Origin of the sequence: Microbacterium sp. MYb45 (assembly GCF_002979655.1) — a bacterium.
Taxonomy (GTDB): domain Bacteria; phylum Actinomycetota; class Actinomycetes; order Actinomycetales; family Microbacteriaceae; genus Microbacterium.
Genome location: NZ_PCPG01000010.1, coordinates 1 through 56,541, shown reverse-complemented (window position 1 = coordinate 56,541; position 56,541 = coordinate 1). Strand labels below are relative to the sequence as shown.

The following is a 56,541-nucleotide window of genomic DNA, read 5'->3' as shown; positions in this document are numbered from 1 at the left end:
AACCACGGCCTGGATGTGGTGCTCGCCGACGTCTGGACCGAAGCCGTGCTCATCATGGACGCCGACGTGATCTTCGCGCGCGACTCCCTGCGCAAACTCAGCCGGCATCTCGCCGACGACAAGGTCGGGGCGGTGACCGCCTACATCGCCGAGGGCAGCCGCGACCGCAACTACCTCACGCGGTTCATCGCGATCGAGTACGTGATCGGCCAGCTCTCCGCCCGTCGGGTGCAGAACGTCGGCGGCGCGATCGCCTGTCTCGCCGGCGGCGCCCAGCTGCATTCGCGGGCCAACCTCGAGGCGATCGGCGGGCGGATCCCGACGGGGACTCTCGCCGAAGACACGATGACCACGTTCGAGGGCCAGCTCAAGGGGCGCCGGATGGTCTTCGAGCCGCACGCCGTCGTGCTCGCCGAAGAGCCACGGACGATCGACAGCCTCTGGAAGCAGCGACTGCGCTGGGCCCGCGGCAACGTGCAGCTGACCTCGATCTACCGCAAGCTGTGGTTCCGTCCGAGCCGCGAGCACAACCTGGGCAGCTTCTCGTTCGGACTGGCCTGGTTCACCATCCTCCTGCTGCCCGCGTTCATGCTGCTCGCCGCGGCGGGAATGCTCGCTCTGCTCGTGCTGCACAGCGACATCGCGGAGTTCGTCTTCCGCTTCATGTGGATCTCGGCGGCCTGCATCTACCTGTATTCGATGCTGTACGCGGTGCAGCTCGATCCCCGTACGGGCCGGCACTCCTGGCGCGAGGCGATCATGTTCCCGGGGCTGGGTGCGCTCCTCCTGATGGTGATCGCCCTCTTCCCGTGGGCATTCGAATCCGGTCTCGAGGCCGTCGGACTGGATCTCACCGACGAGACGCGCATCCTCTGGGCCGTGATCTTCTACCTCTGGGGCCCGATCTCGATGCTCGGGATCTGGCTCGCGCGCGCGGTCGAGAAGCTTCCGGGCGGGCGTTTCTTCGCCGGGCTCCTGCTCTACATCTGCGGCTACGGCTCCCTGCTGTGCGCGATCACCGTGGACTCCTACATCAAAGAGTGGCGTCGTGCTGACGCCTCCTGGATCAAGACCGAGAAGATCGGACGCGTCGACTCATGAACGCTGCACCGTCACCCGAAGCCGAGCGGGAGGAGATCGTCGCGGATGCCCGGCGCGAGCGACGACTGATCCCGCAGGCTGTTCTCGCGCTCGTCGTCGTCGTCGTGGTCGTCGTCGTGCGAGAGCTGTTCCTTCGATGACCGGGAGGCCGTTGGCCCTCGTCGTCGAGGACGCTCCCGACCAAGCTGCGCTCCTGCGGCGCTATCTCGATCGTGAGGGCTTCGACGTCTTCATCGCGCACGACGCCGAGTCGGCGATCGCGGCCTTCCCGGATATCGACCCCGTGGTCGCCGTGCTCGATCTGCTGCTCCCGGGAATCTCCGGGCAGGCCTGCGCGCGCCTGGTGCAGGAGCGATTCCCCGACTGCTTCCTCGTGATCAGCTCGGTGCTCGATGCCGCCGACTACCCGCCGGCGGATGCCGCGCTGCCGAAACCGATCACGGGCGCCGACCTGCACGCCATCGTCGAAAGGGTGCCACGATGAGGGCGACGCCGCTCGGCCGCGCGGAGAACCGCTGGTATCAGGTCTTCGACAACCCGAGCCCGCTGCTCAAGCAGGCGCCGACGGTCATCGCCACGATCATCGCGGCGATCCTGACCTGGTGGGTCCCCGATCTTCCGATCACGCATGTCATGCCCGCGGTGGCAGGGATCGCCGTCGTCCTCGCGGCCACCGTGCTCGCCGCCGTGCTCACGACGCGGGGGATGCATGACGGCTGGGCCGTACTGCTCATCCCCATCGTCGATATCGTCGGTCTCGGTCTCTTCCGCACCGGCACAGGCGGCGCCACCTCGCTCTTCTCCTCGCTCGTGCTCCTGCCCGTGGTCTGGTTGGCCGCGGCTCCCGGCATCCGGTGGGTGTTCGTCGTCGGCGGGTTGACCTCGATCGCGCTCCTGATGCCGTACTTCACCAACCCCCCGGACACCTCGGTCGAGTGGCTGCGCGGGGTGGTCGGTCCGCTGGTGTTCTCTGCGGTGGCCGCGGTCATCAACCAGCTCTCCCGGCAGCAGCGCATGCGCGTCGACCAGGCGGAGGAGCTCGTCGTCGAACGCACGAGAGCGTTGTCGGAGAACGTCGCGATGATCGTGCAGCTCCGCGACAAGGAACGTCAGTACCGCGAGCTGCTGGACTCGTTCGAGAGCCTGTGGGCGTCGATCACGGCGCAGGCGGTGATCGCGACGGACTGCAGTGGGAAGATCACGGCCTGGAATCCCGGAGCGGAACGCCTGCTGGGACTCTCGGCGGAGGAGGCCCGCGACGACGTGCGCATCGACCGCTTCTTCTCGACGGCGGTCCTGTCGATGCTGGCCGCCGACAACGTCGACCGTCCCGGCTCGGACCACGAGCTTCTGCCCGGCTATGCGGAGCTCTCGCCCGGAATCCAGGCGCTGTTCTCGCAGGCTGATGCCGGGCTCCCGGTCGACGGGGACGTCGAGGTGACGACGGCGGGCGGTACGACGGTTCCCGCCCGGGTCACCGTCACCCCGCACAAGGACGGCGCCGGCGCGCAGCAGGGATACCTGTTCGTGCTCACCGACGAGACCAGGGCGGTCGAGGTCGCGCGCATGAAGGACGAGTTCGTCGGGATGATCTCCCACGAGCTCCGCACGCCGCTGAGCGCGATCATCGGCTTCCTCGATCTGCTGCAGAACGATCCCGGTCAGCCGCTCACCGTCGACCAGCAGGAGTTCGTCGGCATCATCGAGCGCAATGCGAAGCGTCTGCTCAACCTCGTCGGTGATCTGCTCTTCACCGCGCAGGTCGAGTCCGGGAGGTTCCCGCTCGAGCGCGAAGAGGTCGATATCGCCGAGCTCGTCCGATCGGCGGTTGTCTCGGCGGGGCCGCACGCGCAGCGCGAGGGCATAGAGATCGCGGCGGAGGTCGGTGCTGACGCCATTCCTCTCCTGATCGACTCCGGGCGGATCGGTCAGGCTCTCGACAATCTGCTGTCCAACGCGATCAAGTTCACCCCGCGTGGCGGGCGCGTCAACGCCCGCGTCCGTCCGGTCGACGGGGGAGTGGAGCTGGCCGTGCAGGACACGGGCGTCGGGATCCCGGAAGACGAACAGGGGATGCTGTTCACCCGGTTCTTCCGCGCGTCGACCGCGACGCGCAATGCCGTGCCGGGTGTCGGTCTCGGGCTCACGATCACCCGGGCGATCGTCCTGGCGCACGGCGGGAGCATGGACGTGACGAGTCAGGAGGGCGTGGGCACCGAGTTTCGCTTCGTCCTCCCGTCGGCACCCCGCACCGAGGTGCTGACGAGCCTGAGCCGCGCCGACTGACATCCCACTGCGTGCGCATGAGTGGTACCGTGGGCCCATGGATACCACGTTCGTCGCGCCGATGGGTGATCGCGGTCGGCTGGTCATCCCCGCTGAGCTCCGCAGCCGCCAGCATTGGGAGCAGGGCGTGCCGCTGCTGATGATCGAGACTGTGGGTGGGGTCATCCTGGTCACCCGCGAGCAGGCCAAGGCCCTCGTCAGGTCTCAGCTCGAAGGCAAAGACGTTCTGAAATCGCTCCTCGCCGAACGTCGAGCAGCCGCGAGCTCCGAGGACGCCGCTGCGTGATCGTCCTGGATGCGTCCGCACTCCTCGCATTCCTGCAGGGCGAACCCGGAGCCGATCGCGTGGAGGAGATTCTCGACGATGCGGTGGTCGGAGCGGCGAACTGGTCCGAGGTCGCGCAGAAGGTGCGCGCATCCGGTGCCGACTGGGGCGTGGCGTCCGGACTGCTGCTCAGCTATCGATTGCGCGTCGAGCCTGTGTCGCACCGTGACGCCGAGGAGGCGGCCCGGCTGTGGAAGCGTGGGAGCGGCCTCTCGCTCGGCGATCGGCTGTGCCTCGCGGTGGCGGCGCGTCTCGACGCGGTCGCGCTCACGGCGGATCGCGCCTGGGGCGAATCTGAACGCGTCGAGCAGCTCCGGCGGTGATCTGAACCGCGGAGCGTCGCATCCGTGACGCTCCGTTTCCGGGTGTGAAGCCGGATGACGGTCCTCATGCCGCCCGAGCGCAGGGATCGCTACCGTCGGGCCATGACTCTCATCCAGGACCAGCTCGCCGGTATCGCCGATGTCACTCCCGCCGAACGCGCTCGGCGACTCACCGACGCCGGAACCGCGTGGAACGAGCGGATCGCCGCGGATGCCGCGAACGCACAGCTCACCTACCGCGTGAGCGGGCGGGGCATCGGCTCCGTCGCCACCGAGATCCGCGCAGGGAAGCACCGCTTCCTGGTCGACGAGCCCGGTGCGCTGGCCGGCGACGATGTGGCGGCGAGCCCCGTCGAGTACGCGCTGGGTGCGCTCATCTCGTGTCAGGTGGTCGTGTACCGGCTCTACGCGCAGGCGCTCGGTCTCACTATCGACCAGATCGAGATCACGGCGGAGGGCGACCTCGATGTGCGCAAGCTCTTCGGCATCGACGAGTCGGGGAGAGCAGGCTTCCACGATGTCCGGGTCTCGGTCGACATCACGGGCCCGGACAGCGCCGAGCAGTACGAGAACCTGCGCACCGTCGTGGATGCGCACTGCCCCGTGCTCGACCTCTTCGCGGCGCCCGTGCCGACATCGAGCGCTCTCGGCTGAGCGCGGTTCGGTGCGCGGCGCCCGCGCCTGATAGCCTGGTCGGCTCGGCATGCGCGGGCGGAAGGACGGCCACGCACCGTGGGCTACATCGATGTCTCCAGCGTCTCACTGACGCTCCCCGACGGCAGACCGCTTCTCGACGAGGCGACGTTCCGGGTGGGTGCAGGCTCCACCAGCGCCCTGATCGGACCGAACGGGGCGGGCAAGACCACTCTGCTGCGCATCATCCGCGGTGATCGGCCCGCCGATGACGGCGTGGTCACGATCGATGGCGGTCTCGGTGTCATGGACCAGTTCGTCGGTCACGGCGAGGCGGGCGAGACCGTGCACCAGCTGCTGGTGCGCGTCGCGCCGGCTCGCATCCGCGCGGCGGCCGAGGCTCTCGAGGCCGCCGAGAACGCACTGATCGAACGCGACGAGCACGACACGCAGATGGCCTACGCCACGGCGATCGCCGAGTACGCGGATGCCGGTGGATACGAACACGAGACCGTCTGGGATCAGTGCACGGTCGCGGCGCTCGGCGTGCCGTTCGAGCGGGCGCGGTATCGCGAACTCACCACCCTCTCGGGGGGTGAGCAGAAGCGGCTCGCGCTTGAAGCCCTGCTGCGCGGACCCGATGAGGTGCTGCTGCTCGACGAGCCGGACAACTACCTCGACGTGCCGACGAAGCGGTGGCTGGAGGAGCAGCTGCGTCAGACGCCGAAGACCGTGCTGCTCGTGTCGCACGACCGCGAGTTGCTCGCACGCGCCGTCGACCGCCTGATCACGCTGGAGCCCGGCGGCGCCGGTGCCACGGCATGGGTGCACGGCGGAGGCTTCTCGACGTATCAGCAGGCGCGGACCGACCGGATGGACCGACTGGACGAGCTGCGTCGGCGCTGGGACGAGCAGCACGAGAAGCTGCGCACCCTCGTCGCGAACCTCAAAGTCAAGGCGTCGGCGAACGACGGGTTCGCGTCGCGCTATCAGGCGGCACAGACGCGCCTGCGCAAGTTCGAGGAGGCGGGCCCGCCCGAGGAGCGTCCGCCCACGCAGGACTTCGACATGCGTCTGCGCGGCGCACGCACCGGCAAGCGGGCCGTGGTCGCACAGCGTCTCGAGCTGACCGGGCTCATGCGTCCCTTCGACGCGGAGGTCTGGTACGGCGACCGGGTCGCGGTGCTCGGTTCCAACGGATCGGGCAAGTCGCACTTCCTGCGGTTGCTCGCCCGTGGCGGCAGCGACCCTGATGCCACGCTCGGTCACGTCACGTCGACAGGAGAGCAGGTGACCACGGTGGCGCACACCGGCACGGCGACTCTCGGCGCACGCGTCGTGCCCGGACTGTTCGCCCAGACTCACGCGCATCCGGAGTTCGTCGGGCGCACGCTGCTGGAGATCCTGCACCGCGGCGACGACCGTCGGGCGGGGATGCCGCGGGATGCCGCGAGTTCGGCGCTCGATCGGTACGGCCTCGTGCGGCAGGCGCAGCAGACGTTCGACTCGCTGTCGGGCGGGCAGCAGGCGCGGTTCCAGGTGCTGCTGCTCGAGCTCTCCGGGGCGACGCTGCTGCTGCTGGACGAACCCACCGACAACCTCGATCTGGAATCGGCCGAGGCGCTGGAGCAGGCCCTGGCGCGATTCGAGGGGACCGTGCTGGCGGTGACGCACGACCGCTGGTTCGCCCGGTCGTTCGACCGTTTCCTGGTCTTCGGGTCGGACGGCGACGTCTACGAATCGGACGAGCCCGTGTGGGACGAGAAGCGGGTCGCTCGGACGCGCTGACGAGAGCAGAACCACGACCGACGCGAGTCCGCGGGTAAAGGGTGAAATAATACCGAGATGATAGATCTCGGGGACATCACTCACGCACGCGGATCAGTGGTTGCGCTCCTGCAACGGAGCGGCCTGGTCGACCGACCTCGGTTGCGGCGGATCTTCGACGCCTTCGAGCGTGAGATCAGGGTCGTGGGTATCTGGGCTCCCGCCGGCTCGGGCAAGTCCGTGCTTCTCCGGCAGTGGATGGCCACCGTCGACGGCCTGGTGTGTTTCGCAGATGCCGCCGATGAGGCGCAGGTGTTCGACGCGATCCAGCGGAGCAGGGCGGCAGGTGCCTCCCGGGTGTATCTCGTGATCGACCAGCTGGATCGGTCGTCGGCGCAAGCGCGGGAGGCCATCGCGGCGGCGGTCGACAGCGGCGATGGCCGCCTTCGGGTGGTTCTCGCCGGCAGATTCGATGCACTTCCGGTGTCGCCCGCCAGGTGGGTGCGAACCAGCGAGATCTCCGGTGCCGATCTCGCCTTCACCGCCGACGAGGCGACCAGCCTTCTCGCGGATGTGACAGCCCCCACCGGGAAGCAGCTCCGCGGTCTCCTCGCCCGCACCGGTGGGTGGGCGACCGCACTCGTGCTCGTGCGCCGTCTGCGGGAGACGGGCGACGGCTCGGTGGTGGATCGGTTCGACGGCGACAGTCGCCCTGTCGCCGACTATCTCGTCACCGAGGTGCTGTCCGCTCTCGATCCGGAGCAGGAAGAAGTGCTCGTCTGGTCGGCTGTCGCGCCGACGGTATCGGCAGCACTCGCCGTCACGGTGACGGGGAGTCCCGACGCCGGTCGTGTTCTCGAGCAGCTCGCCTGTGCCAACTCGCTCGTGATGCGACAGGACGCGGATTCCTATCGGTTCCATCCCATCCTCTGGGCGTTTCTCGCCGCAGAGCAGCGACGACGCGATCTCCCACGGGCGAACAGCGCCCACGCAGCAGCGGCGCGGTGGTTCTCGGCGAGGGGCGATCTGCGCAGCGCCCTCGCTCAGACAGTCCGGGCCGCAGACGCGGCCGCGCTCGCCGCCTTCCTCGATCAGCACGGCTACGAGTTGATCTTCCAAGGCGAATCCGGCCCGGTGATGCGTGCCGTTCGCGCGGTCGCGCCCCGGGACCGCGAGAGGCTGGAGGCGGATATGGGGCTGCTTCTCGCGATTCCGCACTTCCCCGATCGCCCAGGGGCAGCGCAGCTCCTCCGTGTCCGCACCCACGCCCAGCGGAGGGCTGAGCGGACCGCCGTGGACGAGATCGTGGACGCGCTGTGGGCGCACGCGAATCGGCGGCGGGGCGACATGCGGGACCGGCCGCCACTAGCCGTCGACGCGTCCTGCTCCCGCGGAACCGCACTCCTTCTCGAGTATGTGCAGGTGTGGACCACGGGAGGGGTGGATGGCGAGATGAACGACAACAGGAGCGCGGCGCTCGTGCACCTCGGCTCGCCGACCGCCGACACCTCGGAACTGCGGTGGTTGCGGATGCTCATCCTGGAGAGTGCGCTGTCGATCGTCTCCCGGGCGCCGAGTCGGGTCGACATGGAGCCTGTCCTCCTCCAGATCGAACGTGACCGGCTCAGTGGCGCCGATGAGCGGGATACCGTGGCTGCGCGCGCCGTCTGCCTCCAGGCGACGCGTGCCTATCACCGGGCCGACCCTCTCTCGACGAGCGTGCTGGAGCACTGGAGTCCTCGTGCCGGCGCACGCCTCGACCACTTGACGCAGATGCTCCTCGCGCTCGACGAGCTCACCCGCCGTGGGGGCGGCGCCGCGCTCGCGCGGGTGGTGGCTCTGATCGAGAACGACCTCTCCGACACGGTCTCCAGCCTTGCCTATGCCGTGGTTCCTGCGATCGGGTCCGCCATCCGCCAGGGTGACGTGCCGCTGGCAGACCGGCTCCTGGCGCGCTGTCGTCGTGTTCTCGGCGAATACAGCGTCGAATCGGCGACAGCGGCTTTCCTCCGGCATCCGAACCGTGAGGGCGATCACGTCCTCCGTGAGGCCTTGGCGGGCGGTGCTCCACGATTCACCCCGCTGGCTCTGGCCTCTGCCTGGGTGGCTCTTGCCGTTCACGCGCACCGCCACAGACGTGACTCGTCGGCGACCGCGGCGATCCTGAACGCGCTGATGTGCGCGGCGCCGCTGGGGGCCGTGCGGCCGTTCCTCCAGGAGGGGAACGAGCCGTCGGTCGTGCTGCGTGCACGCATCGAACGGTTGGGGGCGTGGCGGCCTGTGGCAGAGGAGATCCTCGCGCATCCGGACATGGCGATGTCGGAGAAGGCCGCGACCGTCACGATCGCGAAGCTCACGGCGCGGGAACAGGAGTTGCTGCGGGAGCTTCCCGCCCACCAGAGCATCGCCGAGATCGCAGGGCGTCGGTACGTCAGCGCCAACACCGTCAAGTCACAGCTGCGAAGCATCTACAGCAAGCTCCAGGTCAACGGACGTGCCGAGGCGGTCGAGGCTGCTCGCCGTGTCGGTCTGCTCTGACCGGATCGACACGGGGAGGGGCTCGCCGTCGCGTGAGACCACGAGCCCCTGCTTCGCCTCGGATCAGCCCGCGAGCACGCGCGTCTTGATCTGCTCGTACTCCGCAGCGGTGATGGTGCCGCCGTCGAGGAGGGCCTTCGCCTTCGCGATCTCGTCGCTCGGGCTGCTGCCGGCCACGGACTTGATGTAGTCGGCGGCGGCGGATTGCGCGGCCTGCGTTTCGCGGACGCCGCGTTCCGCCATCCCTCCACCGCGGGCGATCAGGTAGATCAGCGCGGTGAGGAACGGGACGAAGACAAGGAAGAGCAGCCAGGCCGCCTTCGCCCACCCGTTCAGCTTGTGATCGCGGAACAGGTCCGTGATGATCGCGAACAGCGCGAACAGGTACGCGAACAGGACGAACACCGCCAGGAACCACCAGACGATGTCCCAGAAACTGGCCCAAAGGGTCATGAAGTCACCTCTCATAGAGAACGGGACCCGCTCGGATCCCGCAGGCCAACGATCGCTGGCGATGGGAAGGTCGGTCATCCCCCCATCCGGGTGAAAGGCGGTGCACTCGGTGCTCGATGTCTTCGAGCGCTGTCGCCGTTCCGCGACGCTTCGAGCTCTGCCCGAGTCGACCGCCGCGCCCGGGTAGGCTGGAGGGGTGACCATGGAGATCGAGCTCGGCCGAGGAAAGCGCGCACGTCGCGCGTACACGTTCGATGACATCGCGGTGGTGCCGTCTCGGCGCACGCGCAACCCGGAGGACGTGTCGACCGCCTGGACGATCGACGCCTTCGGCTTCGGCATCCCGGTGCTCGGAGCCCCCATGGACTCCGTCGTCAGCCCGCAGACCGCGATCATGCTGGGTCAGCTGGGCGGACTGGGTGTGCTCGACCTCGAGGGTCTGTGGACCCGGTACGAGAACCCGGAGCCGCTGCTCGCCGAGATCGCCGGTCTCGACGAGGGCACGGCCACGGTCCGCATGCAGGAGCTGTACGCCGAGCCGATCAAGCCCGAGCTCATCACCCGTCGCCTCGCGGAGATCCGCGAGGCCGGCGTCACGGTGGCGGGCTCGCTCACGCCGCAGCGCACGCAGGAGTTCTACGACACCGTCGCCCGCGCCGGCGTCGACCTGTTCGTCATCCGCGGCACCACGGTCTCCGCCGAGCACGTGTCCAGCGTCGCCGAGCCCCTCAACCTCAAGAAGTTCATCTACGACCTCGACGTCCCCGTCATCGTCGGCGGAGCCGCCACCTACACCGCGGCACTGCATCTCATGCGCACCGGAGCAGCCGGCGTCCTCGTCGGCTTCGGCGGGGGAGCGGCGTCCACGACCCGCGCGACCCTCGGCATCCACGCGCCGATGGCGACAGCGGTCTCCGACGTCGCCGCCGCGCGCCGTGACTACCTCGACGAATCCGGTGGCCGCTACGTGCACGTGATCGCCGACGGCGGCGTCGGCACCTCGGGCGACATCGTCAAGGCGCTCGCCATGGGGGCGGACGCCGTCATGCTCGGCGTCGCGCTGGCCCGCGCCACCGATGCGCCCGGCCGCGGATTCCACTGGGGTCCCGAAGCCCACCACCCGAAGCTCCCGCGCGGTCGTCGGGTCGAGGTCGGCGGCATCGGCACGCTCGAAGAGATCCTCTACGGCCCCGCGCCGGTCGCCGACGGCACCGCGAACCTGATCGGTGCGCTGCGCAAGTCGATGGCGACCACCGGATACTCCGACCTCAAGGAGTTCCAGCGGGTCGAGGTCGTGCTCGCACCGTACGAGGCCTGAGGTTCAGCGCACCACCGTGACGACTCCTGCTCTGTTCCCCCCGACCCTGCGTGAGGTCATGCTCCGGGGACGCTGGATCGGCATGCTGCTGCTCTGCCTCCTCGTCGCCGGCGTGTTCGCCTGGCTCGGGCAGTGGCAGCTCGAGCGTGCGATCGAGACGGATCCGCCCGACCCCGGCGCCACCGAGCAGGTGCAGCAGCTCACCGAGGTCCTCGAACCGGGCCAGTATCTTCCCGAGCCGCTCGTGGGGCAGCGTGTGGAGACCTCCGGTGTCTGGGTTCCCGAGGACTTCATCGTCGTGTCGAGCCGGTTCAACGACGACGTCCAGGGCTACTGGGTCACCGGGCAGCTGCGCGTCGACGAGCGCACCTCCATCGCGGTCGCGATCGGTTGGGCGCCGGACCGGGCCACCGCGGACGCTGCGGTGAAGGAGCTCGAGGCGGGTGCCGACGGCTCTCCTGTCGATATCACCGGGCGCATCATCTCGGACGAGGGCCCCCAGGTCCCGCCGCATTCCGATCCCGAGCAACTGGATCGGATGTCGCCCGCGGCCCTCCTCAGCCGTTGGCACGACATCGAGCAGCTCGACGTCTACCGCCCCTACCTGGCCTCGACGACGGCGACGGCCGGTCTGGTCGACATCTCGTCGCCGGCCCCCGAGGAGATGTCGCCGGTGAACTGGCTCAACGTCTTCTACGCGGTGGAGTGGGCGATCTTCGCGGGGTTCGCGTTCTACCTCTGGTATCGCCTCGCGAAGGATGCCTGGGAGCGCGAGGTCGAAGAGTTCGAAGACGCGGCCGCGGCGGAAACCGTCTGATCGATCCGCGCATCGGCGCGCGAGTCCGTGCGCAATTGCGTGCCGCCGCCTCGCGATAGCGACCTTCGTCAGGGGTCGTCGAGGCCATCCGGTGAGCGCTCGATGACGAATCGGAAAACTCCGTTGAGGATGTCCGGACCGCTACGTATGCTCGCACCATGTGAGCATGCTGGGAGTTTCCCCTGTGTGCAGCGTCAGTCCTGAGAAGTGTCGAACCCGACCGAGGAGACAGCACCGATGATGTCCGCTCCAGACGACGAGAACCGCATGGGTTCCGTCTCGCACCGTAGAAGTCGGGGGCGCATCGGCGCTCTCGCCGTGACCTGCGTCGCCGCGTTGAGCCTCGGCTCGCTGGCCGCTGTGCCCGCCACCGCCGACACCACCGGCACGGGGGTGGTGATCAACGAGGCGTATCTCTCCGGCGGCAGCGCGGGGGCGGCGTTCAAGAACAAGTTCGTCGAGCTCTACAACCCGACCTCGGCGCCGATCACCCTCGACGGCATGTCGCTGCAGTACCGCTCCGGCACCGGGACCGGCGCCGCCAACGGCGTCGCCACGCTCTCCGGCGTGATCCCGGCCGGCGGCCACTACCTCGTGCAGGGCAACAGCAACGGCGCGAACGGCGCCGAACTGCCCGCTCCGGACGCCACGAGCACACTGACCCCGAGCGGCACCACAGGAACGCTGGCGCTCGTCGAGGGCACGGCGGCGGTGACTCTCACTCCCGGTTCGGTCGTGGGCGTCGACGGCGTGCTCGACCTGCTCGGCTACGGCACCTCCAACACGTTCGAGACCAAGGCGGCTACCCCGCCCGCCGGCAACACCGACGTGAAGTCGCTGAACCGCACCGACGGCGTCGACACCGACGACAACAGCACCGATTTCACGCTCTCGGCCACGATCACCCCGCAGAACTCCGGCGACACCGACCCGGGCACCGACCCGGGCGGCGAGCCGACGAAGGCGACGATCGCCGAGGTGCAGGGCACCACCGATGTCTCTCCGCTGAGCGGCAAGACCGTGCAGGTCGAAGGTGTCGTCACGGCCGACTACCGCACCGGCGGCTACAAGGGCATCGTCATCCAGACGCAGGGCTCCGGTGGCGCGGCGGACGCGACTCCCGGTGCCTCCGACGGCGTGTTCGTCTTCCTGAACGCTCTGTCTCCGAGCCTCGAGATCGGAGACCTCGTCTCGGTCACCGGCTCCGTGAGCGAGTACTTCGGGCAGACACAGCTCAACCCGGCCGCAGCAGCCGACATCGAGGTGCTGACCGCCGGCGTCGGCGTTCCCGCCGTCACGCCGCTGCCCGCCACGGTGCAGGGTGCCGACCGCGAGCAGTACGAGAACATGTACGTGGCTCCCGAGGGCAGCTACCGTCTCGCCTCCAGCCACCAGCTCTTCAACTTCGGCACGCTGTGGCTGAACGCCGGTGCAGACCTCGCGGTGAAGAGCACCGAGACCACTCGTCCCGGCGACGAGGCGGCGGCGATCGCCGCGACCAACCGCGCCAACCGCATCCTGCTCGACGACGGCTGGTCCATCCAGGTGTCCAACAGCGGACACCCGGGCGAACAGCCGTACTTCACGAAGGATGCCGTCGTCCGCAACGGCGACACGGTCGACTTCGGCGACAACGGCTATGTGCTGCAGTGGGGCTTCAACGACTGGCGTCTGCAGCCCGTCGTGCCGATCGACGACTCCTCGTCCGCAGACCTCAAGGTCGGCTTCGAGGCGACGAACCCGCGCACCGAGTCCGCGCCCGAGGTGGGCGGCGACGTGCAGGTTGCGTCGTTCAACGTCTACAACTACTTCACGACGCTGAAGAGTGAGAACTCGAACGCCCGCGGGGCCGCGAACGCGGCGCAGTTCGCGATCCAGAAGTCCAAGATCGTCGCGGCGATCAACGGACTCGACGCCGAGATCGTCTCCCTCATGGAGATCGAGAACTCGGTGAAGCTCGGCAAGCCCGTCGACACGGCGCTCAAGGATCTGGTCGCCGGCCTCAACGCCGACGCCGGCAGCGACGTGTGGGGCTACGTTCCCACGCCCGCCGCGCTGAACGACGCGGCGACGACCGACTTCATCACCAACGCGATCATCTACAAGAAAGACGCCGTCGAGACCGTGGGCGACAGCGCCACGGTCACCGACGAGACCGTGTGGGGCAACGCCCGCGAGCCGATCGCGCAGGCGTTCGACATCGACGGTCGCGTCGTGACCGTGGTGGCGAACCACCTGAAGTCGAAGTCACCGCCCGAGGGCGCAGGTGCCGAGCCGGCCGACGGACAGGGCTTCTTCAACGCCGACCGCGTGAAGCAGGCGAATGCGATCCTCGCCTTCACCGCTGAGCTCGAGGAGACGACCGGCAGCAGCGACATGCTGCTGATCGGCGACTTCAACGCCTACGGCAAGGAAGACCCGATCGACGTGTTCACGTCGAACGGGTGGAGCGACCTCGTCGCCGACAAGACCGATGGCCAGTACACGTACACGTTCGACGGCGAGCTCGGCTCGCTGGACCACGTGATCGCGTCGCCGTCGCTCGTGTCGTCGATCACGGGCGCGGGCGTGTGGGGCATCAACTCGCCGGAGTGGAGCGACCGCGGCTACGCGTACGGCGCCACCGAGGAGGGCACGCCCTACCGCTCCAGCGACCATGACCCGATCATCGTCGGCGTCTCCTCGGAGATCCCGCCGGTGAGCATCGACGTCGTCACGGTCAACGACTTCCACGGCCGGGTCGAGGCCGACGGTGCCGCCGCCGGTGCCGCCGTCCTCGCGGGAGCCGTGAAGCAGTTCCGCGACGCGAACCCGAACACGATCTTCGCCGGTGCCGGCGACCTGATCGGTGCGTCGACGTTCACCTCGTTCATCAACGACGACAACCCGACGATCGACGCGCTGAACGCGGCCGGTCTCGATGTCAGCGCTGCGGGCAACCACGAGTTCGACCAGGGCTGGGAAGATCTGCGCGACCGCGTGCAGGAGCGCGCGGACTGGGAGTACATCTCGTCGAACGTGTTCGTCACCGAGACCGGCGAGCCCGCGCTCGCACCGGCCTGGGTGAAGGAACTCGACGGCGTGAAGGTCGGCTTCGTCGGAGCGGTGACCGAAGACCTCGACTCGCTCGTCTCGCCCGAGGGCATCAAGGATCTCGAGGTCCGCAGCATCGTCGATTCCGTGAACGCGGTGGCCGACGATCTGCGCGACGGTGACGAGTCCAACGGGGAGGCGGATGTCGTCATCCTGCTCGTACACGAGGGCGCATCCAGCGTCGAGCTGTCGAGCATCACTCCGGATTCGCCCCTCGGCGAGATCGTCTACGGCGTCGACGACGACGTGGACGCGATCGTGTCGGCGCACACCCACCTCGCGTACAACCACGTGATCGACGGCCGCCCGGTCGTCTCCGCGGGGCAGTACGGCGAGAACCTGGGCCTGATGAACATCAAGGTCGACCCTGAGACGTCGGACCTGATCTCGATCACCAACGAGATCAAGCCCCTCACCGCTGCGGGCAAGCCGCTGTACCCGGCGGTGCCGGAGGTGCAGGCGATCGTCGACCAGGCCAAGGCCGAGGCCGACGTCCTGGGCGCGATCAAGGTCGGCGACATCACGGCCGACTTCAACCGCGCACGCCAGAGCGACGGCAAGACGGAGAACCGCGGTGGCGAGTCCACCATCGGCAACTTCGTCGCCGACGTGCAGCAGTGGTCCACGGGCGCCGACCTGGCGCTCATGAACCCGGGCGGCATCCGCGCGAACCTCACCTACGCCTCGTCCAACGCGAACGATCCTGCGGGCAACGTCACCTATCGCGAGGCGGCGACGGTCCAGCCGTTCGCCAACACGCTGGTGACGCTGACGCTCACCGGTACGCAGTTGAAGGGCGTGCTCGAGGAGCAGTGGCAGCCGGCGGGTTCGGCGCGTCCGTTCCTGAAGCTCGGAGTCTCGGAGGGTCTGCTCTACACCTACGACCCCGCCGCGGCACAGGGCTCGCGGATCACGTCGATCACGCTCAACGGCACGCCGGTCGACCCGGCGGCGAACTACACGGTCGCCGCCAACTCGTTCCTCGCCGCGGGTGGAGACAACTTCTTCACCTTCAAGGAGGGCGCGGGCAAGCGCGACACCGGCAAGATCGACCTGCAGTCGATGGTCGACTGGTTCGACGCGAACAAGACCGCGAGCCCCGACTACGCCCAGCGGGCAGTCGGTGTCGCCGTCAGCGCGGCGGATGCCGACGGCTACAGCGCCGGCGACCAGGTGACGGTGTCGCTCTCCTCGCTGGCCTTCAGCGCGGGTGAGCCGGCACCGGGCGAGGTGACGCTCTCGCTGGGCGACACGGTGCTCGCCACCGGAGCCGTCGACCCGGCCGTGGTCGACACCACCGATGAGGGCGGGCGCGCGAGCCTGACATTCACTGTTCCGTCGGGCGTCTTCGGCGAGCAGGTCCTGACCGTCGCGGTCGCCGGAACCGGAACGACGGTGCAGGTGCCGTTCACGATCGCCGGTGAGGAGGAGTTCGCCGGCACGATCACCCTGGGGTCTTCCAAGGTGGCAGCGGGCAAGAACCTCAAGGTCACCGGCGAAGGCTACGTGCCCGGTGAGACGGTGAACATCGAGTTGCGTCCGAAGAAGGGCAAGCCGGTCCAGGTCGGCACGGTCCAGGTGGGGGCGGACGGCACGTTCAGCACCCAGGTCACCGTGCCGAAGAGCGGGCCGTCGGGCAAGTACACCGTGGCGGCGTCTCAGGCCGACGGGGATGCGGCGACCGCCACGGTCACCGTCAACCGCGCCGGCGGCATCATCGGTGCGATCCTCGACTGGCTCTGGGAGCTGCTCACCCGGTGGTTCTGATCGGGGAAGAGTGTTTCTGATCCGCTAGTCGGGTGACACAGGCGAAGGCCGTCGGGAGCGATCCCGGCGGCCTTCGTCGTCGCTGTCGCGACTCGGCGAGCGTGACGGCTCGGGCGCGGGCAGGCCTCGGGCCCTAGGGCGTGAGCACCTGGACGTCGGCCTGCGCGAGAGCAGCGGCGATGCGCGGCGGAGGGGGAGCGTCCGTGATCAGGTAGTCCGCACGCTCGAGCAGCGCGATCTGGGCGAAGAACCGACGGCCGAGCTTGGTGGAGTCCGCGAGGATGGCCGTGCGCTCTGCTCGCTGGATCATCTCGGACATCATGGCGGCGTCGCCGAGGTTCGAGGTCGAATACCCGGCTTCGTCGACCGCGCCGACGGCGATCAGGGCGAGGTCGCAGCGGATGTCGACCTCGGGTCCGCCCGGGGTCATCGTGAACGTCACGGGGCCTGTCGTCGCCTGCGTGATGGATCGCACCGCACCGCCGAACACGTACAGGTCGCGGAAGGCCGACGGCGACAGCTCGCCGGGGATACGCAGGTTGTTCGTGGCGATCGTCAGATCGTGATGATTGCGCAGCGCGCGGGCGACGGCGAGCGTCGTCGTCCCGGCATTGAGCATCACGACGGAACCGTCTTCGACGAGGCCGGCGGCGATGCGTGCGATGCGCTCCTTCTCCTCCGTCTGCATGCGCAGGCGCACGTCGAGGGCGCGGTCCTTGAGCTGGCCGCTGGCCGCGCTGACCGCACCGCCGTGCGTGCGGATCAGTACGCCTTCTCGATCGAGTTGATCGAGGTCTCGACGGATCGTGTCGATCGAGACGGAGAAGTGCTCGGCCAGGTCGCTCACCGTCACCTGTCCCGTCTGTTCGACGTAGGTGGCGAGGTCGGCCTTCCGACCTGCCGGAAGGCGGCGTCGCTGTCCGGTCGCTGAAGCATCCATGCACCCATATCTAGCACAGGAGCGGCACGAACGCGGCATAGTCGTGCAGAAAACCGCAGATGGGTGATTCGGGTGCTGCTCGCAGATGCGCGGGGAAAATCAGCGCCACAACGCGATGCAGGCGAAAGAACAGGGTTGACGAATCGGCAGGCAACGGCATAACATGGCTCAAAACCGCATGAACAAGCATTGAAGCGCGTGATGCGGCACGATCTCAACGAGGAGAAGTGATGAGCACAGTCGGAAGAGGGCAGCGACGAACCCGAATCATCGTCGGCGCCGGAACCGCGGCGGTTACCCTTCTGGCCCTGGCGGGTTGCACGCCCGGCACGGATGGCGACAGCGGCGGTGACGGGAATGTCACCATCGAGTTCGCGCAGTGGTGGGAGCCGGAACTGCCCGACGGCGAGTTCCGCGCACTCATCGACCAGTTCGAGGAGACGAATCCCGACATCACGGTCGAGCTGGTCAGCGGGCCGTACGCGTCCACCAAGGAGCAGCTCTTCGCCGGTGCGGCATCCGGCACCATGCCCGACGTGGTCGGCCTCGACGGCGCGTGGGTGAACGACTTCGCCTCTCAGGGCGTCATCGCCGACCTGAGCGCGCTCATGGAGGAGTACGACTACGACGACAGCGAGCTGGCCAGCCAGATCCAGGTCGACGGCAGCACGTACATGATCCCGGTCGTGAACTTCGTCTACCCGATGTTCACGAACGACGACCTGCTCGCGCAGGCCGGGGTCACCGCACCGCCCCAGACCCGCACCGAGTTCGCGGACGCGGCGGCCAAGGTCTCGGCGCTCGGCGGCGACGTCTCGGGCTGGGTGCTCCCGCTGTCCCTCGAATCGCCGAACGGCGTGCAGAACGACGTCATGTCGTGGGTCTGGGCGTCCGGGGGTTCGATGCTCAAAGACGGTCAGCCCGACCTCACGAACGACGACGTCACCTCCGCGGTCGAGTACATCGGGGGGCTGTGGGACGACGGCGTCATCGCCTCGGGCTCCTTCACCATGAAGGAGCAGGACAAGGTCGAGGAGTTCACCAACGGTCGCGCCGGCATGATGATCGACTCGCTCGCGCACATCAACCTGATCCGCGAGACGAACCCCGATCTGAACTTCTCGATCTCGGCGATCCCCGCCGAGGACGGGTACGACGGTGAACGCGGCATTCCCTACGCCTCCTGGGGCATCGGCGTCGCCGAGAACTCCGAGCACAAGGAAGCGGCGTTCAAGCTGGTGTCGTTCCTGATGAGCGAGCAGACGAACTCCGAGCTCTCCACGATGGCCAAGGCCTTCCCCGGAAACGCGAAGTCGGTCCCGGACTTCGTGAACGACGACGAGCTCTTCAAGACGGCGTTCGACATCTACCAGGCCGGCTACCCGGCGAACGAGTTCACGGGTCTCCCGGTCGCCGAGGACCTCATGCGCCAGTTCGGTGAGCAGCTCCAGGCCGCGCTCGACGGGCAGCAGTCGATCCCCGACGCGCTCAAGAAGGCGCAGGCCTCGTGGGAAGCGGAGTTCTGACCTCCCGCCTCCCCGCCTGAACGGGGTGCCGCATCGCGGTCGCGATGCGGCACCCGACCAACCAAGGAGCTCGAGTTCCCATGAGTCTCAGAACATCCGACGACACCGAGGTGATCGTCACCGGGGTCGCACTCTCGCGGCGCCGACGGCAGCTGCGCAAGACCACCGAGTCGTACGCCTTCCTCTCGCCGACGGTCATCCTGCTGTTCGTGCTGATGATCGTGCCGATCATCATGGTGGTCGGCTACTCGTTCCAGGACAACGTGATCCTGAACAAGTCGCCCGAGTTCGTCGGCATCGCGAACTACGTCGAGATCCTCTCCGATCCGCGCTTCTGGAAGGCGACGGGCAACACCATCCTCTTCACGGTGACGAGCGTCGCCGCCCACCTCGTGCTCGGCCTCGCCTTCGCGATGATGCTGAACAGCCCGCTCCTCGGCCGGTTCTCGCGGTCGCTCTTCCGGGCCCTCTACGTGCTGCCGTGGCTGTTCACGGTCGCGGTCATCGCCGTGCTCTGGCGCATGCTGCTCGCCCCGAACGGGGTGGTCAACTTCCTGCTCAACACCGACATCGAGTGGTTGGCCTCACCCCAGCTCGCCCTGGGGACCATCATCTTCATCAACATCTGGGCGGGGTACCCCTTCTTCATGGTGAGCCTGCTCGCCGGGCTCCAGGGGGTTCCCGCCGAACTCCACGAGGCGGCCACGGTCGACGGTGCGAGCGCCACGCAGCGCTTCTGGAACGTGACGATCCCGCAGCTGCGTCCCATCATCGTGAGCCTCGTGCTGCTCGATCTGATCTGGACCTCGCAGCAGTTCGCCCTCATCTGGATGACCACCGGCGGCGGTCCGATCGATGTGACCGAGGTGCTCAGCACCTTCACCTACAAGCTCGCCTTCGCCAAGTACGACTTCTCGCTCGCGTCGACCTCGGCCGTGCTCGTGCTGCTGATGTCGATGGTGCTCGCCGTGTTCTACGTCCGTCATCAGAAAGCGAGGGACTGACCATGGCTCTCACCGCCCAGAACCAGCGTCGGGTCGGCAAGACCGGCCTCATGATCGGACTCCTCATCGGTGCGGTCTTCGCCGCGGGGCCCGTGCTGTGGATGCTGTCCAGCTCGTTCAAGTCGAACACGCAGATCTTCGAACTGCCGCCGCGGCTGCTGACCGACACGTTCTCGTTCGACGCCTACATCGCGATCTTCACGAACGCCGAGACGATGCGGTTCTTCCTGAACAGCTACATCGTGGCCGGCTCCGTCACGGTGCTCACGCTGATCGTCGCGATCCAGGCCGCCTATGCGTTCAGCCGCTTCGACTTCCGGGGCAAGCGGATCCTCAACGTCGTGATCGTGAGCGTGCAGGCCGTGCCGCCCATCACCCTGCTCATCCCGTACTTCGGGCTCATGGTCGGGCTGGGTCTCTACAACTCCTACGCGGGGCTGATCCTCACCTACATGGTGTTCACCCTGCCCTACGCGATCATCATGATGACCGGCTACTTCAACACCCTGCCGAAAGAGCTCGACGAGGCTGTGCGGGTCGACGGTGCCGGCTCCATGACGGCCCTCTGGCGCATCCTGGTGCCGATCTCCGTGCCCGGCATCGTCTCGGTCGGCATCTACACGTTCATGATCGCGTGGAACGAGTACCTGTTCGCGCTGACGCTCACGCGCACGATCGACATGCGCACCGTGCCGATCGGCATCCAGCTCCTCATGGGCCAGCACTCCTACGAGTGGAACCAGATCATGGCCATGAGCGTGCTCGGGTCGATCCCCGTACTCATCCTCTTCCTCTTCTTCCAGCGGTACTTCATCAGCGGCCTCACGGCCGGGTCCGTGAAGAGCTGAACGACGTCCCGTCCGGGGCCCAGACCACCACGAAACAGGAGATACAAGTGCTCTACACCGGCAAATCCATCCTCGATGTCGCCAATGCGAACAACTTCGCGATCCCCGCGTTCAACATCAGCGACTGGGCGATGTTCAACGGCGTCATGGACATCAGCGAGGAGAAGGCCGCCCCGGTCATCATCGCGATCCACCCCGACGAGGTCTCGCACATCACCACCGACCTGATCGCCGCGATGCACTCCCGTGCGCACCGTTCGAGCGTCCCCGTCGCCATCCACTGGGACCACGGTGGCAGCTACGAGCAGATGATCACCGCGATCAAGGCGGGCTTCACCTCGGTCATGATCGACGCCTCCCTGCTGCCGTTCGACGAGAACGTCGCCCTCACCCGGAAGGTCGTCGATGCCGCCCACGCGGTCGGCATCCAGGTCGAGGGCGAGCTCGGCACGATCGGCGCCAACGACAGCTACGGCGAGTCGGGCGCCGCCGAGATCATCTACACGAACCCGGCCGACGCCGTGCGTTTCGTCGCGGAGACCGGCGTCGACAGCCTCGCCATCGCGATCGGCACCTCGCACGGGCTGTACCCGGCCGAGAAGAACCCGGAGCTCCGCCACGACCTCCTGCAGGAGATCAAGGCCGCGGTCGGCATCCCCCTCGTGCTCCACGGCGGCTCGGCGAACCCCGACTCCGAGCTGCGCCGCGCCGTCGAGCTCGGTATCAACAAGATCAACATCTCCAGCGACATCAAGGTCTCGTACCACAACCGCATGCGTGAGATCCTCGGCACCGACGAGCGCCTGCGTGAGCCGAACGCGATCCAGCCCGAGCCGATTGCCGCGCTGAAGGCCACGGCGGCTGAGAAGATCGAGCTGTTCGGCGCCGACGGCAAGGCCGACCTGTACTGACCGGACGGCGGATCTCGAAGGGGAGGGCGATCGGCGGATGAGCGCTGGCGAGGACAGGCGGCTCGTACTCGGGCTCGGGGGAACGGTGGACTACGAGCTGCGGTGGGATGCCGTGGTGCTCGAGCGGCTGGCCTCCGTGCACCGCGTGCGGCGGCAGGAGCTGACCTCGACGGCGCCCATCGTCGACGAGCGATCGCTCCTGGTCGCCGTCCTCGCCCTCGTCGACGCCGGTACGGGCGCGGAGCGCTTCGTCGCATCATCCGATGTGATCGAGGCGTTCTCCTCGCACTTCGAGTACGCGGTGACCCTGGGCGGCACCGGCGTGCGGGCCGGGCTCGTCCTGGACAGCTTGGGGATCGCCAGCATCCAGCATCTGGTGAGCATCGACGACAACGTGCGTCGGCTGCTGCCTCCCGGGGTGTCCTTCGTGTGCTCGGCGACGCAGGACACCCTGGATCCGCACCTGATCGTGCAGTATCCGGCCGGCGCACGCATACGGCTGCACGACGGGGATGTCTTCTCGCCGGGACCCAATCGGCTGATCTTCGCCAACGATCCGCCGAACCGTGAGATGCGTCTCGCTGCCGAGCTGGGGGAGACGCTGGCCACCGCGTCCGTGCTCCTCGTCTCCGGCTTCAACACCATGCAGGACCATGCCCTGCTCGAGCAGCGCCTGGAGCAGCTCCACGAAGCGATGCTCCGACTGCCCGATGATGCTCTCGTCTACTACGAGGACGCCGGCTTCTACACGCGCGCCTTCGCGGAGACGGTACGCATCCGGCTGCTCCCCGGCATCGACGTGTACGGCATGAACGAGGACGAACTGCAGGAGTACGTCGGGCGGTCGGTGGACCTGCTCGATCCGGCGGATGTCATCCGCGCCCTGGCAGACATCCGCCGGATCATCCCCGTCCCCGCGCTGGTCGTGCATACGCGGTACTGGGCGCTCGCCATCGGCGCCGAGGCCTTCAGGCACGGTGCGGCGCTCGAGAGTGCCGTGCGCGTGGCGGCCACCCGCTATCGGCTCGGTGACGGATTCACGGCGGCACAGGCGGCCGAGACGGCGCGCATGCCCCGACATGCGGGCGGGACGGCACTCGTCGCCGCCGTCATGGCGGCCGTGCCGGATGCCGTCGGCGTCCCGGCATTCGCCCTCGAGGTCGAACACCCGACCACGATCGGCCTCGGTGACACCTTCGTGGGCGGGTTCCTCGCCGCCCATGCCCAGGGCGGAGGGCACCCGTGAAACCGATCCGGCTCGCGTCGAACCGTCCGGCCGAACGCTTCTACCGCGGCGGTGCCCGCATCGCCGCTTTCCGCGGGGAACGCGAGTCCGCACCCCGCGAACCGGAGGACTGGGTCGGATCGACCACGACGATCCGCGGCGAGCAGGTGCTCGGGCTGACGACGCTTCCGGACGGGCGGATGCTGCGCGACGCGATCGCCGAGGATCCCGTGTCGTGGCTCGGTCCCGTGCATGCCGAGCGGTGGGGATCCGATACGCGTCTGCTGGTGAAGCTCCTCGACGCGGGGCAGCGGCTGCCCGTGCACGCGCACCCGCACGACGACTTCGCCGCCTCGCATCTCGGCCGCACGCACGGCAAGGCGGAGGCCTGGTACATCCTCGAGGGAGGAGTCGTGCACGTCGGGCTGCGCGAGGAGACGAGCGTCGAAGCGCTCGCCGACCTGGTCTCGCGCCAGGATGTGACGGCGCTCCTCGGCCTGCTGCACGAGGTCGAGGTCCGCCCCGGCGACGTCGTCTGGGTGCCACCGGGCGAGCTCCATGCGATCGGTGCCGGCGTGCTGCTGCTCGAACTGCAGCAGCCGGAGGACCTGTCGATCCTGCTGGAGTGGGAGGGCTTCGCCATCGACGGGCCCGGCGAGGGGCACCTGGGGCTGGGCTTCGACCTCGCACTCACCGCCGTCACGACCGCCGCGCGAAGCCCGGCGGAGCTCGCCGCCCTCGTGCGTGCCGCGCCTCTGTCGGGTTCGGTCTTCCCTCGCGCGGCGGATCGGTATTTCCGACTCGAGCGGCGTCCGGTGCGCGGAGCGTCGGTGATCGAACCCGGGTTCGCGATCATGATCATCGCCGACGGCACCGCCGACCTCGACGGCGAAGCGCTGCCGACCGGTGCCACGGTCCTCATCCCGGCCGCCGCCGGCGGGATCGAGGTCAGCGGTGACGCCGAGCTCCTGATCGCGCGGCCCCCGGCGCCGTGAGGGCGATCGCGGGGGATCGAGCGGCGGATCCCGGCGGCTAGACTGGACGCATGCCCGAACCGAAAGTCGCCAGCTTTCCGGCGATCCGCGGTGCGCTGAAGTTCTACCAGATCGCGTCGATCATCACAGGAGTCATGCTGCTCCTGCTGCTGACCGAGATGGTGCTGAAGTACACGCCGATCCACCTCGAGCTCTTCCTGGGAGGCTCCGGAGGACCGCTCTGGTTCGCCGGCGTGCTCGCCGGACCCGACTGCCAGTGGTGGTCGCTGTTCGCCCCGATGACCAACTCCTGCGAGATGACCTCGCTGGGCGACGGGTTCAACCTCTCGCTGTTCATCCTGGTGGCGCACGGCTGGTTCTACGTCGTGTACCTCTTCGCGTGCTTCCGCATGTGGGGCCTGATGCGCTGGCGCTTCCCGCGCTTCATCCTCCTCGCGCTCGGCGGTGTCATCCCGCTGCTGTCGTTCTTCATGGAGGCGGTCGTCGCCCGTGAGGTCAAGACCTATCTCGCCACCCGAGAGGCCGCCGAGGCCTCCACCCCCGCCCCGGAAGGTGTCCGTTGACCGAACAGTCCGAGACCCAGCAGCGTCCTGCGCTCGTCGTCGACTTCGGCGCGCAGTACGCGCAGCTGATCGCCCGTCGAGTCCGCGAAGCGGGTGTGTACAGCGAGATCGTGCCGCACACCGCCACGGCCGAGGAGATCGCCGCCAAGAACCCCGTCGCGATCATCCTCTCCGGCGGGCCCTCGTCCGTGTACGAAGAGGGCGCGCCGAAGCTCGACCCGGCGGTCTTCGACCTCGGCGTCCCGACGCTCGGCATCTGCTACGGCTTCCAGTACATGGCTCAGACGCTCGGCGGCGAGGTCGCGCACACCGGACTGCGCGAGTACGGCGCGACGGATGCCGCGATCTCCGGCGACGGCGGCACGCTGCTCGGCGGTCAGCCGGCGGAGCAGAACGTGTGGATGAGTCACGGTGACCAGGTCGCCACGGCGCCGGAGGGCTTCGACGTGCTCGCCACGACCGAGGCCACGAAGGTCGCGGCGTTCGCGAACGAGGAGCGCGGGTTCTACGGCGTGCAGTGGCACCCGGAGGTCAAGCACTCCGACCACGGCCAGCGCGTGATCGAGAACTTCCTGCACAAGGGTGCCGGTCTCGCCTCCGACTGGAACAGCGGCAACGTGATCGCGGAGCAGATCGAGCGCATCCGCGAGCAGGTCGGTGACGCCCGCGTCATCTCCGCTCTCTCGGGTGGGGTCGATTCCGCGGTCTCCACGGCTCTCGTGCACAAGGCGATCGGTGACCAGCTGACCGCCGTCTTCGTCGACCACGGCCTCCTCCGCAAGGGCGAGCGCGAGCAGGTCGAGAACGACTACGTCGAATCCACCGGCGTGCGTCTCATCACCGTCGACGCGGCAGAGACCTTCCTCGGCCACCTCGAGGGAGTGACCGACCCGGAGGAGAAGCGCAAGATCATCGGCCGCGAGTTCATCCGCGCGTTCGAGAAGGTGCAGCTCGACCTCGTCGCCGAGGCGAAGGCTTCGGGCGGCGCTCCGGTGAAGTTCCTCGTGCAGGGCACGCTCTACCCCGACGTCGTCGAGTCCGGCGGCGGTGCGGGCACCGCGAACATCAAGTCGCACCACAATGTGGGCGGCCTTCCCGACGACCTCGACTTCGAGCTGATCGAGCCGCTGCGCGCCCTGTTCAAGGACGAGGTGCGCGCGATCGGTCGCGAGCTCGGCATCCCCGAGGCCATCGTCGGACGTCAGCCGTTTCCGGGGCCCGGTCTCGGCATCCGGATCATCGGTGAGGTCACCGCTGACCGTCTCGAGATTCTGCGTGAGGCCGACGCCATCGCCCGTGAAGAGCTGACGAAGGCGGGTCTCGACCAGGAGATCTGGCAGTGCCCCGTCGTGCTGCTGGCCGACGTGCGCTCGGTGGGCGTGCAGGGCGACGGCCGCACCTACGGTCACCCGATCGTGCTGCGCCCCGTGTCGAGCGAAGACGCCATGACGGCGGACTGGACGCGTCTGCCGTACGACGTGCTGTCGAAGATCTCGAACCGCATCACGAACGGCGTCCGTGACGTCAACCGCGTCGTGCTCGACGTCACGTCGAAGCCGCCGGGGACGATCGAGTGGGAGTAGGGAGCGCCATGCTCCCTGATGCGGCGCCGGCTCTGCCCGACGCCGAGTACCTGGTGCTGTCCAGCCGGTTGATCCCGGGTCTGGACGGCGGGTACACGATCGCGACGCTCGCGCGCGCCCGGCAGCTGGCCGGTGCCGGCGTCGCCGAGGGGGCCGGCCCGCAGCTCCTGACGTTCGACCCGGGAACCGCGGCCGATCACGCTGCCCACCGCAGGACGTTCGCGGAACAGGGGGCGCTCACCGACCCGTCGCGGATGCGCAACCTCTTCGATGAAGCCGTCGCGCCGGATGGCGGAGCGGCAGGTTGGCTGCGCGCTGCCGCCGACGCCGCGGTGACCCCCGATCCCGACGTCGAGTACCGCGTGCTGACGGATGCCGAGGGCCGACCGTTCGCGGCGCTCCCGGTGATCCCGGGCAACCCGGACTGGCACCTCACCGAGGAACCGGTGCTCGTGTACGACGCGGCGGGCGAGGTCGTCGGCGCCCTGCACGGTTTCCGCGGGCTGTATCGAGCTTGGCTCGAGCACGTGACCGCGGCCTTCGGTGATCGCAGGATCATCGTGATCTGTGAGTCTCGCCAGCTCGGAGAGCTCATCGCGGACTGGTCGGATCCGCGGGTGCGCATCGTCCACACCATTCACACCATGCACGTCGAGGCGCCCTACACGCCGGACGCGACCATGAACACGCTCTGGACCCGGTGGTTCCGCCTTGCTGACCGGTTCGACGCCGTGATCTGGCCCACCGCCACGCAGCGTGACGACGTCGTGGCCCGGTTCGGGGATTCGGCTCTGCACGCGGTCGTGCCCAATCCGATCGCTCCCGTCGAGGGTCGGGACGACCTGCGCGAAGACGGCCTCGTCGTGGTGCTGGGCCGCCTCGCACCGGGAAAGCGCATCGATCACGCGATCCGCGCCTTCCTTGCGGCCGACGTGCCCGGTGCCCGGATGGAGATCTGGGGCGGCGGCCCGGAGCAGGAGCGCCTGCACGCTCTGATCGAGGAGCTCGACGCCGGAGACCGCGTCGTGCTCGCCGGATACACGGACTCACCCGCGACGGTTCTCGACCGGGCGTCGATCCTGGTCACCTCCACGGCCTTCGAGGGGCAGCCCCTCGGCGTGGTCGAAGCGCTGCTGCACGGCACTCCCGTGATCTCGTACGACGTGCGCTACGGCATCCGCGACGTGCTGCAGCAGGGCGGCGGTGCCCTGGTGCCGAGCGGAGACGTCGACGCGCTGGGCGACGCGATCCGTTCCCTGTTGACCGAACCCGATCGGCTCGCGGCGCTGAGCGCCGAGGCCCCGACGGTCGCTGCGGCGTGGAGCCCGGAGCGCTCGCTCGATGCCCTCACCGCCGTGATCGCTGCGGTCGCTTCCGCGCCACCGCGTCGCTGACACCCCCGCTCTCCTCGGCGCCGGAGTCGGCGTGACGAGGGGCTCCTCGCGACCGTGAAAGAAATCTCGAAGATTTCCGTCGCCGATGTCGATCCGCGGCATTCCCGTTCGACGTCTGGAATGAGAGGGTCGAGAGACGGCCCTTCGAACAAGGAGAACATCATGAAGTTCATGCTCATCATGCGCGCAGACGACACCGCCGTCGAGGCATACAAGGAGATGCCCTTCGAGCAGGTCATCGAGGCCATGGGCAAGTACAACGAGTCGATGATGAAGGCCGGCGTGCTGGTCGCGGGCGAGGGCCTGACCGATGCCGCCGAGGGTTTCGTCGTCGACTTCAGCGCCGAGAAGCCGCTCATCACCGACGGCCCCTACGGAGAGACCAAGGAGCTGTTCAACGGCTTCTGGATCCTCGAGGTCTCGTCGCGCGAGGAAGCTGCCGAATGGGCGAGCCGTGCACCCCTCGGTGCCGGATCGTTCCTCGAAGTGCGCCGGGTCACCGGCGTCGAGGACTTCCCGGCCGACAACGAGTGGATCGAGAAGGAAGCCGGCTGGCGCGAGGAGCAGGCCCAGCGCGCACAGCAGTGATGGACGGATCCGCGAACGACGAGGCCGCGCGCTCCGCCCCCGATGACGGGTCGGCGGAGCGCGCGGTCGCCGCGGTATGGCGCATCGAGTCCGCGCGCATCGTGGGGGCGCTCACCCGCATGGTCGGCGATTTCGGGCTCGCGGAGGACCTCGCCCAGGAGGCGCTGGTCGATGCGCTCCGGCAGTGGCCGGTCGAGGGGGTGCCGCGCAACGCGGGGGCCTGGCTCACGGCGGTGGCGAAGCGCAAGGCGATCGACGGATGGCGCCGCGCGGAGCGCCTGGATGCCCGGGTCGCCGCTCTCGCCCGCGACCTGGAGCGGGATCAGGCCGAGTCTCCGGACGTGCTGTGGGACCCGGATGCCGTCGACGACGACGTGCTGCGCCTGATCTTCATCGCCTGCCATCCGGTGCTGTCGAAGGAGGCGCAGGTCGCCCTGACGCTGCGGGTGGTCGGCGGCCTGTCGAGCGAGGAGATCGCCCGTGCCTTCCTCGTACCGACGGCGACCGTGCAGCAGCGCATCGTGCGGGCGAAGAAGACCCTCGCGGCGGCGAACGCGCCGTTCGAGGTGCCGCCGCGCGAGGAGCACGCCGCGCGTCTGGGCGCCATCCTCGGCGTGCTGTACCTGATCTTCAACGAGGCGCATGCGGCGAGCAGCGGCCCGGAATGGATGCGGCCCGAGCTGAGCGACGAGGCCATCCGTCTGGGCCGGGTGCTCGCGGCGCTGATGCCGCGCGAGCCCGAGGTGCACGGCCTGCTGGCGCTGATGGAGCTCACCGCGGCCCGGTTCGCCGCGCGCGTGGACCGGAACGGCGATCCCGTGCTGCTCGCCGATCAAGACCGTGGGCGGTGGGATCGCGGGCGCATCACCCGTGGTCGATCGGCGCTGGCGACGGCCGACGCGCTCGGTCGCGGTCGCGGTGCCTACTGCCTGCAGGCCGCGATCGCCGAGTGTCATGCCGTGGCGGCATCCGTCGACGACACCGACTGGGACCGCATCGTGCTCCTCTACGAGGCGCTCGGACGGATCGCCCCCTCGCCGGTGGTGGAACTCAACCGTGCCGCGGCTGTCGCGATGGCGACCGGCCCGGCATCCGCGTTGCGCATCATCGATCAGCTCTCGAGCGCGGGAGCGCTGCGCGGGTACCACCTGCTGCCCGCGACCAGGGGCGAGCTGCTGCGCCGGCTCGGCCGCGAGGAAGAGGCGCGCAGCGAGTTCGCCGTCGCCGCCGGCCTCGCGGGCAACGATCGCGAACGGTCGCTGCTCGAGCGGAAAGCCGCCGGCGCAGAGAAATGACCCGCCCCCTTCGGGAAGCGCGAGGCTGCCGAAGGGAACGGGCGTGTGGGATTTCGGGGAAGCGTCAGTCGTTGACCTTCTGACCGCGACCCGCGATCAGGCCGTAGATCAGCAGGACGATGATCGAACCGGCGATGGCGAGGAGCCAGGTGCCCAGATCCCAGAACTCGGTCAGCGGGCGGTTGAGGATCAGGCTGCCGAGCCAGCCGCCGAGCAGGGCGCCGACGACACCGAGAAGGAGGGTGATGAACCACCCGCCACCCTGCTTGCCGGGCAGGATCAGCTTGGCGATGGCCCCGGCGATCAGGCCGAGGAGAAGAAAGCCGAGAAAACTCATGGTCAGCTCCTATGTGTCGGGAGCCCCGGGGGGCCAGGGCTCGTGACACCCACACTGCCGGTCTTCGCGACCGCACGACAACCCCTTGCGCACACCTCCCCGGGTGTGCCAAAAGGCCCGCCTCCACGGGGGAGACGGGCCTTTTGAACGGTGGTTCGCGTCAGTTGTTGCCGCGGACGATCGCGATGATGCGCAGGATCTCGACGTAGAGCCACACGACCGTGACCATGATGCCGAAGGCGCCGAGCCACCCGTACTGGCGGGGAGCGCCGTTGCGGACACCCTGCTGGATCTGGTCGAAGTCGAGCACCAGCGAGTACGCGGCCATGATCACGACGAGGACGCCGATGATGACGCCGAGCGGGATGCCCATGATGGTGGCGCTGAGCATGCCGAACGCCTGATCCTGCGGCAGGACGCCGGTCCACATGAGGACGAGGTTCAGCAGCGAGAAGACCAGGTAGCCGATCATCGCGATCATGAAGATCTTGGTCGCCTTCTTCGACGCGCGGATCTTGCCGCTTGCGAAGAGGGCCAGGGTCACGCCGACGACCGAGACGGTCGCGAGGGTGGCCTGGAACACGATGCCGGGGTAGATGACCTCGAAGAACGCCGAGATGCCACCGATGAAGAGGCCTTCGAGCGCGGCGTAGGCGAAGATCAGCGCGGGGCGCACCTTCTTGCGCGAGGTGAAGGTGATGACCATCGCGAGCACGAAGCCGCCGAGCGCACCGATGATCCACGGCATCATGTTGACGGGCGCCGGGTTCTGGGGGTTGTACGGCGGAGCGTCGATCCCACCGAGCGTCCACACCCAGCCGATGGCTGCGGTGACGAGCAGGATGGCGAACAGGCCGGCGGTCTTCCAGACGGTGTCCTCGACGGACATCCGGTCGGTCTCGATCGCACCGGCAGGCGGGGCGGCGTACATGCCCTCGAGCTGCGCGTTGGCCGCGACATCCATCGCCCCGTGCTGGAGCGAGGCGTTCTGCGCGCCCTGAGCAGCCTGAGGTCCGCCCGGGTAGGTCGCGACATTGCGCGGGTCCTGCTGCTGGAAAGCAGGGTTGTTGAAAGCGAAGTTGCTCATTGGTGGGCCTCACTCCAAAGGGGGTTGTAGGTCTCTTTCCTCCACGATACTCGGGCGATGGCGCTCCAGGCGTGTTCTACGCTGAGAGCGTGCCCAGGAAATCACCCCTCGTCATCGGGCACCGCGGTGCGCCCGGCTATCGACCGGAGCACAGCCGCTCCTCCTACGAGCTCGCGCTCGCCATGGGAGTGGATGCCGTGGAACCCGACGTCGTGGCCACGAAGGACGGCGTCCTCGTCGTGCGGCATGAGAACGAGATCTCGGGCACGACCGACGTCGCCCTGCATCCGGAGTTCGCCGACCGAAAGACGACCAAGCGCGTCGACGGACAGGCGCTGACCGGTTGGTTCACCGAGGACTTCACCTGGGCGGAGCTGTCGACTCTGCGCGGGCGCGAGCGGCTGCCCGAGGTGCGGGTCTCGAGCGCGAGCTTCGACGACTCGCAGGCCATCCTCCGCCTGCGTGACGTGCTCGACATCGTGCGCGACGGTTCGACCGAGCACGGGCGGGAGATCGGCGTGGTGCTCGAGGTCAAGCACGCCACCTACTTCGCGAGCATCGGCCTCGACCTGGCTCCGCTGATCGAGCGTGAGCTGCGGGATGCGGGGTGGGCCGACGGAGAGCTGCCGCTGGTGATCGAGTGCTTCGAGTCGACGGTGCTCGGGCAGCTGCGGGAGCGCGGCGTCGCGGCGTCGTACATCTACCTGATCGAGGCGACCGGTCGCCCGTACGACCGGCTGGTGGCCGAGGGCAAGCAGGCGCTCACGTACAAGGCGACCGTCACCCCGCAGGGGCTCGACGGCCTCGTCGGACGTGTCGACGGCATCAGCGTCAACAAGAAGATGCTGCTCGACCGCGGCAACACGATCGTCGCGGATGCGCATGCGCGCGGCCTCGCGGTCTTCACGTGGACGTGCCGGCCGGAGAACGCGTTCCTGTCGCCGGAGTTCCGCGGCTCGGGAGGGCGCTCGGCGTTCGGGGACTACGAGTCGGAGTGGGGCGTCATCGCGCGCCAGGGCGTCGACGGCGTGTTCGTGGACCATCCCGATCTGGGCGTCGCGTTCTTCCGCAGCTGAGCGGAGGTGTCTTCCGGCCGCCGCGGGTCAGAGCGGACCGAGGACGGTCTTCACGTCGCCGTCGAGCGCTAGTGCGCGCAGCGGTTCGAGGATCTCGCGCTCCTCGAACCGGAAGTGCGACTCCATGATCGCGGCGATGCCGTCGAGGTGTCCGGCGATGGTGGGCGCATCATCTCCCCGCTCCGCCGCGGTGCGCAGCGAGCCGAGCAGGTGGGCGAGCATCGAGTGGTCCTGCATGAGCTTGTCGATCACGCCACCGAGTTCGGGATGCTCCGTGCGCAGCGCGGGGAAGAGCATGCGGTCCTCGGCGCCGTGGTGGCCGTCGAGAGCCGCGCAGAAGCCGATGCAGTAGAGCACGAGCTCGGACGTGGCATCGGGTGCCGAGCCGCCCTGATCGAGGGCCTCACGGGTGGCGGCGAGCGCCGCGCGCAGGCGCGAGTGCGCCGAGCGGAGCTCGTGATCCCAGGCGATCAGGCGGGCGGCATCCATCGCCCCAGTGTAGGCAGCGGCCGGGTCAGAGAGTGCGGTCGAACGCGCCGCGACGGGTGGAGACGATCTCCTTGCCGAGCGGCATGAGCGAGATCGGAACCATCTTGAAGTCGGCGATGCCCATCGGGATGCCGATGATCGTGACGCACAGCAGGATGCCGGAGACGATGTGCCCGATCGCGAGCCACCAGCCGGCGAGGACCACCCACAGGACGTTGCCGAGGAACGAGCCGACGCCGGCCGTCGGCTTGCTGATGACCTCGCGCCCGAACGGCCAGATCGCGTAGGCGGCGATACGGAACGAGGCGATCGCCCACGGGATCGTGATGATCGGGATGCACAGCAGGATGCCGGCCAGGACGTACCCGAGGAACAGGGCCCATCCGGCCAGGATGACCCAGATGATGTTGAGGATCGTGCGCATGGGGAGATTGTGTCACCCGTGCGGCTCGGTGTCTGAGCATCCGCCCCGAGGTCCCGGGCGCGCGGCGGTCCGGATGCCAGACTGACCGCATGACCGGAATCGTGGTGCAAGACGTCAGTAGAGCGTTCGGAACGGTGCAGGCGGTGCGAGGGGCCACCCTGCGAGCCGAGCCGGGCCGCGTGACCGGGCTGGTCGGGCCGAACGGGGCGGGCAAGACGACGCTGCTCCTCATGCTCGCCTCACTCCTCGCCCCGGACAGCGGGACGATCAGCATCGGCGGCGTCGACCCGTCGGTCGACCCGCTCGCGGCTCGGCGTCTGCTGGGCTGGATGCCGGACGCACTCGGCGCCTGGCCGTCGCTCACGGCGCGGGAGACCATCGTCACCACCGCCCGCCTGTACGGCATCGAGAAGCCGGACGCCGCCGCGCGGGCGCAGCAGCTGCTCACACTCGTCGGGCTTGGGGAGCTCGCGGACTCGCCCGCGAAGGTGCTGTCGCGGGGACAGAAGCAGAAGCTCGGCCTCGCCCGCGCCCTCGTGCACGACCCCCAGGTGCTGCTTCTCGACGAGCCGGCATCCGGACTCGACCCCGAGGCGCGTGTCCAACTGCGCGAGCTGCTGCGTCGCCTGGCCGCCGAGGGGCGCACGGTGCTGATCTCGAGCCACATCCTCTCGGAGTTGGAAGAGGTGGTCGACGATTCGGTCTTCCTCGTGGCCGGTGCCGTGGTGGACGCGGCTCCCCTGCAGACCTCTGTGCGCGCGTGGCGCGTGCGCCTGGCCGGCGCGACGCCGGAACGTCTGAACGCCGACACCTGGCAGGTGGCATCGAACCTCGGCCTGTCCCCGGACTCCCTCGCCACGGATCGCGGAGCGGTACTCGTCGGATTCGCGGGTGAGGATGCGGCGGCGCAGTCATTGCGCACGCTCGTCGAAGCGGGCCTGCCGGTAGCGGAGTTCGCCCCGGCGCAGAGCGATCTGGAGCACACGTTCCTCAACCTGTCGCATGCGCCGCTGCCGCAAGCCGCCGCTTTCGCCCCGCAGCATCCGGCACCGCCGGCACCCTCTTCGCCCGCTGCACCACCCGCGCCACCCGCCGCACCACCGGCGCCACCCGCCCCCGCAGCACCGACCGGAACGGAGACGGGAGCATGAGCCTCGCGAACATCGGGATCATCGCCCGACTCGAACTGACCCAGCGGCTGCGGAGCGTCGGGTGGTACGTCCTGCTGGGTGTCTTCGCGCTCATCCTGCTCGGGGTCACCGGGCTCGCCTTCGCCGTGTACTCCTGGGGCGACTTCGTCGGTGCCGGCGTCTACTCCATCGTCGTCAACATCGTGCTGCTGCTGGTCGTGCTGGTGTCGCCGACCCTCAGCGGCAACGCGATCAACGGCGACCGTGATGCGGCGACCCTTGCCGCGGTCCAGGTGACTGCGGCGTCGACCGGCGACATCATGCTCGGCAAGCTCCTCGCCGCCATCGCGACCGGCGGCGCCTTCCTGCTGGTCGCCGTGCCGTTCCTCGCCCTGTCGCTCCTGGGCGGGGGAGCGGATGCGCTCGTGCTGCTGGTCTCGCTGCTCGTGCTCGCGGTCGAGATCATCGTGGTCGCGGCCATCGGCGTCGGCCTGAGCGGGCTCATCGCCCGCCCGCTGTTCTCGGTCGCGGCGACGTATCTCGTGGTCGCCGGCCTCGTGTTCGGCACGCTCATCGCCTTCGGGCTGGGCGGCATGGCCGTGCGCAGCGAGGCGACGACATACTCGCGCCCGTACGACGCGAACGGCGCCCCCATCTGCGACGAGTGGGAGGTCGGCACCACCTACGAGGTGCCGCGATTCGACTACGTCTGGTGGGCGCTGTCGGCCAACCCGTTCGTCGTGCTCGCCGATGCGACCCCCACGGAGTTCTCGCCCGAGGGGTACCCGGTCGACCTGTTCGGCCAGATCAAGCTCGGCGTGCGCAGCGCGCAGCAGTCGCCGCTCGAACAGCGCTGGGACGAGTGCGACCCGAACGGCGGCTACCGCACGCCGGAGGAGATCATGGACTCGTCGGTGCCCAGCTGGTTCGTGGGACTCGGCGTGCAGATCGTCATCGCCGGCTCGCTGTTCGCCGGGGCATGGGCGCGTACGCGGACGCCCGCGAAGCGTCTGCCGCCGGGCACCCGCATCGCCTGAGGATGTGAGAACGGAAGGGGAACGGGAAGTCGCCACCTCCCGTTCACCTTCCGTGCACCGGAGGGATTCTTCGCGGCCACGCGGGATCGGTGGTCTGGGCTGGTACCCGACTGAGTCCGGTCGGGCCCCGCCTGGGGCCTGCCGGCCGACCCCCAGGAGTCCTCCATGCCCCGCCTGCAATCCGCAGCCGCGGTCGCGGCGGTGTGCGCACTGAGCGCCGCCGCCCTGCTCGCCACTCCCGCCGCCGCCATCGGCGCCTCTCCCGGCATCCGCCCGGCGGAGAAGGTCTCGGCCGCGCCGAGCCTCGTGCTCAACGAGATCGTCTACGACGACGCGGCGACCGGCCTCGCCGACCAGATCGAGATCTACAACGCGGGCACCGAGACGGTCGATCTCGCCGACTGGAAGGTCGCCGACGAGAAGCGCGACAGCTTCGGGGAGGCTCCGGAGGGCACGTCGCTCGCTCCCGGCGAGTTCCTCGTCCTCGTGAAGGACGTCGACTTCCCGTTCGGACTCGGCAAGGGCGACGAGGTCGTGCTCTTCGACCCGAGCGGCGCCGAGGCCGACTCCTATGCCTACGAGAACACCGCGCCGCTGTCGGTGTGGGCCCGGTGCGCCGACGGCACGGGCGAGTGGGCGCATGCCACGACGGCGACCCCCGGCGCAGCGAACGACTGCACGGTCGCTCCCGTCGCCGGCTCCATCGTGATCAACGAGGTCGACTCGCAGCCCGCCGACTGGGTCGAGTTCTACAACCCCGGAACCGAGGCGCTCGACATCTCGGGCTACGAGATCCGCGACAACTCCGACGACCACCGCTGGCAGTTCCTGGCCGGCACGCAGATCGGAGCGGGCGAGTTCCTCGTCGTCGATGAGGGCACGATCGGTCTCGTCGGAGGAGCCGAGGCCGCGTTCCGCGACCCCATCGGCATCGGCAGCGCCGACCGCATCCGCCTGTTCGACGCGGCAGCAGCGCAGATCGACGACACCCTCCCGTGGGAGGGGCACGCGGCGATCGACGGAGACTTCTCCGCCGCCACGCTCGCACGCTGCCCGGACGGTGTCGGCGCGTTCGTGCTCGCTCATTCGACGCCCGGAGCCGCCAACTCGTGCGTCATGCCCGACGTCGTGATCAACGAGATCGAGTCGAACGGCGACACCACCGACTGGGTCGAGGTCGCGAACACCGGCAGCACGGCCGTCGATCTGTCGGGCTGGAGCGTCATGGACAGCGACCCCAGCGGTCATGCGGGTGAGACCACACCGCTGCCGGCCGGCACGACGTTGCAGCCGGGCGCATACTTCGTCTTCGACCAGCCGGCGAACTTCGTCTTCGGTCTCGGCAACGGCGACACCGTGACGGTCCGCGATGCGAACGGCAACACCGTCGACGAGCACGTCTACACCGCCCACGCTGCGGGCGTGCTGGCGCGCTGCGCCGACGGCTCCGGCGACTTCGTCGATGTCGCGGTCTCGACCAAGGGGCTGCGCAACGCCTGCGGCAATCCGGTGCGCCTCAACGAGGTCGAGTCCGACGGCGGCTCGCCCGACGACTGGGTGGAGCTCGTGAACCCGACCGACGCGGCCCTCGACGTCTCGGGCATCGTGGTGAAGGACGACGACGACACCCACGCCTATTCGATCCCGGCCGGAACCCGCATCGGCGCGGGGGAGTACCTCGTGATCGAGCGCGAGCAGCTCGGCTTCGGCCTGGGCGGCGGCGACGCGGTGCGGCTGTTCGACGGCGAGCTGCTCGTCGACGAGACCAGCTGGGGCGAGGGACACGCAGCCATCACCTGGGGGCGCTGCCCCGACACGACGGGTGCCTTCGCCGCGACGACCGCGTCCTCGAAGGGCGCCGCGAACGTCTGCGCCGGCGAGGTCACCGTCTCGCCGTGGCCCGGGTCGGCCGAGGTCCGCGTGCTCGACAGCATCCCGACGTTCCTCGAGGACAGCTCGGGGCTCGACGTGCAGGAGACCGCCGACGGCGCGTTCCTCTGGGCGGTCGACAACGGCGAGGGGCGCATCTGGAAGCTCGAGGCGCACGCCGACGGCTCGGTCGAGAAGGTCGACGGCTGGGATGCGGGCAAGCGGGTCCGCTTCCAGAAGGACGCCGCGGATGCGGGTGCCGCAGGTCCGGACACCGAGGGCATCACGGTCGACGGAGACGGCTTCGTGTACGTGGCCTCGGAGCGCGACAACGGTGCCAAGGGGGTGAACCAGAACAAGGTGCTGAAGGTCGACCCGGAGGCGTCGGACGGGGACCTCGTCGCCCAGCAGGAATGGGACCTCACCGCGCTGCTGCCCTCCGTCGGGGCGAACCTCGGCATGGAGGCCGTGCAGTGGGTGCCGGATGCCGCGCTCGCCGGAAAGCTCTTCGACGACAACACCGGTGCGGCGTACAAGCCCACCGACTATGCCGGCCACGGTGACGGACTGTTCCTGGTGGCGGTCGAGGACAACGGCCACGTGTACGCCTTCGCCCTCCGCGGTGACGGGACCGCGACGCTGGTCTCGGAGGTCGCTCCCGGGCTCGCCGGCGTGATGGCTCTCGACTACGACAGCGTGCGCGGCACGCTGTGGGCCGTCTGCGACGACGGCTGTCAGGGCCGTTCGGCCGAGATCACCCTCAACGGCACCGCCCAGCCGGGCATCGTCCAGTACGCGCGTCCTGCCGGCATGCCCGACATCAACAACGAGGGCTTCGCGACCGCGCCGGCCTCGCTCTCGGTCGACGGTCAGCGTCCGGTATGGTGGTTCGCCGACGGCTTCGCCTCCGAGTCGCTGCGCACCGGCACGCTTCCGGGCGTCGACGGGGAGAACCCGGGCGGCGAGAACCCCGGTGGGGAGAACCCGGGTGGCCAGAACCCGCCGCTGCCCGGCACGGACCTGGTCGACGGCAACCGCAACGGCGTGACGGTCGATCCCGCGGTCGCCACCCGCGGTCAGAAGGTCACGGTCACCGTCGGCGCGGACGCGGCGGGAGAGGACATCGCGGTGTGGATGTACTCCGACCCGGTGCAGCTCGCGACAGGCGCGCTGTCCGCGGCAGGGGCGATCACCGTGACGGTACCGACCGATGCCGCGCTGGGTGCGCATCGGATCGCGGTGTACGACGCCGATGGAGTGTTGCTCGGCTGGGCGGACATCCGTGTCGCCGACGGAGCGGGTGGTCTGGCCGCGACCGGTGCCGAGTTCCCCGTCGCCGCGATCGCGCTGGCGCTGATGCTCCTGGTCGCGGGAGGGGTGGCGGTCCGACGCCGCACGCGCACCGTCTGAGATCGATGGGGTGCGCGGGTCGTCCCGCGCACCCCATCGCAGCCGCCTCGGCTGGGGCATCCTCGTGCCGCAGTGTCGGTGCCGACGCCTAGACTCATAAGGCCATGACCGAAGCTCCTCTCATCGTCCCCGGATCCGTCGGCCCCCGCTCCTCCGGGGCCCCGGGGCAGGACGATCTCCTCGCCGGCCTGAACCCGCAACAGCTCGAGGCCGTCACCTATCGCGGGCCCGCACTCCTCATCGTCGCGGGCGCCGGATCGGGCAAGACGAGCGTGCTCACCCGCCGCATCGCCTCGCTGCTCCGCGGGCGCGAAGCCTGGCCGAGCCAGATCCTCGCGATCACGTTCACGAACAAGGCGGCCGGCGAGATGCGGGAGCGCGTCGAAGGACTGATCGGCGACGCCGCGCGCGGCATGTGGATCTCGACGTTCCACTCCGCCTGCGTCCGCATCCTGCGCCGCGAGGCCCAGCAGTTCGGCTACACGAAGTCGTTCACGATCTATGATTCCGGCGACTCGCGCGCGCTGCTGAAGCGCCTGGTCAAGGAGCACGAGGCCGACGCCTACGGGCTCACCCCGGCATCCGTGCAGTCGCGCATCTCCAAGCTGAAGAACGAGCTGTCCGACGCCGAGTCGTATGCCCGCCAGGCCAACATGAGCGACCCGGCCGAGCGGGTCTTCGTCGAGGTCTTCGCCGATTACCAGCGGCAGTTGCAGAAAGCCAACGCCTTCGACTTCGACGACCTCATCGGCCAGACCGTCTACCTGTTCCGAGCGTTCCCGCAGGTCGCCGACACCTACCGACGCCGGTTCCGACACATCCTCGTCGACGAGTACCAGGACACGAACCACGCGCAGTACTCGCTGATCCACGAGCTCACGCGCCCCGTCTCGGGCGCCGCGGGATCGGCCCCCGACCCGTATGCCTCGAACGGCATGATGATCTTCGAGCCCGATCCCGCGCCCACGGCGGACGCCGGCGAACCGGGCGCCTCGCTCACCGTGGTCGGCGACTCCGACCAGTCGATCTACGCCTTCCGCGGCGCCGACATCCGCAACATCAGCGAGTTCGAACGTGACTTCCCGGGCGCCCGCGTGGTGCTGCTCGAGCAGAACTACCGGTCGACGCAGAACATCCTCTCCGCCGCGAACGCGGTGATCGGCAACAACTTCGACCGCAAGGACAAGAAGCTCTGGAGCGACAAGGGCGACGGCGACGCCATCATCGGCTTCACCGGCTACTCGCAGCACGACGAGGCGCAGTTCGTCGCCGACGAGGTCGAGGCGCTGCACCGTGCGGGCATGCCGTACTCCGAGATGGCCGTGTTCTACCGCACGAACTCGCAGTCCCGTGCGCTGGAAGAGATCTTCATCCGCTCCGCGGTGCCCTACAAGATCATGGGCGGCACCAAGTTCTACGACCGCGCCGAGATCAAGGACGCACTCGCCTACCTGGTCGCGGTCGCGAACCCGGCCGATGAGATGTCGGTGCGACGCATCCTGAACAAGCCGCGGCGCGGCATCGGAGATGTGACCGAGACGGCCATCGCCCGGTTCGCCGAAGACCACGGCATCAGCTTCCGCGACGCGCTGTCGATGCCGGGTCAGCTCGGGGTCGGACCGAAGATCCAGGCGGCGATCGGGCAGCTCGACGCCGTGCTCGCCGAAGCCGCCGCGATCCTGACTCCCGCCACCGGCGAGGTGCCGCCCCCCACGAGCGTGGCTGATGGTCTGGGCGTGCTGCTCGGCAAGAGCGGCTACCTCGACGCGCTGCGCGCCAGCCGCGACCCGCAGGACGAGGCCCGTGTCGAGAACCTCGACGAGTTCGTGGCCGTCGCCCGCGACTTCGCCCGCAACAACCCCGAGGGCACGATCGTCGACTTCCTCACCGAGGTCGCGCTGGTGTCCGATGCCGACGACCTCGACGACGAGTCCGGGTCGGTCTCTCTCATGACCATGCACACGGCGAAGGGCCTCGAATACGACGCCGTCTTCGTCACGGGTGTCGAGGAAGATCTGATCCCGCACCGCATCTCGGCGGGAGAGCCCGGTGGGCCGCAGGAGGAGCGACGCCTCTTCTACGTCGGCATCACACGGGCGCGCAAGCGGCTGCACCTGTCGCTCGCCATGACGAGAGCGCAGTTCGGCGAGGTCACCGTGGCGATGCCCAGCCGCTTCCTGCAGGAGATCCCGGCGAACCTCATCGACTGGCGGCAGTCGCCGGGAGATGTGAACTCCCGCGGGGGCATGCAGTCGCGGGCGCTCAACGCCCGTCGCCAGGGCGGGTTCGGCGGTTCCGGCTCCAGCGACCGGTTCGCCGTCAAGGCGCTGCCCGGTCGCGACTCCCTGAAGCCGCTGTCGACCGCGATGGACAAGTTCCCCAACCGGGTCACGGCCAAGATGCGCGACAACGGCGACCTCGAGCTCACGGCGGGCGACCGCATCCGTCACGTCGACTTCGGCGAAGGGCGGGTGGATGCCGTGACCGGCGAGGGTGCGAAGCGCATCGCCCACGTGCGGTTCGACTCGGCGGGGCAGAAGAAGCTCCTCATCAAGGTCGCGCCGATCGAGAAGATCTAGCCCGCGCCGCGCGCCGGTCACCGGCGGAGCGCGCGGGGGAATGCCGGTTAGGCTGGCTGATTATGGCCCTCTTCTCCCGCCGCAAGAAGTCCGCAGACGATGCCGTCACCCCCGCGCCCGACGCAGAGGAGACCGCGACCGGGTCGGATGCCGTGAACGCCGATCATGCCGTGACCGAGGTCGAGCAGCCCGTCGAGGCGCCGTCGATCGGCATCTCGGTGCAGGCGTTCCGTGGCGTCGGCGCCCAGGCCGGACCCGAGGTCGCGCTGCCGACCTCCGATGCGCAGCCCGAGGCAGCAGCCGCGGACCCGCGTCCGGTGCAGCCCGCTCCGCCTGCGCAGCCCGCAGCTCCCGAGGAACGGCGTCTTCCGCTCGCCTCGCCCCTGCCGCCCGAGCAGACCGAGACCGTCGCTGGGATGAAGGACAACGTGCTGCTCCGCGAGGCTCTCACCGAGATCGAGGCGGGCGCGAGCAACGACCAGCTCCTCGGTGTGATGCGTCAGGCGCTCCAGGGCCACCTCTACATCCGCGTGAACGGCGACGCGCGTGCGCAGATCAGCGAGGGAAAGCCGCTGTCGGTCGCGGTCGTGCGCGACAACGACGACCGGCAGTTCATGCTGGCGTTCAGCTCGGCCCGTGCCGTGCGCGACTCGGTGCAGCTCGAAGCCGACCCCGCCGCGACCTCTGCCGTCGCGCAGCCGGTGACGTCCGTGCTCCAGCAGGTCGTGTCCGGTGACTTCGCCGGCCTCATCGTCGACAACGCCTCCGCCCCGCATCGCGTGGTGTTCCCCACCGATCTGCTGCAGAAGACGCTCGAGCAGGCCGACGTCGACATGACCGTCAAGACGATCCTCGCCGCTCCGCGCGAGCAGGACTCGACGCTCAAGGTCGGTGAAGCGCTCGCGGTGAAGCGGATGTGGGTCGCCGTGAACGAGGGTGACGGCAGCGGCCAGGCCGGTATCGCCGAGGCGCAGACCACCGACGGGCGCCGCTTCCTGCAGCTGTTCTCCCACCCCCTCGAGGTGATCGCGCTGGGCCGCGGAGACCGACCGCTGCCGTTCGAGCCGGAGCAGCTGGCGAAGGTCCTGTCGAGCCATTCCGACATGGCGGGCGTGATCGTCGACTCCGCGGGTCCGTCGATCGTCGTCGAGCGGGATGCGCTCACCCCGGTTCTCGCGCTGGCTGTCGCCCTCGGCGACTGAACGGTACCTGAGCCGGTGGCCCCCGCGGTGCGGGGTTCCGTCGGTCGGGGCATCGCTCTAGGGTCGGAGCATGGCCTCAGAACGTGTGACCCTGACCATCGCCGACTCCGACGGAGAGCGCGATGTGGCCCTCTCGAGCCCGAACCGGGTGGTGTGGCCCGATCTCGGCATCACGAAGGCGGAGTTGGCCGAGTACGCCCAGCTCGTTGCGGTTCCCTTCCTCGCGGCCAACGGCAACCGTCCGGTGTCGCTCGAGCGCTTCCGCGACGGCGTCGGCGCGTCCGATGGACCGCCCGCCGAGGGCTTCTTCTCGAAGAACCCGCCCAAGGGGACGCCCGACTTCGTCGACGCCGTCACTGTCACGTACAACAGCGGACGTCAGCATCCGCAGATCGTGCTCAACAGGGCGAGCGCGATCGTCTGGGCTGTGCAGATGAACACGATCGTGTTCCACCCCTGGGCGTCGCTGGCGACCGACGCCGACAACCCGGTCGAACTGCGCATCGACCTCGACCCGCAGCCGGGCACGGACTTCGCGGATGCCGTGACCGCGGCGCACACGCTGCGCGAGGTGCTGCGCGAGGCGGGACTCGAGGCGTTCGCCAAGACCAGCGGCAACCGCGGTCTGCATGTCTTCGCTCCCATCGAGCCGACCCACGAGTTCCTGGATGTGCGGCACGGCGTGATCGCGGCCGGGCGCGAACTGGAGCGGCGGATGCCGGAGCAGGTCACCACGAACTGGTGGAAGGAGGAGCGCGGGGAGCGGATCTTCGTCGACTTCAACCAGGCCAACCGCGACCGGACGATGGCCGGCGCCTACAGCCCGCGCGCGCTGCCGGGGGCGACGGTCTCGACGCCGGTGCAGTGGGAGGAGCTCGACGGCTTGGATCCGCGCACGTTCACGGTGCGCAGCATCCCGAAGCGCCTCGAGGAGTTCGGTGACCCTTGGGCGACGATGCAGGCTTCTCCCGGCCGCATCGACACGCTGCTGGAGTGGTGGGAGCGCGACAGGGAGAACGGGCTGGGAGAGCTGCCGTTCCCACCGGAGTTCCCGAAGATGCCGGGGGAGCCGCCCCGCGTACAGCCGAGCAAGAAGGTCGCCGCGAACTGGGATGAAGACGGTACTCCCGCCGAGAAGGACTGACCTTGCGGGCCGGGCATTTTCGTATAACACTATTGATATGATCTCGCGCGAAACCATCAACGGCAGTCCGGTCACCGAGGAGCAGATCGCCGCGTGGTCTGCCGAAGCGGAAGCCGGATACGACGCAGAGGTTCTCAAGAAGCGCGGTCGCGGGCGGCCGGGACGCGGAGCGGCACCATCGCAAGTCGTGGCGCTGCGGCTTACTCTCGACGAGATCGCGGCGCTCGACGCCCGTGCGGAACGCGAAGGCAAAACTCGATCCGAGGTGATCCGCGACGCGTTGTCGGCTGCAGCCGTGTGAAGGTTCATCCACGCGATGCCGGCGAGGCCTCAGATGATCGCTCTGCTCCCGTGAACGGCGAAGGGTACGAGATCTCTGTAGGACCTCTCCGAACGGCCCGTCAGCGGAGGACGTCGGCGAGGTCGTAGCCCGCGACCGTGTCGAGCTGGTCGTAGGTGCAGGAGCGGGCGTCACGGTCGGGCCGCCACCGCTCGAACTGCACCGTGTGGCGGAAGCGGGCGCCCTCGAGCTGGTCGTAGCGCACCTCGAGCACCCGCTCGGGGCGCAGCCGCACGAACGAGACGTCCTTGCTGCCGCTGAACCGTGACCGCTCGCCTTCTGCGGTCAGCGCCTCGCCGCTGTCGTCGCGCTCGACGAGGGGAGCGAGCTCCTCGACGAGTTCCTGCCGCCGCACGTCACTCCAGGCGGCCACGCCGCCGACCTGCCGCAGCACCCCGTCGTCGCCGTACAGCCCGACCAGGAGCGATCCGACGCCCGAGCCGGACTTGTGGATGCGGTAGCCGAGCGCCACCACATCGGCCGTGCGGGCGTGCTTGATCTTGAACAGCGTCCGCTTCCCCGGCGCATACGGCTGGTCGAGGGGCTTGGCGACGACACCGTCGAGTCCTGCTCCTTCGAATTCGGCGAGCCAGCGGACGGCCGCGTCGCGGTCTCGAGTCGTGCGGGTGAGGTGCAGCGGATGCTCGACGCCATCCATGAGTGTCTCGAGACGGGACCGGCGGGTCTCGAAGGGCTGCGTCAACAGGTCGTCGTCGCCGAGGGCGAGCAGATCGAAGGCGATGAACATCGCCGGCGTCTCCGCCGCGAGCTTCGCGACGCGTGAGGCCGCCGGGTGGATGCGCTGGCTCAGCGCCTCCCAGTCGAGGCGCTGCGAGCCGAGTGCTCCGGTGGCGACGACGATCTCGCCGTCGAGCAGGCACGGTCCGGGCAGCAGCTCGGGGATCGCCTCGACCAGCTCGGGGAAGTAGCGGGTGAGGGGCTTCGCGCCCCGGGAGCCGATCTCCACGGTCTCGCCGTCCCAGGCGATGAGGCCGCGGAAGCCGTCCCACTTGGGTTCGAACAGGAGCCCGCCGGAGGTCTTCGCCGGATCGGGAACCGCCGGCACGGCCTTGGCGAGCATCGGCGCGGGGATCTCGTAGCGCATGCTCCCATCCTGGCCGCGGCATCTCGATTCCGGTACCCCGGCGTCGCCGCCGATCGAGCGTCAGCCGAACACGTCGTCGAGCCCGGCCGGCATCCCCGCGTCGTGCAGCACGGTGCGGGCCGCGTGCCAGCCTGCCATGCCGTTCACCGCGGGGCCGGGCGGAGTCGATGCCGACGCCAGGTACACCCCGCGCATCGGGGTGCGCCAGGGCGTCGGAGAGACCACGGGGCGCCGCAGCGCCTGCCGGATGTCGAACACGCCACCGGAGATGTCGCCGCCGATCTCCCCGGGGTTGATCGCCCCCCGAGACGACGCGGGCACCGCGTGATGAGCCAGGATCAGATCCCGGAAGCCCGGCGCAAAGCGCTCCACCTGCGCCGTGATGAGGTCGGTGGGATCGAGGTCGGAGCCGTTCGGCACGTGGATGTAGGCCCACAGGACGGCCTTGCCCTCGGGCGCGCGCGTCGGGTCGAAGACGGAGGGCTGCACGGCGAGCACGTAGGGGCACGCGCTCACACGACCCGCGGCCACGGCGTTCTCGCTCGCCCACACCTCTTCGCGGGTGCCGCCGAGGTGCAGGGTCACCGCGTTCCGCACCTCCGGGTTCGACCACGGGATGGGGCCGTCGAGCGCGAAGTCCACCTTGGCCGCGGCGGCGCCGTATCGGTAGCCGCGGAGCGCTCTGGCATATCCGGCCGGCACGTCGGGGTGGGTGAGGGCGAGGCGGGGCGAGGTGTTCAGCAGGAGCACGTCCCCGCGGGAGGGGTCGCCCGCGTCCAGGGTGCGCAAATCGTTCACGCGCGCACCGGTCTCGACCGTTCCCCCGTGCGCTTCGAGGTCGGCCACCAGTGCATCGGCGATGGTCTGCGAACCGCCGCGCGGGTAGGGCCAGCCTCCGGCGTGGGCGAGAGCGGCGAGGAGGAGCCCCGCTGCCGCCCCGGCGAGGGTCGGCTGCGGGGAGTTCGCGTGGGCCACGACTCCCGACATCAGGGCGGCGGCCTCCTCGGCCCGGAACGAGACGCGGGCGAGAGGGGTGCCCTGGTCGAGCATCCGGATCGCGTAGCGCACCGCGGTGACGGGGTCGGCCGGCATCCGGAGGAGTTGATTGCCCGTGAAGTCCGTCACCCCTTCGATGTGCGTGCTGAGCGGACGCAGGCGGGTCAGCCAGGCGTCGCGGTCGGGTCCGAGGGCGGCGGCGGTGCGCTCGATGTCCCGCCAGGCGACGGCCGCGCGGCCGCCGTCGAGGGGGTGGGCGAACGAGATGTCGGGGCGGATCCATTCGATGCGCTCGTCGAGCCGGAAGGCGTGGAAGAACGGCGAGGACACCGCCGCCGGATGCACGGCGGAGCACACGTCGTGGCGGAAGCCCGGAAGCGTCCCTTCTCGGGTGCGCAGCCCGCCGCCGATCGTGTCAGCGGCCTCGAGAACGCGGACCTCATAGCCGGTGCGGGCGAGCGCCACCCCGGCGGCGAGGCCGTTGGGTCCGGATCCGATGATCGTCGCGCGTGCCATGCGGCCAGTCTCGCACGGGCAGAGTGGTCGAAAGAGGGGGTTGCGGCGTGCGATCCTGGAACAAATGAAAGAAGTACAAGGGCCGACCCCCGCAGGCACCTCCCGTCCATACCGTTCGCTCCAGGAAGCGCTGCGCGCGCACCGTATCGACCCGTCGAACCACGCGTTCATCGCGGAGATCACCCAGACGATCGGAATCAGCTCGTTCATCGACCGTGGTCGCTACATCGAGGCCATCCGTCGCGGTGAGGGCGCCGCGCTGCACATCGGACGCACCTACACGAACGGTTTCACCGAGGACGAACGGCTCGTCGTCGGGTCCACTCCGCTTCGTCTGCAGCCGAGCGAGGGTCGCGCGCCCTACTTCTACGTCAGCCACCCGAGCGAGTTCATCCCGCTGACCCCGCCGCGCGCTGCCAAGCGCACCACGACTCCTCGTGTCTCCGCTCCGCGTGCCGAGAAGGCACCCAAGCCGGTGGAGGAGCGGGACTACGGCGTGTGCGACGTGTGCTTCATGGTGAAGACCCCGTCCGGCGGCTGCGGCTGCGACTGACGGTGAGCGTCGACGCGCACCGTCCGCTCGAGCAACCGATGATCCGCGTAGCCGATCTGACCGGCCCCGATGCGATCGAGGTCGGTTCCGCGGTGCGGGCCTATCTGCTGCAGACCGAGCTCGAGAAGCACCAGCAGGAAGGGACCGTTCCGGATCCTGCGGCCCCGCTCCCGGAACGCTATCGCCGCGAGGTGGAGACCCCGGCCGCCGCGTATGCCGGGCATCGGGTTCTGCTCGCACAGCTTGAGGAACGCGTCGTCGGTGTGGTCGTGCTCTCGGAACGAGAGGGGATCGCGGAGATCAAACGTCTCTGGGCGGTTCCTGCCGCCCGCGGCCGCGGTGTGGGGTCGGCGTTGCTCGACGGCGCCGTGCACGCGGCGGCCGAGTCAGGTGCGACTGAAGTTCGACTGTCCGTCTGGGACTGGCGACAGGGAGCTCTGCGTCTCTACGAATCGCGGGGCTTCGAGCGCGTGCCCTCCTGGGACGACCGGGAGCGGCTCGTGTGCCTCGTGCGTCCGGTCTGACGAGAACGCTCGCCGACCGAGGTCTCAGGCGAACGCGCTCATCCCGGTGATGTCACGCCCGAGCAGCAGCGCCTGGACGCTCTCCGTGCCCTCGTAGGTGTGGATGGCCTCGATGTCGGCCATGTGCTGGATGACGCCGTTCTCGAGCAGGATGCCGTTGCCGCCGAGCAGATCGCGAGCGGTCGAGGCGATGCGTCGCGCGGCGCGTGTGTTGTGGAACTTCGCGAGCGACGCCTGGGTCGGCCGCAGCTCGCCCGCGGTCTCGAGGTCGGCCATCCGCCGGCAATACAGCTGCATGGCGGTGAGATCTTCGAGCATGTGGGTGAGGCGCTCCTGCACCATCTGGAACTTCGCGAGCGGCTTGCCGAACTGCACGCGCTGTGTCGCGTAGGCGAGCGCGGCCTCGTAGCAGGCGGTCGCGTGTCCGAGCGCCGACCAGGCGACGCCGGAGCGGGTCGCGTACAGCACGGTCGAGGCGTCCTTGAAGCTCTTCGTCCCCGGCAGCACGGCGTCGAGCGGCACCCGCACGTCGTCGAGGACGATGTGCGCCTGGTGGATGGCCCGCAGCGAGGCCTTGCCGCGGATCACGCTCCCGGTGTACCCCGGCGTCTCCTGTTCGACGAGGAAGCAGCGAACCGCGCCCTGCTCGTCGGCGCCCTCGTCGTCGATCCGCGCCCACACGAACGTGATGCCGCCGGACGCGCCGTTGCCGATCCACTTCTTCGCGCCGCGGAGGACCCACGAGTCGCCGTCGCGGCGGGCGACGGTCTCGAGGGAGACGGAGTCCGAGCCGTGGTCGGGCTCGGTCAGCGCGAAGGATCCGAGGACCGAGCCGTCGGCGAGAGCGGTCAGCCACCTCTCCTGTTGATCCGGGGAGCCGAACAGCGCGAGGGTGCGCAGGGCGAGCCCGCCCTGCACGGCGAGGATCGTGCCCAGCGAACCGTCGCCGCGGGAGATCTCCATGTTGACGAGCCCGGCGGCCAGCGGTGACAGGCTCGTGAGCGAAGGGTGCTGGACGCCGTCGACGACGAGGTCCATCTCGCCCATCCGACGGGCCGCCTCCAGCGGGTACTCCGCACGGTCCCAGGCATCCGCCATCTGCGGGGCGACCTCGTCGACGTAGGACTTCGCCCGGTCCCACGCCTCGCGATCGGCTGCGGGGATGTCGGTGAAAGCGGCGTAGTAGTCGCTGTCCTGACGCGCGGTGATGTCGTACGACGAGACCCGTTCGCCGGGGAACGGGGTGGCTGCAGTGCTCATGGGGCTCCTTCGTGGACCTGAGTATCGTACTCCTCGATACTCGGTTCCACGACCCTGACGCGGCTAGTCGAGCTCCGACTGCAGGCGGCGGGACACCTCGGCGATCGGCATCGAGCGCGGGAACACCGCGACAACCATGTCGTCTGGGGCGGTCACGGCTCCGCCGGCCACACCGTAGCGGCGGCGCACATCGGCCAGCGCCGTCTGCAGGGTCGACAGCGGCACCTTCTTGCGCCCCCGCAGCAGCTGGCGCAGCACGTGGTTGTGCACGGCGGTCACGAGGGCGGCGAAGCCCACGGCATCCAGCGGGTCGACGCCGGGAAGCGCACCGCGCAGGTACTCGTCGAACAACCTCTCGTAGCGGAAGACCGTGATGATCTCGCGTTCGCGCAGCACGGGCACCTCGCGCACGATCTGGTAGCGACGGCGGGCGAGCTCGGGGTCGTGCGCGAAATGCGCGAAGACCGACTCGGATGCCGCGCACACCGCGCCCCACGGGTCGTCGTGCCCCTCGGCGAGGAACTCCCTGAGTTGCTCGAGGAGCACCTCATGGTCGGCGAACACCACGTCCTCCTTGCCGCCGAACTGGCGGAAGAACGTCGAGCGCGAGACACCGGCGGCCTTGGCGATCTGTTCCACCGAGGTCTGGTCGAACCCCTGGGCGCTGAAGAGCTCGAGCGCTGCGGCCACGACGCCGGTGCGCAGTTCTGCGGATTCGTGCATGGCGAAAGCCTAGACCTCGGCGGGCGGAGACGCCGAGGCGAGGCCGTCATACTGAGAGCGTGAGTGAGCGCGGAATTGCGGCCGGATGGTTCGAGACCCGGCGACGCGGCACCCTGCGCTGGTGGGACGGCTCGCGCTGGACCGAGCACATCGCGGTGCGAGGGCGGACGACCACGCTCGCCGAGGACAGGGCGTCCGTGCGCAGGCAGCTCATCCTGACAGAGGTGGTGCTGGTCGCCCTGATGGTCGTCTCCATCCTCATCGCCTTGTGGGGCTCGCTGCCGGTCGTCGCCGTCCGCCCCGTGATCGTGGCGGCCGGCACAGCGGCGGTGTGCGTCCCGATCGTGATCGCGCGCCAGCTCCGTCTGGTCGCGCTGCCGTCGCGGCGCTTCGGTGTACCGGCACTGCGCTGACCCGGCGATGCCGCGGCCGCAGGAGCGTCCAGGCCGAGGTAGTAGGCTGGGGGACTGGTCGATGTCTCGACATCGAGAGAATTACCAGACAGCAGCCCAGTGAAGGAACCACAGTGGATCTGTACGAGTACCAGGCACGAGACGTTTTCGAAAAGTACGGAGTGCCGGTCCTCGCCGGCATCGTCGCGGACACCCCTGAAGAGGTGAGGGCGGCCGCCGAGAAGATCGGTGGAGTGGTCGTCGTCAAGGCTCAGGTCAAGACCGGCGGCCGTGGCAAGGCGGGCGGCGTCAAGGTCGCCAAGACGCCCGATGAGGCGTACGAGGCAGCGAAGGCCATTCTCGGCCTCGACATCAAGGGCCACGTCGTCAAGCGCGTCATGGTCGCGCAGGGCGCGCGCATCGCCGAGGAGTTCTACTTCTCCGTGCTGCTCGACCGCGCCAACCGCTCCTACCTGAGCCTCTGCTCGGTCGAGGGTGGCATGGAGATCGAGGAGCTCGCGGTGGAGCGTCCCGAGGCGCTCGCGCGCGTCGAGGTCAACCCGCTCACGGGCATCGACAAGGAGAAGGCCGTCGAGATCGCTCGCGCGGCGAACTTCCCCGAAGACCTCGTCGAGAAGGTCTCCGACGTCTTCGTCAAGCTCTTCGACGTCTACAAGGGCGAGGACGCGACGCTGGTCGAGGTCAACCCGCTGGTGCGCACCGAAGAGGGCGACATCATCGCGCTCGACGGCAAGGTCACGCTCGACGACAACGCCTCCGAGATCCGTCACCCGGAGCACGAGGCGCTCGAGGACAAGGACGCCGCAGACCCGCTCGAGGCCAAGGCCAAGCAGTCGGGCCTCAACTACGTGAAGCTCGACGGCGAGGTCGGCATCATCGGCAACGGCGCAGGGCTCGTCATGTCCACGCTCGATGTGGTCGCCTACGCGGGCGAGAACCACAACGGCGTGAAGCCGGCCAACTTCCTCGACATCGGCGGCGGCGCCTCGGCCGAGGTCATGGCCGCGGGCCTCGACGTCATCCTCGGCGACCCGCAGGTCAAGAGCGTGTTCGTCAACGTGTTCGGTGGCATCACGGCGTGCGACGCCGTCGCCAACGGCATCAAGGGTGCACTCGAGACGCTGGGCGCCACGGCCTCCAAGCCGCTCGTCGTGCGCCTCGACGGCAACCGCGTCGACGAGGGTCGCGCGATCCTCGCCGAGTACGCACACCCGCTCGTGACCCTGGCCGCCACGATGGACGAGGGCGCCGACAAGGCCGCCGAGCTCGCCAACGCCTGAGACTGAAGGACTAGAAGAATGTCGATCTACCTCAACAAGGACTCCAAGGTCATCGTCCAGGGCATCACCGGCGGCGAGGGCACCAAGCACACCGCGCTGATGCTCAAGGCCGGCACGCAGGTCGTCGGCGGCGTGAACGCCCGCAAGGCCGGTACCACCGTCGCCCACACCGACACGGACGGCAACGCCGTCGAACTGCCCGTCTTCGCCTCGGTCGCCGAGGCCATGAAGGAGACCGGCGCCGACGTGTCGATCGCCTTCGTCCCCGGCGCCTTCACGAAGGACGCGATGATCGAGGCCATCGACGCCGAGATCCCGCTGCTCGTCGTCATCACCGAGGGCGTCCCCGTCGGCGACTCGGCCGAGGCCTGGGCCTACGCACAGAGCAAGGGCAACAAGACCCGCATCATCGGCCCGAACTGCCCCGGCATCATCACGCCGGGCGAGGCGCTCGTCGGCATCACGCCGGCGAACATCACGGGCAAGGGGCCGATCGGCCTCGTGTCGAAGTCGGGCACCCTGACCTACCAGATGATGTTCGAGCTGCGCGACCTGGGCTTCTCGACCGCCATCGGCATCGGCGGCGACCCGGTCATCGGCACCACGCACATCGACGCGCTCGCCGCGTTCGAGGCCGACCCTGAGACCAAGGCCATCGTCATGATCGGTGAGATCGGCGGCGACGCCGAGGAGCGTGCGGCCGACTACATCAAGGCGCACGTCACCAAGCCGGTCGTCGGCTACGTCGCGGGCTTCACGGCTCCCGAGGGCAAGACCATGGGTCACGCCGGTGCGATCGTCTCCGGCTCGGCCGGTACCGCTCAGGCGAAGAAGGAGGCCCTCGAGGCCGCCGGCGTCAAGGTCGGCAAGACGCCGTCCGAGACGGCAGACCTGATGCGCGCGATCATCGAGTCGCTCTGATCTGAGTTACGCTTGATCTGAAGGCCCCGGACTCCACTCCGGGGCCTTCTTTCATCCCCTCGGTTGGTGGACCGTCGAGTCGGGTGCGCGGGGTCACCGCGTCCAGAATGTCGTCGAGCGCCGTGTGGGCCTGCGTCCGCGCGTCGGTATCGTCCGGGTGCGCGGCGAGCCAGAGCGCGAGTTCGTTCATCGCTCCGGAGAGCGCCGCGGTCAGGGCGTCGAGGAGGACGGGGGCGGCCCCGGCTTCGCGTAGCCCCAGGCGCAGCTCCCGTTCGGGCCCATCGGCATCCAGCCTTCGCCATTCCTGCCAGCCGAGCACGGCCGGGCCGTCGACGAGGAGGATGCGCGAAGCCGCTCCTCGGGTGATGGCGTCGAGGAACGCGTGGCTGCCGTCGCGGAGCGCGGCGTCCGGAACGCCCGCAGCAGTGGCCTGCACGATCGCCCCCGCGACGGCTTCCTGTTGTTCCGCAGCGACCGCCGCGAAGAGCAGCGGCTTCGACGAGTAGTGGTGGTACACGGCGCCGCGGGTGACTCCGGCCGCCTGGGCGATCTCGTCGACGGACGCGGTGGCGTATCCCAGTTCAGCGAAGTGCGTGGTCGCGGCATCGAGGATCCGGCGTGCGGTCTCAGCGGCGTCGGCGGCGGATGCTCGGGGCATGGGGTTCCTTTACGTGCGGCGTGTATGTATTCTAGCCGAAAGATACAAACACACTGTATGTAAAAGGAGAGATGATGGAGATCACGAGCTTCTATCCGGTGCTGATGGTCGACGACGTCGCCACTGTCACGCAGTTCTACCGCGAGGAACTCGGCTTCGAGACGACGTTCGAGGCCGACTGGTACGTGAGCCTGCGCTTCGCCGGCGGAGAGCTCGCGCTTCTGGACCGGACACACGAGACCATCCCGGAAGGCTTCCGCGAGCCGGTGCGCGGACTGCTGCTCAACGTCGAGGTCCCGGATGCCGCCGCCGAATACGCGCGGCTGGTCGGGGAGGGCGGGCTGCCGGAGCGGCTGCCCCTGCGGGACGAGGCCTTCGGGCAGCGGCACTTCATCGTCGAGGCTCCCGGTGGTGTGCTGATCGACGTGATCGAGCCGATCGAGCCGTCCGCGGAGTTCGCCGCCGCCTACGGGGGCTGAACACCAAAGAGGGGCGGATGCCGCAGCATCCGCCCCTCTTGTGATGCTTCGGGTCAGATCCCGACGCCGAAGAGCGCCTCGATGGGCCCTCGCGCGAAGAAGATCAGGAAGCCGGCGCCGACGACCCACAGCAGCGGGCTGATGGTCTTGGCCTTACCGGAGAAGGCGTGGATGAGCACCCAGCTCACGAAGCCCGCGCCGATGCCGTTCGCGATCGAGTAGGTCAGCGGCATGACCGAGACGGTGAGGAACACCGGCAGCAGCACGCGGAAGTCGCTGAAGTCGATGTAGCGGATCTGCGCCATCATCATGGCTCCGACGATGATCAGCGCGGCCGCGGCGATCTCGGTCGGGACGATCGAGGTGAGCGGGGTCAGGAACATCGCGATCAGGAACACGACGCCGGTCACGACGTTCGCGAGTCCCGTGCGCGCGCCCTCGCCGATGCCCGCACCCGACTCGATGAAGACCGTGCTGGACGACGACGAGGTCGCCCCACCGGCGATCGCACCGACACCCTCGACGACCAGCGCGGACTTGATGCGCGGGAAGTCGCCGTTGTCGTCGGCCAGGTTGGCCTCCTTCGCGAGACCGGTCATGGTGCCCATGGCGTCGAAGAAGTTCGTGAACAGCAGCGTGAAGACGATCATCACGATCGCCACGAGGCTGACCTTGCTCAGGTCGAAGCTGAAGTCGACTGCGCCGATCAGGCTGAGGTCGGGAATGCCCACGGGGGAGCCGTTCAGTGCGGGTACCGTGAGTCCCCAGCCGCCCGGGTTGACCACGTTGCCCTCATCGTCGAAGCCACGGGCTCCGATGTGCCAGATGGCCTCGACGATCACCGCGAGCACTGTGCCGCCGATGAGGCCGATCAGCATGCCGCCCTTGATCTTGAGGGCGACGAGGATGCCGGTGAGCAGGAGCGTGATCACGAAGAGCAGTGTCGGCACTGTCGCGACCGAGCCGTTGACGCCGAGGCCCACCGGCGGCGAGGAAGCGCCGGTCGCGGTGACGAAGCCCGAGTTGACGAAGCCGATGAAGGCTATGAACAGGCCGATGCCGACCGTGATCGCGATCTTCAGCTGGAACGGCACGGCGTCGAAGATCGCCTTCCGAAGTCCGGTGGCGGCGAGCAACACGATGACGACACCGTTGATCATCACGAGCGCCATGGCCTCGGGCCAGGTCACCTGGCCGACGACCGAGAACGCGACGAAGGCGTTGATGCCGAGGCCGGCGGCGAAACCGAAGGGGAGACGCGTGACGAGTCCGAACAGGATCGTCATCACACCGGCGGTCAGCGCGGTGGCGGCTCCCACGGCATTGAACTCGAGCATGTTCCCGGCGACGTCGGGCTTGCCGGAGAGGATGATCGGGTTCAGGATCACGATGTAGGCCATCGTGACGAACGTCACCAGACCCCCTCGGATCTCGGTGCCGATCGTGGATCCGCGCTTGCTGATCTCGAAGAAGCGGTCCAGGGAGTTCTTGGGCTCGGTGGATGCCGGGGCGGGCGGGGCAGTTGTCATCGGGAAACCTCCGGAGAAACGCTATCGTGTCGCCGACCTCACGCGCGCCCCCAGGGCTTCGTCGGCAACTCGTCGTAGTCTCGAAACGCTATGCAACGCCTCCTCGTCGCGCTCCTCGCCGCCTTCGACGCCGCCATCGCCGCGGCGGTCGGCCTCGTCGTGCTCCTGGCGCCGTTGACGCTGCTCTGGACCGTCGCCTTCGGGATCACGGCCGACTGGGGAGCCCTCTGGCCGCTCACCGGGACGCTCTGGGAGTTCGGTCACGGCGTTCCGCTGACGGTCACGATCCCGGACGCGCTCCTCGTCGCGCTCGCGATCCCACCGGCGGCGGCGAACTTCGTCGTGTCGATCACACCGCTCGCCTTCCTGGTGTTCACGCTGCTCTTCGCGGCGCGTTCGGGCAGCAGAGCGGCGAAGGCCGGAGCCTGGCTGCTCGGTTCACTCACCGGGGCCACCGTGTTCACCCTGATCTCCGTCGGCGTGGCGCTGACGGCACGACTCGACGCCGCGCAGACGCCGTTCGCGCCGGCGATCATCCTCCCCGCCGCGGTCTACCTCGTCGGTGTGCTCTGCGGCGCGGTGCGCATCGCGTGGGAGGAGGGCGACGGCGGCATCCTCGACCGATTGCACGACTGGTTCGACGCCCGCGAGGACTGGGCGCCCGTTCCGGCGGCGATCGTGCGCGGCGCCGCCTTCGCCCTCGTCGGAGTGGTCGGCGCGTCCGCCCTCGCCCTGGCCGTCGCCACGCTGCTCCGCGGGGGAGAGGTCGTGGCCCTGTTCCAGGCCGCCAGGGTCGACGCGCTCGGCGCGACGGTGATGACCCTCGCCCAGCTCGCCTACCTGCCGACCATGCTCGTGTGGACGGCGGCGTGGCTCGCCGGTCCCGGCTTCGCCGTCGGCGCCGGAACGGCGGTGTCGCCCGCGGGTACGCAGCTCGGCGTCGTCCCCGGCATCCCCGTGTTCGGGCTGCTGCCGGAGAACAGCTCGATCTGGATGCTGATCGTCGTGCTCATCCCCATCGCCGCCGGTGCGTTCGCCGGCTGGGCGGTCCGCTCGCGCCTCGTGTGGGAGGGCACACCCCTCGGTATGCTGCAGCGTGCGGTGATCGCCGTCGGCATCGCGGCCCTGAGTGCCGGGGTCGGCGGGCTCGCAGCCGCCCTCGCGAACGGCTCGATGGGTCCGGGGCGGCTGGCTGTCGTCGGACCGGCTGCCTATCCGTTCGCCCTCGCGCTCGGTGCGGAGGTGCTGGTCGGTGCGGCCATCCTGCTGCTGTCTCCGCGGAACCGTGATGAGCTCGCCGAGGAGCGCACGGACCGGTGGATCGCCGAGATGACCGAGCTCGACCCGAATGCTGTCGTCGTCGCCGGCGCGGCGTCCGCTGTGCCCTTCGCAGACGTGTCGGCCGCCGACGACACGGCACCGCTCGATGACGTGCGCGGGTTCCTCGCACCGCCGCGCGATCCGGCGGAACCGCGCGACTGACGGCGGGGTCCGGTCGGCCCCGGACACCGGGCGGGAGCAGTATGCACACCCCGGTAGACTGGGCGCGTGCTCACGGTCGCCGTTCTCATCTCGGGCACCGGCTCGAACCTTCGCGCCCTCCTCGAGGCCGCTCGTCATCCCGATTTTCCCGCCAGGGTGATCGTCGTGGGTGCCGACCGCGAAGCGGACGGGCTGGCCCACGCCGAGGAGTTCGGCATCCCCAGTTTCACCGTGCCGTGGCACGAGCACGAGAGCCGTGAGGCCTGGGGGGAAGAGCTCGGCCGTCAGCTCGCCGTCTGGAACCCCGATCTCGTCGTCCTCTCCGGACTCATGCGTCTGCTGCCGCCGTCGCTCGTCGCGCAGTACTCCCCGCGCCTCATCAACACGCACCCCGCCTACCTGCCGGAGTTCCCCGGAGCGCACGGCGTCCGCGATGCGCTCGCCGCGGGCGTCAGCGAGACCGGCGCCAGCGTGATCGTCGTCGACGACGGCGTCGACTCCGGACCGATCCTCGCCCAGGAGCGCGTGCCCGTCCTCGACGGCGACACCGAGCACAGCCTGCACGAGCGCATCAAGCCCGTCGAACGCCGACTGCTCATCGACGTCGTCCGCGGCATCGCCACTGGCGAGCTCACCCTCACGCCTTCTTCCTGACCCCCACCCGACGCCCCCGCACGAAGGAGCC

General features: G+C 69.0%; 51 protein-coding genes (1 of these 51 only partly in view). 39 read left to right on the top strand and 12 right to left on the bottom strand.

Annotated elements, in window-relative coordinates; translation table 11 throughout:
• The 9 genes from CQ034_RS14620 to CQ034_RS14585 form a co-directional block, all read left to right on the top strand.
• On the top strand, positions 1 to 1,101 hold the 3' portion of the coding sequence (locus CQ034_RS14620) for a glycosyltransferase (RefSeq protein ID WP_105711612.1). The gene continues 387 nt to the left of window position 1, outside the view; the window shows 1,101 of its 1,488 coding nt (coding positions 388–1,488); its start codon lies beyond the left edge, outside the window; the stop codon is at positions 1,099 to 1,101.
• Positions 1,098 to 1,241, top strand: coding sequence for a hypothetical protein (locus CQ034_RS19605; RefSeq protein WP_167381624.1), 144 nt, complete (start codon positions 1,098 to 1,100; stop codon positions 1,239 to 1,241). The genes CQ034_RS14620 and CQ034_RS19605 overlap by 4 nt, the downstream gene beginning before the upstream one ends.
• Complete coding sequence (locus tag CQ034_RS14615) at positions 1,238 to 1,585, top strand: response regulator (RefSeq protein ID WP_105711611.1); 348 nt, start codon at positions 1,238 to 1,240, stop codon at positions 1,583 to 1,585. Before CQ034_RS19605 ends, CQ034_RS14615 begins: the two co-directional genes overlap by 4 nt.
• Complete coding sequence (locus tag CQ034_RS14610) at positions 1,582 to 3,387, top strand: cell wall metabolism sensor histidine kinase WalK (RefSeq protein ID WP_105711610.1); 1,806 nt, start codon at positions 1,582 to 1,584, stop codon at positions 3,385 to 3,387. The genes CQ034_RS14615 and CQ034_RS14610 overlap by 4 nt, the downstream gene beginning before the upstream one ends.
• A 37-nt stretch (positions 3,388 to 3,424) precedes the next feature.
• Complete coding sequence (locus CQ034_RS14605) at positions 3,425 to 3,673, top strand: AbrB/MazE/SpoVT family DNA-binding domain-containing protein (RefSeq protein ID WP_029262255.1); 249 nt, start codon at positions 3,425 to 3,427, stop codon at positions 3,671 to 3,673.
• Complete coding sequence (locus tag CQ034_RS14600) at positions 3,670 to 4,035, top strand: type II toxin-antitoxin system VapC family toxin (RefSeq protein ID WP_105711609.1); 366 nt, start codon at positions 3,670 to 3,672, stop codon at positions 4,033 to 4,035. Before CQ034_RS14605 ends, CQ034_RS14600 begins: the two co-directional genes overlap by 4 nt.
• A gap of 102 nt (positions 4,036 to 4,137) precedes the next feature.
• Entirely contained in the window at positions 4,138 to 4,689 is a 552-nt protein-coding gene (locus tag CQ034_RS14595) for an OsmC family protein (RefSeq protein WP_105711661.1), read from the top strand.
• 78 nt (positions 4,690 to 4,767) lie between these two features.
• Positions 4,768 to 6,456 (top strand): ABC-F family ATP-binding cassette domain-containing protein, encoded by a 1,689-nt coding sequence (locus CQ034_RS14590; RefSeq protein ID WP_105711608.1) that lies wholly within the window; start codon positions 4,768 to 4,770, stop codon positions 6,454 to 6,456.
• Positions 6,457 to 6,513: 57 nt separating this feature from the next.
• Complete coding sequence (locus tag CQ034_RS14585; protein WP_146114856.1) at positions 6,514 to 8,973, top strand: LuxR C-terminal-related transcriptional regulator; 2,460 nt, start codon at positions 6,514 to 6,516, stop codon at positions 8,971 to 8,973.
• A 63-nt stretch (positions 8,974 to 9,036) separates the two neighbouring features.
• On the opposite strand, the gene CQ034_RS14580 is transcribed toward CQ034_RS14585, so the two are convergent.
• Entirely contained in the window at positions 9,037 to 9,426 is a 390-nt protein-coding gene (locus CQ034_RS14580) for a PLD nuclease N-terminal domain-containing protein (protein WP_105711660.1), read from the bottom strand.
• 202 nt (positions 9,427 to 9,628) lie between these two features.
• Between CQ034_RS14580 and CQ034_RS14575 the strand changes: the two genes are divergently transcribed.
• The 3 genes from CQ034_RS14575 (at position 9,629) to CQ034_RS14565 (ending at position 16,421) form a co-directional block, all read left to right on the top strand.
• The gene (locus tag CQ034_RS14575) at positions 9,629 to 10,744 is read left to right on the top strand and encodes a GuaB3 family IMP dehydrogenase-related protein (RefSeq protein ID WP_029262261.1); all 1,116 of its coding nucleotides are present in this window, start codon (positions 9,629 to 9,631) and stop codon (positions 10,742 to 10,744) included.
• A gap of 58 nt (positions 10,745 to 10,802) precedes the next feature.
• Positions 10,803 to 11,561 carry an SURF1 family protein gene (locus CQ034_RS14570; protein ID WP_051662555.1) on the top strand — a complete coding sequence of 253 codons (759 nt, stop codon included), beginning with the start codon at positions 10,803 to 10,805 and terminating at the stop codon, positions 11,559 to 11,561.
• 237 nt (positions 11,562 to 11,798) lie between these two features.
• Positions 11,799 to 16,421, top strand: coding sequence for an ExeM/NucH family extracellular endonuclease (locus CQ034_RS14565; protein WP_105711606.1), 4,623 nt, complete (start codon positions 11,799 to 11,801; stop codon positions 16,419 to 16,421).
• Between the two features lie 133 nt (positions 16,422 to 16,554).
• Here the strand turns inward: CQ034_RS14565 and CQ034_RS14560 are convergent, their stop codons facing one another.
• Positions 16,555 to 17,361, bottom strand: coding sequence for a DeoR/GlpR family DNA-binding transcription regulator (locus CQ034_RS14560; protein WP_029262264.1), 807 nt, complete (start codon positions 17,359 to 17,361; stop codon positions 16,555 to 16,557).
• 230 nt (positions 17,362 to 17,591) lie between these two features.
• Here CQ034_RS14560 and CQ034_RS14555 point away from each other — a divergent pair, with 230 nt between their 5' ends.
• From CQ034_RS14555 to CQ034_RS14505, 11 genes are all read left to right on the top strand, one after another.
• Positions 17,592 to 18,887, top strand: a complete 1,296-nt coding sequence (locus tag CQ034_RS14555) for a sugar ABC transporter substrate-binding protein (RefSeq protein WP_105711605.1) — start codon at positions 17,592 to 17,594, stop codon at positions 18,885 to 18,887.
• Positions 18,888 to 18,967: 80 nt separating this feature from the next.
• Positions 18,968 to 19,891, top strand: coding sequence for a carbohydrate ABC transporter permease (locus tag CQ034_RS14550; protein ID WP_105711604.1), 924 nt, complete (start codon positions 18,968 to 18,970; stop codon positions 19,889 to 19,891).
• 2 nt (positions 19,892 to 19,893) lie between these two features.
• Positions 19,894 to 20,739, top strand: a complete 846-nt coding sequence (locus CQ034_RS14545; protein ID WP_029262267.1) for a carbohydrate ABC transporter permease — start codon at positions 19,894 to 19,896, stop codon at positions 20,737 to 20,739.
• 47 nt (positions 20,740 to 20,786) lie between these two features.
• Positions 20,787 to 21,650 carry a ketose-bisphosphate aldolase gene (locus CQ034_RS14540; protein WP_029262268.1) on the top strand — a complete coding sequence of 288 codons (864 nt, stop codon included), beginning with the start codon at positions 20,787 to 20,789 and terminating at the stop codon, positions 21,648 to 21,650.
• A gap of 37 nt (positions 21,651 to 21,687) precedes the next feature.
• Positions 21,688 to 22,896, top strand: coding sequence for an ADP-dependent glucokinase/phosphofructokinase (locus tag CQ034_RS14535; RefSeq protein ID WP_105711603.1), 1,209 nt, complete (start codon positions 21,688 to 21,690; stop codon positions 22,894 to 22,896).
• Positions 22,893 to 23,870 (top strand): class I mannose-6-phosphate isomerase, encoded by a 978-nt coding sequence (locus tag CQ034_RS14530; RefSeq protein WP_105711602.1) that lies wholly within the window; start codon positions 22,893 to 22,895, stop codon positions 23,868 to 23,870. The genes CQ034_RS14535 and CQ034_RS14530 overlap by 4 nt, the downstream gene beginning before the upstream one ends.
• A gap of 50 nt (positions 23,871 to 23,920) precedes the next feature.
• Positions 23,921 to 24,433: a DUF3817 domain-containing protein gene (locus CQ034_RS14525; RefSeq protein WP_105711601.1), complete on the top strand. Its 513-nt coding sequence runs from the start codon at positions 23,921 to 23,923 to the stop codon at positions 24,431 to 24,433.
• The gene (guaA, locus tag CQ034_RS14520; RefSeq protein ID WP_105711600.1) at positions 24,430 to 26,016 is read left to right on the top strand and encodes a glutamine-hydrolyzing GMP synthase; all 1,587 of its coding nucleotides are present in this window, start codon (positions 24,430 to 24,432) and stop codon (positions 26,014 to 26,016) included. Before CQ034_RS14525 ends, guaA begins: the two co-directional genes overlap by 4 nt.
• A gap of 8 nt (positions 26,017 to 26,024) precedes the next feature.
• Complete coding sequence (locus CQ034_RS14515; protein WP_105711599.1) at positions 26,025 to 27,410, top strand: glycosyltransferase; 1,386 nt, start codon at positions 26,025 to 26,027, stop codon at positions 27,408 to 27,410.
• 162 nt (positions 27,411 to 27,572) lie between these two features.
• Positions 27,573 to 27,998: a YciI family protein gene (locus tag CQ034_RS14510; RefSeq protein ID WP_029262274.1), complete on the top strand. Its 426-nt coding sequence runs from the start codon at positions 27,573 to 27,575 to the stop codon at positions 27,996 to 27,998.
• Entirely contained in the window at positions 27,998 to 29,293 is a 1,296-nt protein-coding gene (locus CQ034_RS14505) for an RNA polymerase sigma factor (protein WP_105711598.1), read from the top strand. The genes CQ034_RS14510 and CQ034_RS14505 overlap by 1 nt, the downstream gene beginning before the upstream one ends.
• Before the next feature lie 64 nt (positions 29,294 to 29,357).
• On the opposite strand, the gene CQ034_RS14500 is transcribed toward CQ034_RS14505, so the two are convergent.
• The gene (locus tag CQ034_RS14500) at positions 29,358 to 29,630 is read right to left on the bottom strand and encodes a GlsB/YeaQ/YmgE family stress response membrane protein (RefSeq protein ID WP_017203627.1); all 273 of its coding nucleotides are present in this window, start codon (positions 29,628 to 29,630) and stop codon (positions 29,358 to 29,360) included.
• Positions 29,631 to 29,790: 160 nt separating this feature from the next.
• Complete coding sequence (locus CQ034_RS14495) at positions 29,791 to 30,717, bottom strand: Bax inhibitor-1/YccA family protein (protein WP_029262276.1); 927 nt, start codon at positions 30,715 to 30,717, stop codon at positions 29,791 to 29,793.
• Between the two features lie 89 nt (positions 30,718 to 30,806).
• Here CQ034_RS14495 and CQ034_RS14490 point away from each other — a divergent pair, with 89 nt between their 5' ends.
• Positions 30,807 to 31,793: a glycerophosphodiester phosphodiesterase family protein gene (locus CQ034_RS14490; protein ID WP_105711659.1), complete on the top strand. Its 987-nt coding sequence runs from the start codon at positions 30,807 to 30,809 to the stop codon at positions 31,791 to 31,793.
• A 27-nt stretch (positions 31,794 to 31,820) separates the two neighbouring features.
• Here CQ034_RS14490 and CQ034_RS14485 read toward each other — a convergent pair whose 3' ends face one another.
• Together CQ034_RS14485 and CQ034_RS14480 are read right to left on the bottom strand one after the other, a co-directional pair.
• Positions 31,821 to 32,282 (bottom strand): hemerythrin domain-containing protein, encoded by a 462-nt coding sequence (locus CQ034_RS14485; protein ID WP_105711597.1) that lies wholly within the window; start codon positions 32,280 to 32,282, stop codon positions 31,821 to 31,823.
• A gap of 25 nt (positions 32,283 to 32,307) precedes the next feature.
• Positions 32,308 to 32,706: a YccF domain-containing protein gene (locus CQ034_RS14480; RefSeq protein WP_105711596.1), complete on the bottom strand. Its 399-nt coding sequence runs from the start codon at positions 32,704 to 32,706 to the stop codon at positions 32,308 to 32,310.
• Positions 32,707 to 32,795: 89 nt separating this feature from the next.
• On the opposite strand from CQ034_RS14480, the gene CQ034_RS14475 reads away from it, so the two are divergent.
• From CQ034_RS14475 to CQ034_RS14445, 7 genes are all read left to right on the top strand, one after another.
• Positions 32,796 to 33,857: an ABC transporter ATP-binding protein gene (locus CQ034_RS14475; protein ID WP_105711595.1), complete on the top strand. Its 1,062-nt coding sequence runs from the start codon at positions 32,796 to 32,798 to the stop codon at positions 33,855 to 33,857.
• Positions 33,854 to 34,873 (top strand): ABC transporter permease, encoded by a 1,020-nt coding sequence (locus tag CQ034_RS14470; RefSeq protein ID WP_105711594.1) that lies wholly within the window; start codon positions 33,854 to 33,856, stop codon positions 34,871 to 34,873. The genes CQ034_RS14475 and CQ034_RS14470 overlap by 4 nt, the downstream gene beginning before the upstream one ends.
• A gap of 165 nt (positions 34,874 to 35,038) precedes the next feature.
• A complete protein-coding gene (locus CQ034_RS14465) occupies positions 35,039 to 38,152 on the top strand; it encodes a lamin tail domain-containing protein (protein WP_105711593.1) in 3,114 nt (1,037 codons plus the stop codon).
• 104 nt (positions 38,153 to 38,256) lie between these two features.
• Entirely contained in the window at positions 38,257 to 40,731 is a 2,475-nt protein-coding gene (locus CQ034_RS14460; protein WP_105711592.1) for an ATP-dependent helicase, read from the top strand.
• A gap of 62 nt (positions 40,732 to 40,793) precedes the next feature.
• Positions 40,794 to 41,933: an SseB family protein gene (locus CQ034_RS14455; RefSeq protein ID WP_105711591.1), complete on the top strand. Its 1,140-nt coding sequence runs from the start codon at positions 40,794 to 40,796 to the stop codon at positions 41,931 to 41,933.
• A gap of 70 nt (positions 41,934 to 42,003) precedes the next feature.
• Positions 42,004 to 43,077 (top strand): non-homologous end-joining DNA ligase, encoded by a 1,074-nt coding sequence (gene ligD / locus CQ034_RS14450; RefSeq protein WP_105711590.1) that lies wholly within the window; start codon positions 42,004 to 42,006, stop codon positions 43,075 to 43,077.
• 37 nt (positions 43,078 to 43,114) lie between these two features.
• Positions 43,115 to 43,378, top strand: coding sequence for a ribbon-helix-helix protein, CopG family (locus tag CQ034_RS14445; RefSeq protein ID WP_105711589.1), 264 nt, complete (start codon positions 43,115 to 43,117; stop codon positions 43,376 to 43,378).
• Between the two features lie 100 nt (positions 43,379 to 43,478).
• Here the strand turns inward: CQ034_RS14445 and CQ034_RS14440 are convergent, their stop codons facing one another.
• Together CQ034_RS14440 and CQ034_RS14435 are read right to left on the bottom strand one after the other, a co-directional pair.
• Positions 43,479 to 44,522: an ATP-dependent DNA ligase gene (locus CQ034_RS14440; RefSeq protein ID WP_105711588.1), complete on the bottom strand. Its 1,044-nt coding sequence runs from the start codon at positions 44,520 to 44,522 to the stop codon at positions 43,479 to 43,481.
• Between the two features lie 60 nt (positions 44,523 to 44,582).
• Positions 44,583 to 46,034, bottom strand: a complete 1,452-nt coding sequence (locus CQ034_RS14435) for an NAD(P)/FAD-dependent oxidoreductase (protein ID WP_105711587.1) — start codon at positions 46,032 to 46,034, stop codon at positions 44,583 to 44,585.
• A 64-nt stretch (positions 46,035 to 46,098) separates the two neighbouring features.
• Between CQ034_RS14435 and CQ034_RS14430 the strand changes: the two genes are divergently transcribed.
• Both CQ034_RS14430 and CQ034_RS14425 read left to right on the top strand, forming a co-directional pair.
• A complete protein-coding gene (locus tag CQ034_RS14430) occupies positions 46,099 to 46,587 on the top strand; it encodes a hypothetical protein (RefSeq protein WP_105711586.1) in 489 nt (162 codons plus the stop codon).
• Positions 46,588 to 46,625: 38 nt separating this feature from the next.
• The gene (locus CQ034_RS14425; RefSeq protein WP_105711658.1) at positions 46,626 to 47,111 is read left to right on the top strand and encodes a GNAT family N-acetyltransferase; all 486 of its coding nucleotides are present in this window, start codon (positions 46,626 to 46,628) and stop codon (positions 47,109 to 47,111) included.
• 24 nt (positions 47,112 to 47,135) lie between these two features.
• On the opposite strand, the gene CQ034_RS14420 is transcribed toward CQ034_RS14425, so the two are convergent.
• Complete coding sequence (locus CQ034_RS14420; RefSeq protein ID WP_105711585.1) at positions 47,136 to 48,371, bottom strand: acyl-CoA dehydrogenase family protein; 1,236 nt, start codon at positions 48,369 to 48,371, stop codon at positions 47,136 to 47,138.
• 63 nt (positions 48,372 to 48,434) lie between these two features.
• The gene (locus tag CQ034_RS14415) at positions 48,435 to 49,094 is read right to left on the bottom strand and encodes a TetR/AcrR family transcriptional regulator (RefSeq protein WP_105711584.1); all 660 of its coding nucleotides are present in this window, start codon (positions 49,092 to 49,094) and stop codon (positions 48,435 to 48,437) included.
• A gap of 59 nt (positions 49,095 to 49,153) precedes the next feature.
• Here CQ034_RS14415 and CQ034_RS14410 point away from each other — a divergent pair, with 59 nt between their 5' ends.
• The 3 genes from CQ034_RS14410 to sucD all read left to right on the top strand — a co-directional run bounded on the left by CQ034_RS14410 (position 49,154) and on the right by sucD (position 51,708).
• Positions 49,154 to 49,507, top strand: a complete 354-nt coding sequence (locus CQ034_RS14410) for a DUF2510 domain-containing protein (RefSeq protein ID WP_105711583.1) — start codon at positions 49,154 to 49,156, stop codon at positions 49,505 to 49,507.
• 113 nt (positions 49,508 to 49,620) lie between these two features.
• Positions 49,621 to 50,787, top strand: a complete 1,167-nt coding sequence (gene sucC, locus CQ034_RS14405) for an ADP-forming succinate--CoA ligase subunit beta (RefSeq protein ID WP_029262293.1) — start codon at positions 49,621 to 49,623, stop codon at positions 50,785 to 50,787.
• Positions 50,788 to 50,805: 18 nt separating this feature from the next.
• On the top strand, positions 50,806 to 51,708 hold the full coding sequence (gene sucD, locus CQ034_RS14400) for a succinate--CoA ligase subunit alpha (protein WP_105711582.1): 903 nt from the start codon (positions 50,806 to 50,808) through the stop codon (positions 51,706 to 51,708).
• Here sucD and CQ034_RS14395 read toward each other — a convergent pair.
• Positions 51,692 to 52,366, bottom strand: coding sequence for a TetR/AcrR family transcriptional regulator (locus tag CQ034_RS14395; protein ID WP_105711581.1), 675 nt, complete (start codon positions 52,364 to 52,366; stop codon positions 51,692 to 51,694). The two genes, sucD and CQ034_RS14395, sit on opposite strands and share 17 nt — an antisense overlap.
• 71 nt (positions 52,367 to 52,437) lie before the next feature.
• On the opposite strand from CQ034_RS14395, the gene CQ034_RS14390 reads away from it, so the two are divergent.
• Complete coding sequence (locus CQ034_RS14390) at positions 52,438 to 52,845, top strand: VOC family protein (RefSeq protein ID WP_308737269.1); 408 nt, start codon at positions 52,438 to 52,440, stop codon at positions 52,843 to 52,845.
• A gap of 53 nt (positions 52,846 to 52,898) precedes the next feature.
• Here the strand turns inward: CQ034_RS14390 and CQ034_RS14385 are convergent, their stop codons facing one another.
• Positions 52,899 to 54,374 carry an NCS2 family permease gene (locus CQ034_RS14385; protein WP_029262297.1) on the bottom strand — a complete coding sequence of 492 codons (1,476 nt, stop codon included), beginning with the start codon at positions 54,372 to 54,374 and terminating at the stop codon, positions 52,899 to 52,901.
• A gap of 90 nt (positions 54,375 to 54,464) precedes the next feature.
• Here CQ034_RS14385 and CQ034_RS14380 point away from each other — a divergent pair, with 90 nt between their 5' ends.
• Both CQ034_RS14380 and purN read left to right on the top strand, forming a co-directional pair.
• Positions 54,465 to 55,856, top strand: coding sequence for a DUF6350 family protein (locus tag CQ034_RS14380; protein WP_105711579.1), 1,392 nt, complete (start codon positions 54,465 to 54,467; stop codon positions 55,854 to 55,856).
• 66 nt (positions 55,857 to 55,922) lie between these two features.
• Complete coding sequence (gene purN, locus CQ034_RS14375) at positions 55,923 to 56,510, top strand: phosphoribosylglycinamide formyltransferase (protein ID WP_029262299.1); 588 nt, start codon at positions 55,923 to 55,925, stop codon at positions 56,508 to 56,510.
• The last annotated feature ends 31 nt before the right edge of the window (positions 56,511 to 56,541 follow it).

Excerpts from the sequence above, each read along its gene's own strand:
- CQ034_RS19605 (WP_167381624.1), top strand. The coding sequence starts at position 1,098 with ATGAACGCTGCACCGTCACCCGAAGCCGAGCGGGAGGAGATCGTCGCG.
- CQ034_RS14615 (WP_105711611.1), top strand. The coding sequence starts at position 1,238 with ATGACCGGGAGGCCGTTGGCCCTCGTCGTCGAGGACGCTCCCGACCAA.
- CQ034_RS14610 (WP_105711610.1), top strand. The coding sequence starts at position 1,582 with ATGAGGGCGACGCCGCTCGGCCGCGCGGAGAACCGCTGGTATCAGGTC.
- CQ034_RS14605 (WP_029262255.1), top strand. The coding sequence starts at position 3,425 with ATGGATACCACGTTCGTCGCGCCGATGGGTGATCGCGGTCGGCTGGTC.
- CQ034_RS14595 (WP_105711661.1), top strand. The coding sequence starts at position 4,138 with ATGACTCTCATCCAGGACCAGCTCGCCGGTATCGCCGATGTCACTCCC.
- CQ034_RS14585 (WP_146114856.1), top strand. The coding sequence starts at position 6,514 with ATGATAGATCTCGGGGACATCACTCACGCACGCGGATCAGTGGTTGCG.
- CQ034_RS14580 (WP_105711660.1), bottom strand. The coding sequence starts at position 9,426 with ATGACCCTTTGGGCCAGTTTCTGGGACATCGTCTGGTGGTTCCTGGCG.
- CQ034_RS14575 (WP_029262261.1), top strand. The coding sequence starts at position 9,629 with ATGGAGATCGAGCTCGGCCGAGGAAAGCGCGCACGTCGCGCGTACACG.
- CQ034_RS14570 (WP_051662555.1), top strand. The coding sequence starts at position 10,803 with ATGCTCCGGGGACGCTGGATCGGCATGCTGCTGCTCTGCCTCCTCGTC.
- CQ034_RS14565 (WP_105711606.1), top strand. The coding sequence starts at position 11,799 with ATGATGTCCGCTCCAGACGACGAGAACCGCATGGGTTCCGTCTCGCAC.
- CQ034_RS14560 (WP_029262264.1), bottom strand. The coding sequence starts at position 17,361 with ATGGATGCTTCAGCGACCGGACAGCGACGCCGCCTTCCGGCAGGTCGG.
- CQ034_RS14555 (WP_105711605.1), top strand. The coding sequence starts at position 17,592 with ATGAGCACAGTCGGAAGAGGGCAGCGACGAACCCGAATCATCGTCGGC.
- CQ034_RS14550 (WP_105711604.1), top strand. The coding sequence starts at position 18,968 with ATGAGTCTCAGAACATCCGACGACACCGAGGTGATCGTCACCGGGGTC.
- CQ034_RS14545 (WP_029262267.1), top strand. The coding sequence starts at position 19,894 with ATGGCTCTCACCGCCCAGAACCAGCGTCGGGTCGGCAAGACCGGCCTC.
- CQ034_RS14535 (WP_105711603.1), top strand. The coding sequence starts at position 21,688 with ATGAGCGCTGGCGAGGACAGGCGGCTCGTACTCGGGCTCGGGGGAACG.
- CQ034_RS14525 (WP_105711601.1), top strand. The coding sequence starts at position 23,921 with ATGCCCGAACCGAAAGTCGCCAGCTTTCCGGCGATCCGCGGTGCGCTG.
- CQ034_RS14515 (WP_105711599.1), top strand. The coding sequence starts at position 26,025 with ATGCTCCCTGATGCGGCGCCGGCTCTGCCCGACGCCGAGTACCTGGTG.
- CQ034_RS14510 (WP_029262274.1), top strand. The coding sequence starts at position 27,573 with ATGAAGTTCATGCTCATCATGCGCGCAGACGACACCGCCGTCGAGGCA.
- CQ034_RS14505 (WP_105711598.1), top strand. The coding sequence starts at position 27,998 with ATGGACGGATCCGCGAACGACGAGGCCGCGCGCTCCGCCCCCGATGAC.
- CQ034_RS14500 (WP_017203627.1), bottom strand. The coding sequence starts at position 29,630 with ATGAGTTTTCTCGGCTTTCTTCTCCTCGGCCTGATCGCCGGGGCCATC.
- CQ034_RS14495 (WP_029262276.1), bottom strand. The coding sequence starts at position 30,717 with ATGAGCAACTTCGCTTTCAACAACCCTGCTTTCCAGCAGCAGGACCCG.
- CQ034_RS14485 (WP_105711597.1), bottom strand. The coding sequence starts at position 32,282 with ATGGATGCCGCCCGCCTGATCGCCTGGGATCACGAGCTCCGCTCGGCG.
- CQ034_RS14480 (WP_105711596.1), bottom strand. The coding sequence starts at position 32,706 with ATGCGCACGATCCTCAACATCATCTGGGTCATCCTGGCCGGATGGGCC.
- CQ034_RS14475 (WP_105711595.1), top strand. The coding sequence starts at position 32,796 with ATGACCGGAATCGTGGTGCAAGACGTCAGTAGAGCGTTCGGAACGGTG.
- CQ034_RS14470 (WP_105711594.1), top strand. The coding sequence starts at position 33,854 with ATGAGCCTCGCGAACATCGGGATCATCGCCCGACTCGAACTGACCCAG.
- CQ034_RS14465 (WP_105711593.1), top strand. The coding sequence starts at position 35,039 with ATGCCCCGCCTGCAATCCGCAGCCGCGGTCGCGGCGGTGTGCGCACTG.
- CQ034_RS14460 (WP_105711592.1), top strand. The coding sequence starts at position 38,257 with ATGACCGAAGCTCCTCTCATCGTCCCCGGATCCGTCGGCCCCCGCTCC.
- CQ034_RS14455 (WP_105711591.1), top strand. The coding sequence starts at position 40,794 with ATGGCCCTCTTCTCCCGCCGCAAGAAGTCCGCAGACGATGCCGTCACC.
- ligD (WP_105711590.1), top strand. The coding sequence starts at position 42,004 with ATGGCCTCAGAACGTGTGACCCTGACCATCGCCGACTCCGACGGAGAG.
- CQ034_RS14445 (WP_105711589.1), top strand. The coding sequence starts at position 43,115 with ATGATCTCGCGCGAAACCATCAACGGCAGTCCGGTCACCGAGGAGCAG.
- CQ034_RS14440 (WP_105711588.1), bottom strand. The coding sequence starts at position 44,522 with ATGCGCTACGAGATCCCCGCGCCGATGCTCGCCAAGGCCGTGCCGGCG.
- CQ034_RS14435 (WP_105711587.1), bottom strand. The coding sequence starts at position 46,034 with ATGGCACGCGCGACGATCATCGGATCCGGACCCAACGGCCTCGCCGCC.
- CQ034_RS14430 (WP_105711586.1), top strand. The coding sequence starts at position 46,099 with ATGAAAGAAGTACAAGGGCCGACCCCCGCAGGCACCTCCCGTCCATAC.
- CQ034_RS14425 (WP_105711658.1), top strand. The coding sequence starts at position 46,626 with ATGATCCGCGTAGCCGATCTGACCGGCCCCGATGCGATCGAGGTCGGT.
- CQ034_RS14420 (WP_105711585.1), bottom strand. The coding sequence starts at position 48,371 with ATGAGCACTGCAGCCACCCCGTTCCCCGGCGAACGGGTCTCGTCGTAC.
- CQ034_RS14415 (WP_105711584.1), bottom strand. The coding sequence starts at position 49,094 with ATGCACGAATCCGCAGAACTGCGCACCGGCGTCGTGGCCGCAGCGCTC.
- sucD (WP_105711582.1), top strand. The coding sequence starts at position 50,806 with ATGTCGATCTACCTCAACAAGGACTCCAAGGTCATCGTCCAGGGCATC.
- CQ034_RS14395 (WP_105711581.1), bottom strand. The coding sequence starts at position 52,366 with ATGCCCCGAGCATCCGCCGCCGACGCCGCTGAGACCGCACGCCGGATC.
- CQ034_RS14390 (WP_308737269.1), top strand. The coding sequence starts at position 52,438 with ATGATGGAGATCACGAGCTTCTATCCGGTGCTGATGGTCGACGACGTC.
- CQ034_RS14385 (WP_029262297.1), bottom strand. The coding sequence starts at position 54,374 with ATGACAACTGCCCCGCCCGCCCCGGCATCCACCGAGCCCAAGAACTCC.
- CQ034_RS14380 (WP_105711579.1), top strand. The coding sequence starts at position 54,465 with ATGCAACGCCTCCTCGTCGCGCTCCTCGCCGCCTTCGACGCCGCCATC.